The organism is Pseudomonas sp. BN515 (genome assembly GCF_029873155.1).
In the GTDB taxonomy this organism is placed as follows: Bacteria; Pseudomonadota; Gammaproteobacteria; order Pseudomonadales; family Pseudomonadaceae; genus Metapseudomonas.
Genome location: NZ_SSOH01000062.1, coordinates 1 through 56,701 on the forward strand (window position 1 = coordinate 1; position 56,701 = coordinate 56,701).

Consider the following 56,701-nt stretch of genomic DNA (forward strand, 5'->3'; position numbering starts at 1 on the left):
CACGGTGAAATCGGCGCTGGTCAGGCCGGTGACCGCTTCGCTGAAGGTGATGGTGACCGTGCTGCTCTCACCCGCCGCCAGCGCGCTGTCTGCGACCGTAATGGTGGCGGTCGGGCGCGCGGTGTCGATGGCGTAGGCATTGGAGACGGTGGTGTTCGCCCCGGTATTGCCCGCCGCGTCCTGCACACCGGTGTTGTCCAGCGTGATCAGGTTGCCGGTGCTGGTAGTCCCCGCCGTCGGCGTCAGGGTGGCCGTCCAGGTGATACCGCCGTCGCTGGAGCTAAGGCCGCTCAGCACACCGTTGGCCACGGTGAAGTCGGCGGTGGTCAGGCCAGTGACTGCCTCGCTGAAGGTGATGGTGACCGTGCTGGTCTCACCCGCCGCCAGCGCGCTGTCCGCAACGGTGATGGTCGCTGTCGGGCGCTGGGTGTCGATGGCGTAGGCGTTGGATGTGGTGGTGTTCGCCCCGGTGTTGCCCGCCGCGTCGGTGTAGCCGGAGGCGTCCAGGGTGATCTGGTTGCCGGTGCTGGTATTACCCGATGTCGGCGTCAGGGTGGCGGTCCAGGTGATGCCGCCGTCACTGCTGCTGAGGTTGCTCAGCACACCATTGGCCACGGTGAAATCAGCGGTGGTCAGGCCGGTGACCGCCTCGCTGAAGGTGATGGTGACGGTGCTGGTCTCGCCCACCGCCAAGGCATTGTCCGCGACCACTATGGTGGCGGTCGGCCGCGCGGTGTCGATGGCGTAGGCATTGGAGGCGGTGGTGTTCAGCCCGGTGTTACCCGCCGCGTCCTGCACGCCGGTGTTGTCCAGCGTAATCAGGTTGCCGGTGCTGGTAGTACCCGATGTCGGCGTCAAGGTGGCCGTCCAGGTGATGCCGCCGTCGCTGCTGCTGAGGTTGCTCAGCACGCCATTGGCCACCGTGAAATCAGCGGTGGTCAGGCCGGTGACTGCCTCGCTGAAGGTGATGGTGACGGTGGTGGTCTCACCCGCCGCCAATGCAGTATCCGCAAGCGTGATAGTGGCGGTCGGACGCTGGGTGTCGATGGCGTAAGCGCTGGAGGTCGCGTTGTTCGCCCCGGTGTTGCCCGCCACGTCGGTGTAGCCGGTGGCGTCCAGGGTGATCAGGTTGCCCGCGCTCACGCTGTTGGCCGTTGGGGTCAGGGTCGCGGTCCAGGTGATGCCGCCGTCGCTGGAGCTGAGGTTGCTCAGCACACCATTGGCCACCGTGAAATCGGCGACGTCCAGGCCGCTTACCGCCTCGTCGAAGGTAATGGTCACCGTCGCTGTCTCGCCCGCCTTCAGGTTGCTGTCGCTGAGCGAGATGCTGGCGGACGGCCGCACGCCGTCGACCACCAGAGCCTTGTTGGCACCCAGCGAACCGGCAGAGCCGGGGGCAGCCAGGGTGAGGATGGCATCCTGGCTGGCAGCGCCCTTGATAGTGCCGCCGTTGAGGGTCAGCGCCGCGGTGCTGGCATAGTCGAGATCGGCCGCAACGTCACCCGCCTGAACGGTGTAGCTGAAGGTCAGGGTATTGCTGCCCGAACCGGAAACGTAGTCGAGGGTCCGGTCAGTGGCACCGGTCTCCAACAGCAGCTGGGGGGTGCCGGTCACGTTGACATTGGCGTCGAAGGTCACCGTGATGGTGATGACATCGCCGATACCGTACTGGCCATTGCCGTTGCTGGACGTCACACCGGTCACCCTCGGGAAGATCGGGGTGGTCAGGGTAATGTCGTTGCCAGTGCCGCCGATGTAGCTGGCAGTCAGCACGGTGCCGTTGCCAGCGGATGCCTGGATGCCGCCCTCGGGGAGACCGCTGAAGTTGCCGGTCACGCCATCAGCGAGATCGTTGTCGATGATGGTGTAGGTATCGCCCTCCCCCGCCGCGTAGCCGTGGGTGACGGCCAGGGTGGCACCGCTCACGTCCACGGCTCCGTTCACCACGATCTGGTCATGGCCCGCGCCCGCGATCAGGCCATTGATCTGCAGTGCCAGGGTGCTGCCGGCGGCCATGCTGAGGGGGCCATTGATGGTGAGGATGCCCGCTGCGTTGCCGCCCGGGGCAAGCGTACCGCCGCTCTGCACCGTCACAGCACCGCCCAGCGTTCCGATACCGGCCAGGGTGGCACCGCTGCCCACGGTAGTAGCGCCGGCCGTGCTGCCGTTGACCACCAGGGTACCGGCGGAAACATTGGTGGTGCCGCTGTGGGTCTCGGTGCCGGTCAGCGTCAGGGTCTCGCTGCCGCTCTTGGTCAGCGTGGCGCCGCCGGAAATCACGCCGGACAGGGTGGTCGCCGCATCTGTCCGGATGGTCGCCCCACCCGACACGCTCACGTTGTTGTCGATGGTGGTAGCGCCGCCGATGGCCAGCGTGCCGCCGGCAAGCACCAGGTCGCCGCCGCCGAGGTTGGCGTCGGACGTCACCTTCAGGGTGCCGCCGAGCAGCGTGGTCGTGCCGGTGTAGGTGTTGTTGCCGGACAGGACCACGTCGGTGTGGTTGCCGGCGACCGAGTAGCCGTTCACGGTCAGGTTGCGCGCGCCGCCGCTTTCGCTGATGACGCCGCTGAAGGTGATGTTGTCGGCGCCCGTGGCCGGGGAGCCAGTGCGCAGCGTGGCATCACCGAGCAGCACGATGTCGTTGCTGAAGGTACGGCTGCTGCCGGCCACGCCGAGCGTGGAGCCTGCGGTCAGGTTGATCGTGCCACTGCCCAGGGTGCCGGTGCCGATCGCGGCCACCAGGCCAGTGCTGCCGGTCGAGGACAGGGTCAGCGGGCCGGTCAGGTTGCTGGCGTTGCTCAGGTAGATCTGGCTGTCGCCGGCATTGAGGCTGAACGCGCCGCTGCCGCTCATCGCGCCGCCGAGGCTGATCACCACGCCGGTGCCGCTGCCGGTGGCGTCGAGCGCGACCGTGCTGATCACCTGGGTCGTGCGGTTGAGCGTGAAGGTGCTGTTGGCATTGATCGCCAGCGTGCCGCCGGCGAGCTTGAGGATGCCGCCGCCGATCTGGTTGGCCGAGGTAACCACCGTCTTGCCGTTGACCTGGCCGAAGGTCCAGTTGCTGGCGCTGTTGCCGGTGTTGGTCAGGTTGAGCGTGCCGCTGCCGCTCTTGAAGAAGTCGCCGCTGCCGGTGATCAGGCCCGACAGCGTGGCCTCGATGCCGAAGCCCAATTCGATGGCGCCGGAGCGGCTGGTGATGTCGAACGCGTTGTCGATGGTCTGGCCGTTGGTGGTGACCGAGAAGGTGCCGCCGTAGACGCTCACCAGGCCGCTGCCGAGGTTGCTGTCGCTGCCGACCGCCAGGATGCCCTCGCCCAGCGTGGTGGTGCCGGTGTGCGCGCTGGTGCCGCTCAGCGTCAGGGTGCCCAAAAGGCCGGTCTTGCTCAGTGTGCCACCGCCGGAGAACACGCCCGAGGCGGTCCAGTCGAAGTTGGCATTGAGCGTGCCGCCACCAGTGCCGAAGGCCATGGCGTTGTCGACCGTGACGCCGCCGGAGGTGATGTCGAAGGTGCCGCCGTCGAACTGCAGCGCGCCGCTGCCAAGGGCGTCGTCGTTGCCGATTGCCAAGGTGCCGCCGTTGAGCGCGATGGCGCCCGAGTAACCGGCCTCGTTGCCGGTGCTGGTCAGCGTCAGCGTGCCAGCGCCGGTCTTGGTCAGCGTGCCGCTGCCGGCCAGCGTGCTGGCGATGGTGGCGGTGTCGGTCAGGCCGTTGTTGAGGGTGAAGGCGCCGCCCAGCGTGATCGTGCTACCGGTGATGACGAGGCCGTTGGCGCCGTCGAGGTCGAGGGTATCGCCCGCGCCGCCGGTGACGCCGCTGCCGAGGGTGATGGTGCTGTTATCGGCCAGTACCACGCGAATCGTGTCGGCACCGCCCTGGGCCGCGCCGCGTGCCAGCGCTTCGCGCAGGCTGAAACCGTCCGCCGCGTCGCCGCCGGCGTCGTCGTTGCTCTGGTCGACGTAGATGGTGTCGCAGGTCAGCGTGACGTCGCTGTTGACCGTGCCGCCCAGGCTGTCGGTGAGCGCGAAACGGATGTTCGCGTCGCCGTATGGCGTGGCGTTGTTGTAGCTGATGTTGCGTACCACGTCCTGCACCAACCCGGTGGACGCCGGGAGGCTGCTGCCGGTGAAGGTGATGGTCAACACGCCGCCGGCGTAGTTGTAGGTCGCGAAGGTGAGACCGGCGAACTGCAGGTCGCCGCTGGAGGCATTGCCATTGACGCTGAAGTTGGCGTTGCTGAGGTCGAAACCGAACAGGTCGTTGGCGCTCGGGTCAGCGCTACCGCTGGTATAACGCTGCACCACCAGGCTGCCGCCGTTCCAGTTCGCCAGGTCGTCTTCGGCGTCGCTGACCACAGCGTTGCCGCCGGCGTCGAGCACCACCGTGGTGCCGGGGGTATAGGGCGTACTGTCGCCGTCGAGACCAGTCACCACTGGAGTGCTGTTGGTTGGCGCCGTCAGGGTGAAGTCGTTGCCGGTGCCGCCGGTGTAGCTGGCAGTCAGCACGGTACCGTTGCCGCTGGCGGTCAGGGTGCCGCCTTCGGCGAGGCCACTGAAGTTGCCGGTAACGCTGTCGCTGAGATTGTTGTCGATCAGGGTATAGACGTCGCCGAAGCCGGGCGCGTAGCCATGGGTGACGGCCAGGGTGGCGCCGGAAACGTTCACCGTGCCATTGACCACTACCTGGTCGTACTGGGTGCCAGCCGTGGTGCCGTTGATCTCGACCGCCAGGATGCTGCCCGCGTTCATCTGCAGGTTGCCGTTCACCGTCAGGGTGCCGGCGCTGTTGCCCGGCGACAGGGTGCCGCCGCTCTGGACCGTCACATTGCCACCCAGGATGCCGCTACCGGCCAGCGTGGCGCCGCTGACCACAGTGGTCGCACTGGTGGTGCTGCCATTCACCGCCAAGGTACCGGCGGAAACGGTGGTGGTACCCGAGTAGTTGTTGCCGCCCGACAGGGTCAGCGTGCCGCTACCGGTCTTGGTCAGGGCGCCGGTGCCGCCGATCGCGCCGCTCAGGCTGACGGCCAGGCCGGAGCCCACCGAGACGCTGCCGGCGCTCGCGCCCAGCGTGATCGCATTGTCGACGGTCCCGGCGCTGGTGACCGACAGCGTGCCGTCGTTCAGTTGCAAGGTTCCGCTGCCCAGGTTGGCGTCACCGGCGATCGCAACCGTGCCGCCGCTCAACACCTGCATCCCCCAGCTCTGCCCGCTGTTGGTGCCGGACAGCGTGAAGGTGCCGCCGCCATCCAGCGTCAGGGTGCCGGAGCCGGTGATGGCGCCGGAGAAGGTGCTGCTGGTGCCGTTGATGCCGACCGTCAGCGCGGAGCTACCGAGGGCCACGGTACCGGCGCCGGACAAGACGTCGATGGTCTCGTCGGCCGCGACGGTCAGGGTCGCGCCGGACGCCACCGTAACCGACGTGTTGTCATCCAGCGCGCCGCCGACGCGGTTGAGCACCAGTCCGCCCGCCGACACGTTGGTGGCACCGGTGTAGCTGTTGTTGCCGGTCAGCGTCAGCGTGCCGCTGCCCTGCTTGGTGATGCCGAACCCCGAGCCCGAGATCACACCGGCATAGCTGGTGCTGGTGTTGTCGCCGCCGGCGGTCAGCGCGGCGTTGAGTACCACGCTGCCGGTGCCTGCGAGGGAGCCGATGGTCTCGGCAGTGGCGATGGTCAGTACGGTGCTGCCCGACTGCGTCACCGCACTGCTGTTGCCAAGCGCCGAGCCGCCGCTCAGTGTCAGGCCGCCGCCCGTGAGGTTGACGGCACCGCTGTGGGTGTTGCTGCCGGACAGGGTCAGCGTGCTGGCGCCGGTCTTGGTCAGAGTGCCGCTGCCGCTGAGAACGCCGCTGACGGTGGCATTGGCGCTGGTGGAAATGGCCGCAGCGGAAGCCAGCGCAATGGCGTTATCGATCGTGGTGGCGCCGGTGATGGCCAGGGTGCCGCCGTTCAGCGTGACCTGACCGGAACCCAAGTGGTCGTCGTTGGCGATCGACAGCGTACCGGCGGTGATGGAGGTACCGCCGGTATGGCTCGCCTCGTTGCCGTTGTTGGACAGCGTCAGCATGCCGCTGTCGGTCTTGTTCAGGCTGAACGGTCCGCTCAGGGCGCCAGTGAGGGTCAGGGTGCTGATGGAGGCGGCGCTGATGTCGGCATCGCCCACCAGGGTAACGTTGCCACTGATGGTCGAAGAGCCGGAGACCAGGTGAATGGCACCGTAATTGGCGGAGGACACCGACGTGCCGCTACCGCTCACCACGAAGCTTTCGGCGACGGTCAAGCCGCTGGCGATACGCACCGTAGCGCCATTGCTGACGGTAGTCCCGCCGGCCGTCGTACCAAGAGCGTTAGCGTGGCTGACAAGCAGGGTGCCGCCCGTGACGTTGGTGGCACCGGTGTAGGTGTTGTTGCCGCTGAGCTGAAGGATCGACGGACTCGTTTTGGTCAGGCTGCCGCTGCCGGAAATCACGCCAGAGAAATTGGCAATGTTGGCACCGCTGCCACCGGCGACGCTGATGGTGCCGCCGCCCGCGCCCAGGGTGATGGCGTTGGTGAAGGTGGTGGACGTTCCCGCCGCGCCCGTCACAGTCATGGCCAGGGTGCCGCCATCCAGTGTCAGGTTCCCGGTCGACAGACGCGACCCAGTGTCGGCGGTGATCGTTCCGCCCGTGACCGACACGGCCCCGGACCAACCGGTGTTATTGCTAGTGGACCCGAGCGTCAGGGTGCCAGCGCCGGATTTGGCCAGTGCGCCAGTCCCTGCGAAGGTGCTGTTGACGGTCGCGGTGTCGCCGCTCCCATTTACGAAGCTCAGCGTGGTACCACCACCCAGGGTGATGATGCTGCCGGTGATGTTCAGGCCCGAAGCCGAATCGGCGTTGAGGGTCAGACTTTCGTTGATGGCCAGGTCACCGGCCAACGATACGGTGCTGTTGAAATTGCTGCTGAAGATCAGCGTCTGGCTGCCTGTGGCGTCTTGAGCGGCAATCGCCACCGCCTCGCTGATGCTCACGCCGTTAGCCGCGTTGATCGTGGCGGTGTCAGTGGTGTTGGTGATGTAGATGGTGTCGCTGGTGACCGTGGTATCGGCCGTGGCGCTGGAGGCGCCGTCGCTCAGGGTGAAACGCACCGTCGCATCGCCGGCCGGGGTGTCGCTGCGGTAGGTGATATGTCGCGCCACGTCGTTGACCAGCGCGGTGGTGGCTATTGCGCTGCTACTGGTGAAGGTGATGTTCAGCACACCGCCAGTATTGGTGAAGGTGGCGAAGGTGTTGTTATTGAACTGCAGGTTATTTCCGCTGACGGTGAACAGCGCGCCCGAGGTATTGAAGCCGAAGATATCGCTGGAAACCGCACCGCTGGGACGTTGCAGGGTCAGGCTGGCGCCGGCCCAGTTACCGGCGCCGCCGTTGAGGGCGCTCAATTCCGTATCAGCCACTGTGGCGTTGCCGCCAACGTCCAGCGTCACGGTGCTGCCGACGCCAGCCCAGGCCACGCTGTCGCCATTGACGTCGCCGAGGGTCGGCGCGGCATTGGCGGGAGAAGTCGTGAAATTGAGGAAGTCTATGTCGGCAGGCCAGCCCTCATCTGGATCAGCTCCCGGAATGACGTCCAGGAACTTCACGGTGAAAGAGGTGATGTTCTGCAAGTTGGTGGTGATGACAATGACCTCACCGGGCTGACTCGTTATCAGGTCGCTGGTGACCTTGGCGGCCTCGTTACCGGTCGGGTATATCTCAAACTGGTAATCGCCGAAGTTGCCGGCAAGTGGCCGCACCGAGATGCTGTCGAGATTGAACGCGGTGCCAGAGATACTGGAGATGGTGAACGCGACGGGTGGCGAATTGAACGCGTTTGTATCGACGTTCAGATATATGGAGTCAGCCGTGCCCAGCAAGTCACCGGGGTCCTGGCTGTCCGAATAGCTCCAATCGTCAGTACCGTTGTTTAACCAGCCCTGGTTCAGCGTAACGGTGGCCAGCAGGCCGTCATAGCCGGGCGCCGCATCCTGCCAGAGCGAAGCGGTCTCCAGGCTTCCCACCTGCGCCTCGAGCGACCAGTCCCCACCCTTGGCAAGCCCCCCAGTGGCATCACTGGAAGCCGCCACATCGGCTGACGAGAGGCTGGCGATCTGCTGGATCAGGGTCTGGCCGGAACCCTTGGCCACGTCGCAGCCATAGATCAGGATATCGCCGTCCGACTTCAGCGAATCGCCGATGGCGGCCAGGTCGTCCGCACGCTGCTGGACGCTGCCCATGTCCAGCACCGAAGTGCCGAGCAGCACCTGCCCTTCCGAGCCGTGGCTGATGATATGGATAGCATCGATGCCGCTGCGGCCGTCCAGGTAGTCGGCGATCTGCTGCAGGCCATCCTTGCTGCTGTCGAGTACCACCACCTCGGTGCCCGGCTTGATGGCCGCAACCAGTTGCTGGTAGTCCTTGACGCCGTTATCGACGAACACCACTTCCTGGCGCTGGTCGCCGGTGCCTCCAGTGGGAGTGGCGGCCAGGCCGTCATGGGACGAGTTCTCGGCCGCAGCGGTGTCCTGCGCGTCAGGGGTGTCGGTGGGCTGGCTTGCCGCGGTATCGGCAACGGTGGCGGCGACAGCGCCGTCGAACATCATGCGAGGTTCGAGGGGCAGAGCCAGGGGAGAACGGACGTCGGCCTGGGACGGGCGGCCGGATACTTTATTCTTGTTCGACCAGAACATGCTGTGCGCTCCCTGTCGGTGACTCTGCACTGCCTGATTAGTCCTACGATGTTATTTGCTTTTTCCTACTCTGGAAATGGCTTTCAGCCATCAGCCTGCCATCAATGACCAAGAAGTCTTAAAGCGCCCTGTTTTACTTCGTTTGAGTCACAGAATCGACGTTTCCCTGTGCTAAAGAACATGAGGCGAAAGGAAATTTCGTCTATCGTTCACCGCGCGCAGGGAAGTGCCATTCTATTGCCAGTACTTCCTTGCCTATTCCAATAAAGCCTCACACACGCAAGGAAGGAATCAGTCTCATGAGTGACCAGTCCTATCTCGGCTCGATCAGCGGTTGGGCCCCCAATTTCGCTCCCCGTGGCTGGGCGTTCTGCCAGGGGCAGACAATCTCCATCGCTCAATACAGCGCCCTGTTCTCGCTCCTCGGCACCGCCTACGGCGGTAACGGCCAGACCACCTTCTGCCTGCCGAACCTGCAAGGTCGCGTGCCCGTCGGCGCGGGCCAGTCCCCCGGCACCTCCCTGTACACCCTGGGCGAGATGGCCGGTACCGAGTCGGTCACCCTGACCACCGCGCAGATGCCCGCCCACACCCACGTCGCTACCGCGACCGCCACCGCCTCCCTGCCCGCCAGCACTGCGGCGGCAACTTCGGCTACGCCGGCCGCGGACAGCGTACTGGCCGCCGCCAATGGCGCCTCGGGCCGCACGCCCGTGGATGTGAAGATCTACGCCCCGGCCCCTGGCTCGGTGAACCTTCCCCTGTCCAGCGCAGCCACCGTCAACGTCCAGGCTGCCGGCAGTAGCCAGCCTTTCTCCATCCTGCAGCCGTTCACCGTGATCAACTACATCATCTGCATGGAAGGGGTCTTCCCCTCCCGCAACTGACGGCGCGAGGACTCACGAATGGATATCGAAAGTTACCTCGGTGTGATCGCGCCCTTCGCCGGCAACTTCGCACCACGGAACTGGATGACCTGCAGCGGCCAGTTGTTGTCGATCCAGCAGAACCAGGCGCTGTTCGCCCTGCTGGGCGTCACCTATGGCGGCAACGGCGTCCAGAACTTCGGCCTGCCCAACCTCAACGGACGGGCAGCGGTCGGGCAAAGCGCCCAGCAGCCCCTCGGCCAGATGGCCGGTTCGGAAAACGTCACGCTGACCACGCTCAACCTGCCCACCCATACCCACGGCGCCACCGCCGAGGCGACTGTGGTGCTGCAGTCGTCCACCACGGCGGCCGCCTCCGAGCAGCCTGCGGCGGACGCCACCCTGGCCCAGGCGCAGGGCGCCTCGGGCCGTACCGGTGTGACCGTGCAGATCTACGCTCCGGCTCCGGGAAGCGTCGAACTGCCCGTGCAGGCGGGCCTTCAGGTAACGCTGGAGCTCAGCGGCCAGAACCTGCCCACCGGCGTGGTGCAGCCGTTCCTGGCATTGACCCAGTGCATCTGCACCCAGGGCGTGTTCCCAAGTCGCAACTGACCCGGGCTGCCCGCTGCCAGGCCTAGTTGAACTGGGCCTGGTAGTGGCGCTGACCGTCGAGGGGAGAAACGATCGGGCTGAGGTGCAGCAAATACTCCTTGCCGCTGGCGCTCTTCAGGCGGTATTGCGCTTCCAGCAGGAGCACGCTCATCGGCGTGGTGAAGATCAGCGAGAATGGCGTGCGGAATCCCGGGTTGGGAGCACTGCCTTCCACCAGCCGCAGCAAGGTCAGCTGCACAGGCTCGGGCACCGTCTCGGCGGTGAACACCTGGCCAACCTCGGAGGCGAACATCTTTGCGGTAAGGCCCTGGGTTTCGATGAACATCTGGTCACTCCCTGATCGTTAGGAATTCAGGCACGGGCCTGGGCGGTAGAGGAAATTACAGCAGCGCATGATCGAGATAAAGACGGCTGACATGCTGACCAAGCGGGCCGCCACTGCGGCCGACGAGCCCTGGATGCGCCAGCTCTTCGCCCAGTTGCGCGGGCTGGACCCGGCCATGATCGCCGCCTGCCCCGCCCTCCTCGAACAGCAGTGGCAGCTCCAGCAACGCGTCTTCGCCAGCCACTATCCCGAGGCCCACACGGAACTGGTGCTGCTGGACGATGCGCCCATCGGGCTCATTACCCTTCATGAAGGCGCCAGCACCATTCGCGTGCTGGAAATCGGCCTGGAGGCCCGTTACCGGGGGCGCGGCTACGGTCAATGGCTGCTGGGGAATCTCACCCGCCGCGCAGACCGGCAAGGCAAAGCGCTCGAGCTGGCGGTCATGGCGCACAACCCCGCTATCCACCTTTACCAGCGCCTGGGATTCCGCACCCTGCCCGCAAGCGCGGACGAGGTGCAGTTGCAGATGCGCCGCGCCCCCGTTCAGCGCGACTGATCCAGGCGCAGCGACTCCAGTGCCTGGTAAGGCCCTTCCGCCCAGCGAGACACTGCATCGCGCAAGGCGGCCGGGGCCGAATCGCGTTTCTGCTGCGTGTCCGCCGCGAAGGTCTCACCCGGCCGCTTGGCATTCTGCCGGCTGGCAGCCATGACCACCTCCAGCTGATCCGGAGCCAGCCGCAACCGCTCGCGCAGCCGGCCCACCGCAGCGTGGGGCAGCTCGCTGTAATTGAGCGCCAGCCCGTCGTATTCCCGGCACATCACGGCCGCCTGCTCCAGCAGGCGGCCCAGCCGTCGGACGATGTAGTCCTCCCGTGGCACCGTGGCTTCCCCCGCCTCGTTCAGCGGTGAAACCCCGAGCTGTCCGGGAATCATGTGCATGCCGGGCATCCGCAGGTGCGACGCGGCGATCTCCAGGGGATCGCGATAGAGGAACACCCAGGGCGTCTCCGGGAAGCAGCGCCGCAGGATGGGTAATTCGAACAGGTTCCAGGCATCCAGTTTGACCACCAGGTGCCGCGCCGAAGGCGTGGGGGCCTGACCCAAAGCCGACAGCATCGCGACCACGCCGGCCTCCTGGGCACAGCCGACGAGACCGTCCTGATAATGGCCGCGCAGCAGGCTGTCCAGAGGCGGAGGCTCGGACAGGACCACATGGCTGTCCAGGCAGGCCAGCATCTGCGCGATCAGGGTAGAGCCGCAGCGGGAGGCGTGAAAAACGAACGCATCTGGCGCCAGGCCTGGGCTTTCGGCCTGCCAGTCCAGCAGCGTCTGGAGGCTGGTCTCGCGCCGAAACGCCTGGTTGAAGGGCAGGCGCAGAGCCTGGTCCACGTCGTCGCGAAAGAAGGGCCGGGTCAACCGCTGCTCGCCAAACCAGCACCAGTCCACCCGCCACTCGCCCGCCTGCTGCCAGGTTCGGATGGGCAGCCAGCCGCTGAAATCTTCCGGGTTCATGCTCGCCATTGATCGTTCCATGCCCGCTTGCCCTGACGCATCGCGGTCAGGACTTCCGCTTCAGAAAAATACAGGTCGTGCTCGGCGCCCAGGGCGACTGCCGCACGCTGAAACTCACCCACGTCGGTCAGTGCGCGCAGGCGCCGGGCCAGCTGCGCATCCCGCTCCACCAGCTCGCGGAACCGCGCGAAGGCCTGCTCCGCCCTCCCCGGCCGCAGCGCGGGTGTGTCGGGCAGTCCCTGTTCGATGAGCCCAAGCAGCCAATCGTTGGGCTGGCAATCCAGCACCAGGTGAATGCGCTCGCCCGGCCCGGGGTTATCCACACGATGCGGGCGGGACAGATCGAGGAACCAGCATTGCCCCGGTTGCATGGGCGCTTGCAGGCCATCGACGAGGAACTCCACGCCTTCCGGACTCAGCAGCGGCACATGCAGGCGCAGGTCGCTGCCGGGCATGCCGAGGTCAGGGTCGCAGTGCTCGTGGATGCGCGAGCCCGGCCCCAGGCGCAGCAAGCGCGCACTGCGTACGGTGGTGTGGAAGGCATCCAGCAACTCGTTCCAGGCAGCCTCTCGCTGCCACCAGCCACTGCGAACCGGCGCGCCCTGTCCGGGAGCCAGAGGCAGCGGCGCATCGTCTGGGGCGATCAGGGCGACACCGCTCCAGTCACCCTCGTAGTAGCTGGTGTTGAAATGGCCCTGCCACGCGGCTTCGTCGATTCGCCCCAGGGCTTCCAGCAGGGGCGCCAACGCGAATGACAGAGGCAGGCGCGAACAGATGGGCAGTGTCGGCATCGGCATTGAATCGTCCTTGTTCCCGGCTGTTGTTCAGAAACCGCTTTCCCTCACCCCCAGCGCCGCCAGCCGGCGCCAGGCGAAACCGAGGACCGACTGCCCTTCTCCATCCAGCACCACCACGCCGCGTAGCGGCTGGGCCGGGTGGATGGCGTCGTCCAGCAGGCTCAGGCGCACGCCGTACTGGGCCTGCACCGGCTCGGCGCGGTGCTGGGCATCGCGGCGCACGGCGATGGGGCCGTGATGATCGGAACTGAGGGCTTCCAGCTCCAGATAGGCGACGCCGGTGGCATCCACCTCCTCCAACCGCACCGGAATAGCGGGGCGCGCCGGGTCGTCGGCGATGAAGCGACCTTCCGCCCCCGGCTGCACGCGCCAGAGATATTCCTCGGCCAGGTAGCCGCGCAGTCGCTGGCCAGGTTCCACCACTCGCGCCAGGGCCTCCTGCGGGCTTAGCCAACGCCCAACCGTGAGATCGGGCAGCAGGTCGCGCACGACGCCGCCCTGGGGTGCACGCAGTTGCAAGCGTTCGCGCTGGGCAGCCAGGCCGCGGTACTCGGCTACGGCCTCGGCCAGTCGCTGTTCAAGGATGCCGGCGTCGGCGGCGGTTTCACTTCGCCCGGCCTGGCGGCGCAGTTGCAGTTGGAGGATTTCGATCTCGCGGCGAACGATGGACTGGCGCGAATCCAGGTCAGGGGATTCCAGTTCCAGCAGCAGAGTGCCCTGCTCCACCGTCTGACCATCCTTCACCTGTAACGCCTTCAGCCGTGCGGCCACAGGCGCATGCAGGGCCGTGGCACGGGAGGCTTCGAGTAACGCAGGGACCTCGACCGAACTGCGCCACGGCAGCACCAGCAGGGCCAGCAGCACCAGCAGTCCACTGCCGGTCAGCAGTACCTTGCGCGGGTTCGCCTGATCGCGGCGCTGCCACCACTCCAGCAGCTCCTTCCAAATCGGCAGGCCGATGAACCAGACCAGCTCCACCAGCATCAGGAAGATGCCCAGCACCTTGAAGAACAGGTGATACACCGCCAGCGCGATACCGAAGAACAGCACGGCGCGCCACAGCCAGGAACCGTAGCCCCAGATCAGCAGGCGCCGGGCCATGGCCGGCGACCAGGGCTCCGGCACCGGCTCGCCGTAGCCGAACAGCATTTCGCGCAGACGCCAGCGGCACAGGGCGAAGGCTCGCGTCTGCAGGTTATCCACACCCCAGAGATCGGTGAGCAGGAAGTAGCCATCGAAACGCATGAAGGGGTTGAGGTTGATCAGCAGCGTGGTGATCCAGGTGGCGCTGGCCAGCATGAAGGCCGAGGTACGCAGCGGGCCGTCCGGCAGCAGCGACCAGGCCAGCAGCGCCAACACCGCCAGTACCAGTTCGGCGAGCACACCACCGGCGCCGATCAACAACCGCGAGCGCCTGTCATTGACCCGCCAGGCGTCGCTGACGTCGGTGTAGAACATCGGCAGCAGCACCATGAAGGCCAGGCCCATGCTCTGCACCCGGCAGCCAGCGCGCTTGGCCATGAAGGCATGGCCGAATTCGTGGCAGAGCTTGGCGAAGGTCAGGGCCACGCCAAAGGCCACCGCCCCACCGAGGCTGAACAAGTGCGGGAAGGTGGCGATGAAGCGCTGCCAGTCGCGCGCCACCAGGAACAGCCCGAGGGCGAACACCAGCGGCAGGCCCCAGCGCAGCATCCACGGGCCGTTGCGCTCCAGCACGGGCCAGGCGCGATTGAGGAAGGCGTCCGGGCGCCACAGCGGAATGCGGAAGAACAGGTATTGATGCAGCACGCGCTTGCCCAGGCTCTGGTGCTGGGCGCCCGCCTTTATCGCGTAGCTGGCGCGCTGATCCTCGTCCGACGCGGCGATCAGGTCATGCCCGCGAAGAAAGCGCAGCATTTCGTCCAGTTCAGCACCGCCCAGGGGCAGGCCCGGCTCGGCGTTGGCGGCCTCCAGTACCCGCTGCGGATCGCTCAGCGCCCAGTGGCGCAGCAAGCGCACGGCGGCAGCGCCCAGCTTGAAGTAGCGACCGCGCAAGGGGTCGGCCAGGGTCCACTGGGGAGCGCCGTCCAGGCCGGGCGCGGCCGGTGACAGCTGCAGGTCAGGACGCAGTGCCGGCAGCATCAGAAGCCCAGGCTCTGGCGTGCGGCGGCCAGAGGCCGGCGCAGCAGGTAATAGGCCAGCGGCGCGCGCTCACCGAACAGCTTGGCGGTGCCACGCAGGCCGATGCGCGGCGGCGCGTCGAGGAAGGCCGCATCGAGGCGGTAGGCCAATTGCCCAGCGGCGGTGCCCTGGGCTTCGTAGGCCGCACGTTCGAGGCGCGCGGCATGGCGGTTGAGCGGGTCGCTGTCGAGGAACAGCGCCACCTCGGCACCGGGTTGCAGGGCGATGGCGTCCCCCACCGGCAGCTCGATGCGCAATTCGGCCTGGGCGGGGTCGGCGATCTGCATCAGTCGCTCACCGGTCTGTACCGGCTTGCCTGTGAGGCGCTCGGCATCGGCGAACACTGCAATGCCGGCACGCTCGGCGCGCACTTCGCTGCGGGCCAGGAGTTCTCGGGCGTAGTCGCGCTCGGCGCGTTTCTGCTCCACCCGTGCCGCCAGCAGGTCGATGCGCGAACTGGATTCAACATCGGCGAAGGCGCGCTGGGTGTTGGCCTTGAGCTCGGCCTCGGCTACGCCCAGGGTACGCTCGGCAACGTCCGCCTGGGCCTTCAGGCTGGTGGCGTCGAAGCGCACCAGCAGGTCACCGGCAGCCACATTCTGGTTGGGTTTGACCAGGAACTCGGCAATCACCCCATCCAGCGGCGCAGCCACCACCCGGCCGCCCTGTGGCACCACTTCGGCCGGTGCCAGCACCGATTGGCGTACCGGAATCAGGAGCAACAGACACAGGCCACCGGCGATGGCCAGCAGCTTCTTCTTCGGCCAGCGCAGGCGCCAGGGCTTGCGAGGCTGCAAGGCCAGCCAGGCGTGGGCATAGGTATCGCCGAGCTGGGTCAGCAGGGTCAGCTCGGCCTCGTTGAAGGGGTGTTCACGCGCCAGCCAGAGCCCGCCGAAGATTTCGCCGTGGCGGTCCTTCAAGGGCACCCAGCAGGCCTGCGGGGCGGACAGCGCCTGCCAGTCGGCGCGGGACTGCTCGTCGAGCAGCGCGGCATCGACGCTGCAGGTCTGGTCCAGCACCGCCTGGTCCAGCAGTCGCCCGGCGGCTCGCTCGACGAAGGCCACGAAGGGGGCGTTGGGTTCCACCACGCTGATTCCGGTCAGTGCCTGCACCTTGCCGGCGATCAGCAGCGCCGCGTGGCGGAAGCCGAACAGCGCCTGGCCGTCATTGACCATGGCGAAGGCCAGTTGCTCGGTACTGGCCGCCTGGCGCGCCTGCTTCTCCAGCCCGAGGAAGAGCGCGAAAACCCGCTCGGCTGCACCGGGCGTGGCTGCGTTCATGGCCTCTCCGGGAAGCGCGCTGTGCCGCTCATGCCAGCCAGCAGGCCGTCGGCATCGGCCGGCAGACCGCCAATCAGCAGCAGGGTCTGGCTGCCCTCGTCGATCCGCGCGCCCAGGCGCTTGATCACCGCATGCAGCGGTTTACCGGTTTCATCGGGAACGAATTCGAACGCCTGCTCGGGCTTGAGCTTGCTCAACCAGCGCGAGGGCACCAGCAGGTGGATCTCCAGGGTGCGGTTGTCCACCACATCCAGCAGCGGCGCGCCACTGGCGACGCTCTCATGGGGTTGCACCTTGCGCGCCACCACCTGCCCGTCGAAGGGGGCCTTCACCTGGCAGCGCTGTACCTGCACCTGGTAGACCTGCGCTTCGGCCTGGGACTGCGCCTGGCGTGCCTCGGCCAGGGCCACTTCGAAGCGGCCCACCGAGTTCAGGGCGGCCAGTTGCTGCTTGTTCTTCAGTTCTTCGCGGGCGGCACGCACGGCGGAATTGGCGGCGTTGAGCTGGGCCTGGTAGGCGCTGCAGTCGAAGCGCACCAGCACCTCGCCCTTCTTGAACGCCTGGCCTTCGGCATAGGGCATTTCGACGATGCGCCCGGCCAACTCGCTGGCCAGCACCGCCTGGTTGCGCGCACGCAGCACGCCTCGGGCTTCGCTGCCGGAAGCGGTCGCCGCAGCGGGGACGTCGAGCAAGGGATCCTGCGCGGGCGGCTCCTCCGCCCACGCGGTAGCGACCAGCCCAACCAAGCCCAACAACGTCCACAGCGTGCGTTTCATCAAGGCCATTCCCTGGAAAGAAGTGGGCAAGAGTCTATGAGAGCTGTCGGACAATAGGAATCTGGTCCGAGGAATTATCTTGCCATCAGAGAGGTCTTTGCCGCCGAGTGGCGGGTGGATATGCGCGGGCCAGCAGGATGAAGCCGATCCGGTAGGGTGCGCCGTGCGCACCGGCGGTTTGACGTGCTGCCAAAACCGATCCCGGAATCGGTGCGCACGGCGCACCCCAAGATCCAGACCGAGCTAAAGACGTCCGCTTTGTGCACGGGGAAGGAATCGTCCCTTCGAGGGGCTATGGCAAGTCCACGTTCTACGAACGTGGATGTTTACTCGCGAATGAATTCGCTCCCACAGGATTTGGCCCCTGGCCTCAGACCATTTCCAGCGGACGCTTGCGGCGCGGCGGCGGGAAGCTGTGGTCGATCAGGGCGAGGTCATCGGCGCTGAGCTGGAGCTTATGGGCCTCGGCGTTCTGCTTCAGGTGCAGCGGGTCGACCGCCTTGGGAATGACGATCACCCCCTGCTGGCGCAAGGCCCAAGCCAGGGCCACCTGGGCCGAGCTCGCCTGGTGACGGCGGGCGACTTCCCGGATTGCTTCGTTGCGCAGCAGGCTACCGCCCTGCCCCACCGGGCAGTAGGCCATGAGCGGAATGCCCTGCTGCTGCTGGAAGGGCAGCAGGTCGAACTCGATGCCTCGCGCCTCGGGGTTGTAGAGCACCTGGTTGGCGGCGCAACCGGCGGGCAGTTCGTGCAGGTCGTCGAGGTCCAGATTGGACACGCCCCAGCGGGCGATCTTGCCCTGTTCGCGCAGGCGCTCGAAGGCTTCCACCGTTTCTTCCAGCGGATGCTCACCGCGCCAGTGCAGCAGGTAGAGATCGAGATGGTCGGTACCCAGGCGCTTGAGACTGCGTTCGCAGGCCAGGGCGGTGCCCTTGCGGCTGGCGTTCCAGGGATAGACCTTGCTGACCAGGAAGACCTGCTCGCGCAAGCCGGCGATGGCGTCCCCCACCACTTCCTCAGCGCCGCCTTCGGCGTACATCTCGGCGGTATCGATCAGGGTCAGGCCCAGTTCCAACCCCTGGCGCAGCGCCGCGACTTCGCGCTTGCGCTCACTGGGCTGCTCGCCCATGTGCCAGGTGCCCTGGCCGATGGCGGGCACGCGGGTGCCGTCGGGGAAGGTGATGCTTTGCATGGCGTATTCCTCGGAAAGTCCGTTAAGTCGGGATTGCCGGCAGCTGGGGCGCGATATTCCGGCAATGGGCCGAACGGCTCAAGCCCAGGGGTCGTAGGAGCCGATGCTCCACAGGTGACCTTCCGGGTCGCGGCAGGTGAATCCGCGCCCGCCATACTCCTCGTCCTTCAGCGGCAGGACGACGGTGGCGCCAGCGGCCAGGGCGCGGGCGTGCACGGCGTCGACATCGGCCACCACCAGGTAGATGCCCTGGGTGCCGAGCCCGCCGTTCTCGTCGGGCTGGCGCAGCAGTTGGCCATAGTCGTTATTCCGCACCGAGCCGAGCATGATCATGCCGGTGCCAAGGCTGAGCTGGGCGTGAGCGATGCTGCCGTCCTTCTCGGCCACCACCAGGTGCTCGACGAAGCCGAAGGTGTTGCACAGCCAGGTAATGGCCGCGGGCGCATCGCGGTAACGAAGACAGGGAATGGCAGCGGAACCGGCCATGGCGGTGACCTCCCTTTTTTGAAGAACGATGGTTTCAGCCTAGCCCGACCCGCGCCAGGCGGGGCCAGGATTCCTTGCTGCAATAGACCACCGCGAATTGGCGGAAGTGTCAGGTATAGCCCTGTTTCCAGGGGCGGGAGCGGAAGCGAATCGGCGGCAAGGGCGGCTTGCCGGGGCGTTCCAGGGCGCGGGAAAGGTCCAGCTGGATATCACTGGACGGCTGGGGAACCGGCGCCGCGAACTTGAGAATGAACTGCCAGCTCCGCTGCGGCACCGTCATGCGGTAGTCCAGCCCCGCGGGCGTCTGGTCGATTGCCTGCAAGCCGTCCAGCGGAAACTGGTTGGGGTCGCGGACCATGATCAGCGACACCTTCGCGAGCGGAAGCGGACGGCCATCCACCGTCAGCACGACGCGTTCCGGGCGGAAGCGATAATCGGCAGTGGCCGGCTGGATTTCCAGCAGCAAGCGGGTGTCGTCCTTTTCGTTGTAGCGCGGCTTGTCGATCGGGTCGTACATCACCGGCACCACGAACAGGATCACCTGAAAGTCGTTCTGCTGGATCTGGTTGTGCAGGTCCAGGGTGAGCGCGACATCCGCCAATTGGACACGACCGCGTTCGTCCGCTTCCTGCCCATCGACGACGGCCCCGCTTTCCACTCCCGAGCGAAAGCCCGCGCAGCCGGCCAGGAGCAGGCAACTGACGAGAACACCAACCAGCAAAGGATGCCGCGCGAAAGATGGGCGGGTAGGAATGCCGAACATGACCACCTCCTGATGCACTGGCGCATTGCCAGCTGGCGATGGATATTCCGCCAACCTACCCGCCGCTTCAAGCGCCCGAAAAGCATCGGGCCCGCACGTGGCGGGCCCGATGTTCATCGTGAAGGCAGGACTCAGGCGGCGTCGCCGACCGGTTCCATCGCCTTGGCCGGAGCCAGGTTGAAGACCTTGTACAGCACCACCAGCAGCGCCAGGAAGGCCGGGCCCACGTAAAGCGCGACGCGGGTGTCGGGGAAGTAGGCCATCAGGCCGACCACCAGCACCAGGAAGGCCATGGCCAGGTAGGAGCTCAGCGGGAACAGCCACATGCGGTATTGCAGCTTGCCCTGCTCGGCCGGGGTGAGACTGCGGCGGAATTTCAGTTGCGCCAGCAGGATCATCGCCCAGGTCCAGATGGCGCCGAAGGTGGCGATGGAGGTTACCCAGACGAACACTTTCTCCGGCACCAGGTAGTTGGCCAGCACGCCCAGCAACAGGGCGACGCCGGACACCAGCAGCGCACGGCGCGGCACGCCGTTGGAGGTGACGGCAAAGGCGCGCGGCGCCTGGCCTTGCTGGGCCAGGCTGTAGAGCATGCGGCCGGTGCTGAAGATGCCGCCGTTGCAGGACGACAGCGCAGCGGTAATCACCACGAAGTTGATGATGCCGGCCGCAGTCTTGATGCCGAGGCTTTCGAAGGTCATCACGAAGGGGCTGCCCTGGGAGCCGATCTCGTTCCACGGATAAATGGAGAGGATCACGAACAGCGCGCCGACATAGAACAGCAGGATGCGCCAGAACACCGAGCCGATGGCCTGGGGAATGGTCTTCTGCGGGTTCTTCGCTTCGCCGGCGGTCAGGCCGATCATCTCAACGCCGAGGTAGGCGAACATCACCATCTGCAGCGACATCAGCACGCCCTGCACGCCATTGGGCATGAAGCCGCCGTGTTCCCAGAGGTTGGAGATGCCGGTGGCGATTCCGTCATTGCCGAAGCCGAAGACGATCATGCCGGTACCAGCCACCACCATCGCGACGATGGTGACGATCTTGATCAGGGCGAACCAGAACTCGAATTCACCGAAGGCACGCACGGCGATGAGGTTGACGCCGCCCATGCTGATCAGCGCCGCCAGGGCCCAGATCCAGCGCGGTACTTCGGGGAACCAGACGCCCATATAGATAGCGACGGCGGTGATTTCCGCCACGCAGGTCACCAGCCAGAGGAACCAGTAGTTCCAGCCGGTGAGGAAGCCCGCCAGCGGGCCGAGGTAATCCTGGGCGTAGCGGCTGAAGAAGCCGGCCACCGGGTTATGCACAGCCATCTCACCGAGGGCGCGCATGATCACCAGGATGGCGAGTCCGCCGATGATGTAGGAGAGCATGATGGCCGGGCCAGCCATCTGGATGGCCTTGGCCGAACCGAGGAACAGGCCGACGCCAATGCAGGCGCCCAGGGCCATCAGGCGGATGTGACGCTCACCGAGGTCTCGGTGCAGCGATTCATGTTGTGGCTGATGATCAGCAACCGACATGGGGGGTACCTCATCTTGTAGTTGTCGAGGAGTCAGCCGCGTAGCCGAAAAGCCGGGTCGTGGTAACGACCCTTGGCCGCCTGAAAGGCCCGTCCTTGTGGGGCGGAACAGTCCGGCGGGCGCACACGCGTCCGAGATCGGCGGCGAGTCTTGCACAAAGATGAAGCGACGTCATGCCTACTTTTGGTGCACATCCGTACCAGAGGAAGCGGAAAAAGCGGCGATGCATGCCATCGCCCCAAAAGACCGGAAAGGATCGACAGGATGTCCCGCGTGAGGGTCGGAAAACCCCAGAATCGCCCATGGGCTTTCGGCCGAACGGTCGCTGCCGCAGTTTGAGGATTTCTCCTCAGGGGCTTGCCTCGACCAGCAACGACAGCGGTTCGCCGGTATCCGGATGGGCCGGTTCGCGCAGGGCGTCGATGTAATAGCCGCTGTCACGCAGCAACTCGCACCAGGATTCCAGCGTGCGGAAGTACCAGGGCATGGGCTCGGGGAATTCGCCCTCGAAGGCGTCGAAGGTTTCGCGGCGCCAACCATTGCGATAGCCCTCCTCGCCGCGGGCCTGCCAGGGATGGACGGTCTGGATCAGCAATGCGCCCTCCTCCATCAGCAGCTCATGCAGGGCAATGAGCAATGGCTCCAACTGCTCCTCGAACAGCGAGAAGTTGCACACCACCACGTCGAAACTGCCCAACTGGCGGGGATCGTCCTGCAATTGCGCGTAATCCAGGCAACGGAATTCACCGCCGGCGGCCTGCGCCGCTTCCACCAGGGGCGCCGATGCATCGATGCCCAGCACCGAAAATCCGTGCCCGGTAAGCGCCCTGCTCAGCCAGCCTTCACCGCATCCGAGGTCCAGCACCCGCGCCGGCCGACGAGCCAACACGGCCTCGACGACGGCCCGGTCAGTGGCCAATTGCCTGCTTCTGATACGACTTTCCCTCACCGCACGGGTCCAAGCTAGAGCGTTGGCGCGCCAGCTGTGGTCGAGTTGCATCCGATTGTCGCCTGTCATTGCTTCACTCCTGTTTTGCCGCCACTCCGCCATGCAGCCAGCCGGCGACCTACTAAGATTGCAAGCAAGAGCGGCAACAGGCCAGGCCGGTGGACTATGGGCGCAATATGGCAATCCGACGCAGCAAGAAAAGAGGTACCCCAAGGCCCTCTCCATGGCTCGGGCGTCCCGCCGGAAAAGCCGCCGCGCCGCAAGCACCGCTTGCTGTTCTGGAGCATCTTCCTGGTGACCGCCGGCATCGTCGGCGTTGCCGCTACACACGAAATGCAGACCTCGCGCTTCCAGGCCCGAGAAATCAGCCGTTACGCCGCAACGCTCAGCTACAAGCTCGAGGATGGCCCCAGCAAGTCCATCCGTTACCCTGGTGACGGCCCGTTCGACCGCCGCCTTGGCTACGCCTCGCTGCCGCAGATGCTCGATCGCCTGGAAAAACGTGGCTATCAGGTCCAGCAACAGACGCGCTTCTCCCCGGCGCTGATCAGCTATGTCGAACACGGCTTGTTCCCGCCGTACCGCGAGAAGATCCAGGCCGGCATCAATATCTGTGATTGCCGCGGTCTGCCCTTCTATCAGTTCAGTTATCCACAGCAGCGTTACCCGGACTTCACCAGCATTCCGCCGCTGCTGGTCAGCAGTCTGCTGTTCATCGAGAACCGCAAGTTGCTGGACCGCGAAACGCCCCTGGCCAACCCGGCCGTGGACTGGCCGCGCTTTTCCAAGGCCGCGCTGACCCAGGTGGGCAAGGCCATCGACTACGAAGGCCAGTCAGCCGGCGGCAGCACCCTGGCCACCCAGCTGGAGAAATACCGCCACTCGCCCTTCGGCCGCACCGTTTCCGCTTCCGAGAAGATTCGCCAGATGGTCTCCGCCAGCGTGCGTGCCTACCAGCAAGGCCCGCAAACCCTGGCGGCGCGTGAACGCATCGTCACGGACTACCTGAACAGCGTGCCGCTCTCGGCTGCGCCGGGGCACGGCGAGGTGCACGGCATCGCCGACGGCCTGCGGGTTTGGTACGGAGCGGACTTCAACCGGGTCAACAAGACCCTGGCGGACGACAGCAGCGACCTGGCCGCACGCGGCCTGGCCATGCGCCAGGTGCTCTCGCTGTTCATCGCCCAACGTCGCCCTTCCTATTACCTGTCCAGCGCCCATGAAGAGCTGAACGCCCTCACCGACAGCCATATCCGCGTGTTGGCCAGCGCCGGTGTCATCAATACGCCGCTACGCGATGCTGCCCTCAGCGCCAAGCTGCGTTTCCGCAACTGGGTGGAAGAACCGGCCATCCAGGCGGTGGAAGCGAACAAGGGCATCAGCGTCGCCCGCAGTCGTCTCTCGGGCATGTTGAATATGCCGCTCTACGACCTCGACCGCCTCGACCTGACCGCCAGCAGTACCCTGCAGAGCGAGTTGCAGAACGCCGTCACCGAGTACCTGCGGCAGCTGGCCGATCCGGCCTTCGCCGAACAGGTGGGTCTGTATGGCGAACGCCTGCTGTCACCGGAAAAGACCCGCGAAGTGCGCTACAGCTTCACCCTCTTCGAACGCACGCCATCGGGTAACCGCGTGCGGGTGCAGACCGACAACACCGACCAGCCCTTCGACATCAACGAGGGCAGCAAGCTGGAACTGGGCTCCACTGCCAAGCTACGGGTGCTGGCCACCTACCTGGAGAACGTCGCCACCCTGCACCAGCGCTACGCCGGGCTACCCGTGGACGAGCTGCGCAAGGTACCGGTCGACCCGCTCGACTTCATCAGCCGCTGGGCCATCGACTACCTGATCCAGACCAAGGACCGCGACCTCAGCGCCATGCTCCAGGCGGCCCTGGATCGCACCTATTCCGCCAGCCCCTACGAAGCCTTTTTCACCGGCGGCGGGCTGCACGCCTTCAACAACTTCCGCAAAGAGGACAACGGCCGCCGGCCCTCCCTGCGCGATGCCCTGCGTGAATCCATCAACCTGCCGTTCGTGCGCCTGTTGCGCGATGTGGTGCGGCACGACATGTACCGCCCCGACGGCGGCAAGATGCAGCTCCTGACCGACGACAAGGACCCACGCCGCCAGGGCTATCTGGACCTGTTCGTCTCCCGCGAGAGCCAGACCTACCTGCGCCGCTTCTGGAACAAGTACCAGGGCAAGGATGCGGACCAGCGCCTGGCCACCTTCCTCGACGGCCTCAACCCCTGGGGCGCGCGGATGGCCGCCATCCACCGCTACCTGCAGCCGCAGGCCGACATGGCCACCTTCGCCACCTTCATGCGCGAGCGGGTGCCCAAGGCCAACCCGCCGCTGACCGACAAGCGCATCGAGGATCTCTACACGCGCTACGGACCGGGCGCCTTCAACCTCAACGACCAGGGCTACGTGGCCCGCGTCCACCCGCTGGAGCTCTGGTTGCTCGGGTATCTGCAGGCGCACCCGACGGCAACCTACCGCGACGCCGTGGAAGCCAGTGGCGGCGAGCGCCGCGAAGTCTATGGCTGGCTGTTCAAGTCCAAGCGCAAATACGCCCGCGACAAGCGCATCCGCATCATGCTGGAGGTGGAAGCCTTCCTCGACATCCACGAGCACTGGAAGTCCCTGGGTTACCCCTTCGACCACCTGGTGCCGTCGCTGGCCACTGCCCTGGGCAGCTCCGGCGACCGTCCGGCGGCGCTGGCGGAACTCATGGGCATCATCCTCAACGATGGTGTGCGCCAGTCCACCCTGCGCATCGACCAGCTCCACTTCGCCGCCGACACCCCGTACGAAACCCTGGTGGGGCACCAGACCAGCGAAGGCAAGCGAGTGATGACCTCGGAGGTGGCCGCCACCCTGCGCGACGCCCTTTCCAAGGTGGTCGAAGGCGGCACCGCGCGGCGACTGCAGGGCAGCTTCACCCTGCCCGACGGCCAGCCGCTGGTCATGGGCGGCAAGACCGGCACCGGCGACAACCGCATCCAGACGGTGACCCGCTGGGGTACGGTGAAGAGCTCCAAGGCGATGAACCGCACCGCCACCTTCGTCTTCTACCTGGGCCCGCGCCACTTCGGCACCCTCACTGCCTTCGTCGAAGGCAGCCAGGCCGACAAGTTCAGCTTCACCTCCGCCCTGCCCGTGCAGGTGCTCAAAGGCATGGCGCCGATCCTCCAGCCCTACCTCATCCCGGGCCAGAACACCCAGTGCCAGGACCTGGCGCCGGCGGTGCAGGTGAGCAGGCGGTAACGAGCATTGGTGCTCGCTCGGTAGGGTGCACCATGCGCACCGGCTCTCGTCCTGAAACCTGGAAACGTGCTGGTGCGCGCGGCGCACTCTACCTCAATCCCGACACCCCGATGACGATCAGGACCACCGACACCAGCTTGGTCGGCGTCAGCGCCTCGCCCAGCAGGAGGAAGCCCAGCAGCACCGTGCCCAGCGTGCCGATGGCGGTCCAGATGGGATAGGCGATGCTCACCGGCAGCACCCGCATGGACAGGGTCAGGAACCAGATCCCGGCCACCGCGGCCACCACCACCAGCAGGCTTGGCCAGGGCCGGGTAAAGCCTTCGGCGTACTTCATGCCCATGGCGAACAACACCTCGAAGAATGCCGCTACCAGCAGAAATATCCAGGCCATGGCCGCGTCCTCAGAAGGTCTCCGCGAGGTCCGCCAGGGTCCGCTCGGCACGCTGGTAGGACTGCGCAAAGGCGTCACCGCCGAACTCGTCGTTTTCCACCGCCACCACCGTCACGTCGGTGATGCCGATGTACCCCAGCACGGTGCGCAGGTAGACGTCGGCGTGGTTCATGTGGGCGTTGGCGCCGCCGGGGCCGTAGCCATGGTCGCCGCGGGTGGTGATGATCAGCGCCTTGCGCCCCAGCACCAGCGGGGTATAGGGATTGCCCTGCTTGTTCGGGTCGAAATCGAAAGTGCGGCGAATACGCACGATCTGGTCGACCCAGGCCTTGATCCCGCTGGGTACGCCGAAGTTGTACATGGGCGCGGAAATCACCAGGCGGTCGGCGGCGAACAGCTCATCCACCAGCAGGTCGCTCACGGCAAGGTCGGCCTTCATCACTTCGGTGCGCGCCTCGGGCTCCGGATGGAAAGCTGCAGCGATCCAGCCTTCGGTGACCGCCGGAATCGCCACCCGCCCCACTTCGCGACGCAGGACCTCGCGGTCCGCCTCGCGCGCCTGCCAGGCCTTGAGGAACGACTCCTGCAGGCGACGGGAATGGGAGCGCTCACCACGGGGGCTGCCTTGCACGGAAAGAATGGTGCTCATCTCAATCTCCTTGACGGTTGTGCTTCCAGAAGCACATGAATTGGCTGAAACTCAGGCGCTAAGCTAGTTACGCCAGCCATCCCGGACAAATGAACATTTGTTCACCTGGATGAATCTATTTCACCCGTGGAGCTTTCCATGTTTTCCAGCCTGCCCCTCACCGCCCTGCGTACCTTCGAGTCCGCCGCGCGCCTGTCCAGCTTCAAGGCCGCAGCCGAGGAACTGGCCGTGACGCCCACGGCGGTGTCCCACCAGATTCGTGGCCTGGAAAGCTGGCTGGGGGTGCCGCTGTTCCAGCGCCTGCCACGCAGCGTGCGCCTCACCGATTGCGGTCAGCGCCTGTTCGGCAGCCTCCACGGCGCCTTGCTGGAAGTCACCCAGACCCTCGACCAGCTGCGCCCGCAACGCAGCAGCGGCAATCTCACGCTTTCCACCACCCCAGCCTTCGCCGCCCTCTGGCTGATCCCCCGGCTTGGCCGCTTCTACGCCGAGCATCCGGAAATCAGCGTGCGCCTGGACACCAGCAATACCCTGATCGACCTGCACCAGGACGCCAGCGTCGACTTCGTCATCCGTTACGGCATGGGCAAATACCCCAATCTGCACAGCCTGTGCCTGCTGGACGAATGCTTCGGTGTCTATGGCTCACCTGCGCTGGTGGCCAGTCTGGGCGACCGCCTGCCGACCCTGATCACCATCCGCTGGCGCAACGCCCTCCTCTACGAACTGGGGTGGAAGGCCTGGTGCCAGGCGGCGGGCGAAGAACGCCTGCTGGAAATCGCGCCGCAGCGGGAGTACGACGAAGAACACTACGCCCTGCAAGCCGCCATCGCTGGTCAGGGACTGGTACTGGCCAGCTCCGTCCTGGTGTCGGAAAGCCTCGCCAGCGGCCTGCTGGTGCCCTACCGGCCGGAGGTCAGCGTGGCCGGCGCGGGCTACTCCACCCTCTGCGTGCCCGGCCGGGAACGCCACCCGCCGGTGAAGGCCTTCTTCGACTGGCTGAGTCGGGAGGTGGGGTGAGCTTGGCGAGTGACCTTGTAGGGGCGAATTCATTCGCCAAGCAGGCCGAAGGTCTGCCCTCCCCGTTAGGGACTGCTACGCAGTCCTTTGGCGAATGAATTCGCCCCTACAGAGAGAGCGCCATCACAACCGAACAAAATAACGAACATACACAAAGCACTGAAATGCCCGCGACACGCCGCAACATCCTGAAATTTGCCTTTCCCAGATCAGACCAGATAACATTGTGTTCATTATGTTGAACACATCGCTTCACCCCTTCCACTTCTCCCGTCTCGCTTCCCGCAAGCGCCACTGGACTGGCGACCTGTAGCCCCTCCCCTCTCCTCATGCCGTGGAAGCGCCGGGCACTGCCCCGTCACCCCATGGCCAGGACTTCCTGCAATCACGTCATTCGCCTCCGGGCGGAGGGCTCTGCATGCCCAAGGGAGGGCACCATGCGTTCCTGGTTCTATCTGTTAGCCGCGATCCTTTTCGAAGTCGTCGGCACCACCTCGATGAAATTCGCCGCCGAACACGCCCCCGTGCTCGGCCACCTGTTGATGTACGGTCTGATCGGCCTGTCGTATTTCTTCCTCTCGCTGGCGATCAAGCGTGTGCCGGTGGGTGTTGCCTACGCCCTCTGGGAAGGCATCGGCATCGTGCTGATCACCGGCATCAGCGTCACCTGGCTGGGTGAAAGCATCAGCCCCTACAAGATGCTGGGCCTGGCGGTGATGATCGCCGGCATCCTGCTGATCAAGTCCGGCACCCGCGCCGCACCCGAGGCCCGTGGCCAGGAGGTGCTGGCATGAACGGCGTGACCTGGATCCACTTCGCCTGGCTGGGCGCAGCCATCGCCCTGGAGGTGTTGGCCAACGTCCTGCTCAAGTATTCCGACGGCTTCCGCCGTCGGTTGCTGGGGGGCACTTCGCTGCTCTGCATCCTGACGGCGTTCACCGCCCTGGCGCAGGCGGTACGCGGCATCGACCTGTCGCTGGCCTACGCCATCTGGGGCGGCTTCGGCATCCTCGCCACCGTTGCCATCGGCTGGACACTGTTCGGCCAGCGACTGGCGGGACGTGGGTGGCTGGGGCTGGGATTGCTGCTGGTGGGGATGGGGTTGTTGAAGCTGGCGTGAAGCTCGGAAACGTTCGGATACAAGGGGGGACCTCTAGGCGATACGTGGCCCCGCTCGTTGGGTTTCGTTCCTCTACCCAACCTACGTTTTCCCCAGGCCGCCGCGACCGCAGGATGGTGCGGGCGGCGTTCAGCTAGAGCGAAGCGAAACCCATCGACCTCCCCCAAAAATCGCAGACAAAAAAATGGGCGACCAGTTGGCCGCCCGCCCAATCATTCCGGGAGAGGAATGTCAGAAACGCTTGTGTCCGCATCACGCAAGATTCAGACAGGACTCTTTTTACGCGCCCGACCTCCCCCGAACCATTCAACGATGGTCTAACTCTCCTCCTTCCCCAATCCGTGCAACTTCAGCTTGTTGGCGATGGTGGTATGGGAAACCCCGAGACGCTTGCCCAGCAGGCGGCTGCTCGGATGCTCGGCATAGAGCCGTTCCAGCACCGCCTTCTCGAAACGGCCGACGATGGCGTCCAACCCCCCATCCAGGGAGAAATCCCCCAGAGGCTGCGGTGCGCCGTAGTCGGGCAGACGGATATGTTCAGGACGAACGGTGCCGCCGTCGCACAAGGAAACCGCCTGGAACAACACGTTCTCCAGCTGTCGCACATTGCCCGGCCAGTGGTAGTGACCGAGCTTGTCCAGCACCTGCGGCGCCAGCTTCGGCAGGCTGCAGCCAATCTGCCGGCTGGCCGAATCGAGGAAGTGCTCCACCAGCGGTGGAAGTCCGTCGAGGCATTCGCGCAGCGGCGGGATATGCAGCGACAGCACGTTCAGGCGGTGATAGAGGTCCTGACGGAATTCGCCTCGGGCGCAGAGCTCGGAAAGGTCCACCTGGGTAGCGCAGATCACCCGCACGTCCAGGTACACCTCCTCGTCACTGCCCACGCGGCGGAAGCAACCGTCCTGCAGGAAGCGCAACAGCTTGGCTTGCAGACGCGGGCTCATTTCGCCAACGCCATCGAGGAACAACGTGCCGCCGGCGGTGAGTTCCAGCAGCCCCAGCTTGCCCTCCGGCCGGGCGCCTTCAAACGCACCCGGGCCGTAGCCGAACAGCTCGGTTTCGGCCATGGATTCCGGCAGGCCGGCGCAGTTCAGTGCCATGAACGGCGACTGCCCACGCGGGCTCGCCAGGTGGCAGGCGCGGGCCAGCAGTTCCTTGCCGGTGCCGGTCTCACCTTCGATCAGCAGCGGTGCATCCAGGGGCGCCATGCGGCGGGCCTCCCGCACCACGGCCGCCATCACCCTGGAGCTCTGGAAGATGCTGTCGAAGCCGCGCAGCTCGTGCTTTCGCACGTTGTAAATGCGCTCGCCCACGCGGTCGGCGCGGTGCAGCGTAAGCACGGCGCCGGCCAGGGCTTCGCTTTCGTCGTGTTCGGATTGCAGCGGCGCGATGTCGGCGAGGAAGGTGTCGTTCTTGATCTTGATCCGCAGGCCATTGATGCGCGCCTTGTTGGCGCGCACCAGTTCCGGCAGGTCGAAGTCCTCGACATAGCGCGCCAGGGGGATGCCCGGCACTTCATCCACCCGCACGCCAAGCAACTGGGCGGCGGCACGGTTGGCGGCGACGATGGAACCGCCCATGTCGATGGACAGCACCGGGAAATCCAGCGCACCGAGCAGCGCATTCAGCTCCAGGTGGCGACGCTCGCTGGGCATCAGGCCCACGCGCTTGACGCCAAACACACCCGGAATGGCTTCCAGCTTCGGCCGCAGGGACTGCAATTGCAGGTTGATCATGTTCGGGCAAAGCAGATAAATCGCGTTGCCCTGGTCTCCCCCCACTTCACCGCGATTGACGTTGATGCCGTAATCGACGAGCAGGTTGAGGATGTCGCGCAGGATTCCCACGCGGTTCTGGCAATGGACTTTGATACGCATCAGGCACCCCTGGGTCGGGTTTTTCCTTGGGTAGTCAGGGAAAAATTCCGTTCTCGACCCTATTTTTCCGTCAAGAATATGTGACATTTCAGCGCAGCGACAAGGCGATGTATGGCCGCCTCGCCGTTATCGTAAAGTTTTCCTTACGCTTTCAATGGCCTGTGAATGCCCGTGCAGCCCGCGCCCCTGCTGCGCTGCGGACCGGTCTGCGCTATCGATAGGGCAACACAACAACGAAGCCCCATTCCCAGGAGGCCGAATGAAAGCGACGCAGTACGTGGCCCGTGAACCCGACGCTAACGGTTTCATCCACTACCCCGAAACCGAGCATCAGGTGTGGAACACCCTGATCACCCGTCAGTTGAAGGTGATCGAAGGCCGCGCGTGCCAGGAATACTTCGACGGTATCGAGCAGCTCGGCCTGCCCCATGACCGCATTCCGCAACTGGGCGAAATCAACAAGGTGCTCCAGTCCACCACCGGCTGGAGTGTTGCCCGCGTCCCGGCACTGATCCCCTTCCAGACCTTCTTCGAACTGCTGGCCAGCCAGCAATTCCCGGTAGCCACCTTCATCCGCACCCCGGAGGAGCTGGACTATCTGCAGGAACCGGACATCTTCCACGAGATCTTTGGCCACTGCCCGCTGCTGACGAACCCCTGGTTCGCCGAGTTCACCCACACCTACGGCAAGCTCGGACTCAAGGCCACCAAGGAGGAGCGCGTCTACCTCGCCCGCCTGTACTGGATGACCATCGAATTCGGCTTGATGGAAACCTCGCAGGGTCGTCGCATCTACGGCGGCGGCATCCTCTCCTCGCCGAAGGAGACCGTCTACGCTCTGTCGGGCGAGCCCGAGCACCAGGCCTTCGACCCGCTGGAGTGCATGCGCACCCCGTATCGAATCGACATCCTGCAGCCGCTGTACTTCGTACTGCCGGACCTCAAGCGCCTGTTCGACCTGGCCCACGAAGACATCATGGCGCTGGTGCACAAAGCCATGGGCATGGGCCTGCACGCGCCGAAATTCCCGCCGAAGCCGAAGGCCGCCTGATTATTTTCGTAGGTTGGGCTGAGCTCGGCGAAGCCCAACAATCCGCGCGTTGGGCTTCGCTCCGCTCGCGGAACGCCGCCCGACCCAACCGACAAGAACAATGGAGAATCCTATGACCGCCCTGTCCCAAGCCCATTGCGAAGCCTGCCGCGCCGACGCCCCGCTGGTATCCGACGAAGAACTGGCCGTGCTGATCAAGCAGATCCCCGACTGGAACATCGAAGTGCGTGACGGCGTCATGCAGCTGGAGAAGGAGTTCCGCTTCAAGAACTTCCGCTACGCCCTGGCCTTCACCAACGCCGTGGGCGCGATCGCCGAGGAAGAAGGCCACCACCCGGGCCTGCTCACCGAGTGGGGCAAGGTCACCGTGACCTGGTGGAGCCACGAAGCCAAGGGCCTGCACCGCAACGACTTCATCATGTCCGCCCGCACCGACCAGGTAGCGGCGACCGCCGAGGGCCGTAAATGAGTCACTTCGCCAAGGTGGGTCGGGTGCCCGGCGATCCCATCCTCGGTTTGATGGACGCCTACCGCCTGGACCCCAACCCAGCCAAGCTCGACCTCGGCGTGGGCGTCTACAAGGACGCCCGCGGCCTGACGCCCATTCCCCATGCGGTGAAGCTGGCCGAGCAGCGCCTGGTGGACACCGAAACCACCAAGACCTACGTCGGCGGCCACGGTGACGCGGCCTTCGGCCGCCTGCTGCTGGACCTGGTACTGGGCACTGGCAACCGGCTGGAAGCCACCGGCCGCGCCGGCGCCACCCAGACTCCGGGTGGCACTGGCGCACTGCGCCTGGCGGCGGAATTCATCGCTCACAACCTGCCCGGTCGCGGCGTGTGGCTGAGCGACCCGACCTGGCCGATCCACGAAACCATCTTCGCCGGCGCCGGCATCAAGGTTTCTCACTATCCCTACGTGGATGCGACCAATCGCCTCGACGTCGACGCCATGCTCAAAGCCCTGGAACAGGTGCCCAAAGGCGACGTGGTATTGCTCCATGCCTGCTGCCACAACCCCACCGGCTTCGACCTGTCCCAGGACGACTGGCGCAAGGTGCTGGAAGTGGTCAAGGCACGCGAACTGCTGCCGCTGATCGACTTCGCCTACCAGGGTTTCGGCGATGGTCTGGAGCAGGACGCCTGGGCCGTACGCCTGTTCGCCGAAGCGCTGCCGGAACTGCTGGTCACCAGCTCCTGCTCGAAGAACTTCGGTCTCTACCGCGAACGCACCGGCGCCCTGATCGTCTGCGCCGCTGACGCGGAAAAACTGACCGACGTGCGCAGCCAACTGGCCTTCCTCGCCCGCAACCTGTGGTCCACCCCGCCGGCCCACGGCGCAGCAGTGGTCGCTACCATTCTCGGGGATGCCTCCCTCAAGGCCCAATGGGTCGAGGAACTGGAAGGCATGCGCAAGCGCGTCGCCGACCTGCGTCGTGGCCTGGTGGAAGCCCTGCACCCCTTCGGGCTTGCAGAACGCTTCGCCCACATCGGCGAGCAACGCGGCATGTTCTCCTACACCGGCCTCTCGCCGGAGCAGGTAGCCAGGCTGCGCGCCGAGTTCAGCGTGTACATGGTAAGCACCGGCCGCGCCAACGTGGCCGGTCTGGACTTCAGCCGGATCGACGATCTGGCCAAGGCAATCGCCAAGGTGTGCTGAGGGCCCCCGCTACCCTCTCCCTGAAGGGAGAGGGCAAGCCCTCGTTCAATAATCCACCTTCCCCCTGCCCGCCTTTATCTCTCCCCGCTTGGCCTTTCCTTCCAGCCGCCGTTTCTTCGACCCCAGCGTGGGCTTGGTCGGCCGTCGCGCCTTCTGCACCTTCGCCACGCTGCGGATGAGTTCGGCCAGGCGTTCCAGGGCGTCGGCCCGGTTCTGTTCCTGGGTGCGGTATTGCTGGGCCTTGATGATGATCACGCCGTCGCCGGTAATGCGGCTGTCGCGCAATTGCAGCAGGCGTTCCTTGTAGAAGTCCGGCAGGGATGAGGCGTGGATGTCGAAGCGCAGGTGCATTGCGCTGGAGACCTTGTTGACGTTCTGTCCGCCGGCGCCTTGGGCGCGGATGGCGGTCAGTTCGATTTCGTCGTCAGGCAGGTGGACGCTGTTAGAGATCAGCAGCATGGGCATGCAAACCGGGAGGCAAGGATGCAAAGCATACGTAGGCTGCGTTGCGGCTGCCATAAACGCTTATCTGCCTAGCTTTCACCGCCCCAATAAAAAAGCCCCGCCAGATGGCGGGGCTCAAATAAAGGAGCGGAAACCCGTGCTGTCTTAGAACACGTACTGAGCGCGAACAACCACGCCGTCGCCATCGTCGTCGCCGACGGCGTTGGTGGCGTTGTCCACCTTGGCTTTGACGTAGTAGCCGCTGATCTTGACGGCTTCGTTGGCGTACCAGTTCAGACCGAGGTTGTGCACCTTGGCTTCGACGTCATCGACATTGGCGAAGGCGCCGTTGTCGTCTTCAGCTTTGATGTTGTCGAAGCGGTAGAACACTTCCCAGGCGCCGATGCGGTTGTTCGACGGCTTGATCTTGTCGAACTTGCCCAGTTTGTAGTCACGGGCTTCACCGGTCAGGGTGTAGGCCAGCTGGACGTAATAGCCGTCGGCATCGATGTCTTCGCGGTTGGCAGCCTTGGCTTCGACTTCACGCTTCAGGTATTCGCTCTGGATGGAGAACGGACCGGTAGCGAAGGCGGCTTCCAGGCCCCAGGTGCTGTCGTTGTCGAACGCGCCAGCCGGGGTGTTGTTGGCACCGGCCAGAACCAGGCGGTTGCCGTTGGCGCCAGCGTCCTGACCACCGTCGGTGCTCACGCCGCGCATGCCCAGGCGGCTGCGGATACGGCCGTCAAAAGCGGTGTCGGACAGGTCGCGCTGGGCGTAGTTCACGCCGAAGTGCAGGACGTTGCCGGCTTCGTGCATCGGGGCGAATACGCCGCGAGCGTTGAACTGCTTGACGCTGTCGCCGTCCTTGTCCTGGTTGGTGGCGTCGTTGGCCATGATGCCAGCGGAGCCGTACAGGGAAGCGCCGTAGGTGCCGGCAACCTGAACGCCCATGCCGCCGTTGTGGGCGTTGACGTAGTCAGCCAGGTCGTAGGCAGCGGTACGCTCCTGGGCGGTTACCCACTTGGAGCTGGTGGCTTTTTCCAGACCGAAGTCGGGGTCGAAGCGGCCCATCTTGATGGCGATGGGGGCGAAGCCCAGGTAGGAAATGGAAGCTTCGTCGAAGTAGCCGTCGCCGTTGGCGTCGCTGCCGCTACCGCCACGGTTGTCACCGCCGGCGTTGTGGGAGAAGTCGTAGTTGACCTGATAGGCCCAGTCGGTGAAGGCGATACCACCGATTTCCAGGAAGGCGCGACGGAAGTAACCGGCGTCGGCGGTGTTGCCGTTTACGGTGTAGAAACCGTCGAAGCGGCTGTAGTCAGCCTGCAGGCGACCGCCGAGCTTGAAGCTGAAAGCCTTGTCGGTGGTGCCGACTTCCAGGCCGCCTTTGGTCTTGATGACGATATCGGCGCCGTCGGTGGTAACGGTACCGGCGAAAGCCTGGGCGGAAATGGCCAGAGCCATGGCGCTGGCGGCAAAACCGGCGAAGTGCTTACGGATCATCGAAGGGTTCCCCTATTGGTCTTTAGCGTTAGAAAACACTCGAGCGCTGGGCTCGTTGGTGCTGGTGGGGAATCTTGGCGGCGGGTTATTTCAGCTCAGTTGCTTCTATATAAATATTTTGTGACAACGGAACTTTTTTACTCCGATTTTTCATAAGCAATGAACCACTCTGGAACGCGGCTTTCAGCCAATTTCCAGGGCTTTTTCGAGCAAAAATGAAATGAAGGCTTCGACTTGCGAATTTGACGATTCGCGTCTACCGATAGGTCGGAGGATCGTTGCGCTAGAGGGATTCGCGGCGCTTCTGCGCCAGGCGCGCGGCCAGGTCGTCAACTTCGGCGCCCTGGCTATCCGGCATGATACGGACGACGGCCTGGGTCAGCTTCATCTGCTTGATGAAACGCCTGCAGTTGCGGCAGAGCATGAGGTGGCGGCGCATGGCCATGCGCTCGCGAAAGCTCAGTTCGCCGTCGAGGAGATCGCTGGAGCGGGCAACCAGTTCCTTGCACGTCAGCATTGGCCTGTCTCCTCGAAATGTTCCAGCGTGGCGAACAGCTTCAGGCGGCCGCGATGCAGCAGTACCCGGACATTGGAGAGCGAGATCTCCAACAAATTACAGATTTCCTCCAACTCCAGCCCCTGGCGCTCCCGCAGCAGCAACACACCGCGCTGCATCTCCGAAAGACTCAGCAGGGTCTTTTCCAGGCATTCGCGCAGTTCATCTTCGGTGAGCAGGGCTTCCGGCGAGTCCTCGTGCCAGGCCGGCACTCTCGCGGCCCAGTGGCCGTCTTCGGCGAAGCGGGCGTCATCCACCGAGCCGTGGGGAGCGGGAAGATCGTCCAGCAGCACCTCGCGACGGTTCTGCTTGAGTCGGCTTCGGGCGGCATTGGCGACGATGGTGAGGAGCCAGGTCTTGAGGCTGGAACGCTGCTGGAAGCCGTCCAGGTTGCGCACCACGGCCAGCCAGGCGTCCTGCACCACTTCATCTGCGTAACGCTGGCCGACGATGGCGTAGGCGACCGCGCGCATGGCGCTCTGGTAGGCACCGATGAGCTCGCGGAAAGCCCCCTGTTCCCCGGCCAGCAGCCGGGGTAGCAGGTCAGCGTCGGCCGGGTGGCTCATCAGCGCTTGCGCAGAATCACGCTGCCGATGGAGTAGCCGGCACCGAAGGAGCTGAGCACGCCCAGCGAGCCGCTGGGCAGGTCGTCCTGGTGTTTGTGGAAGGCGATCACGGAACCGGCGGAGCTGGTGTTGGCGTAGGTGTCGAGGATCACCGGCGCCTCGTCGGCTTCGGCGTCACGACCCAGCAGTTTGCGGGCGATCAGCAGGTTCATGTTGAGGTTCGCCTGGTGCAGCCAGAAGCGCTTCACGTCGGCGACGTTGAGTTTGTTCTCTTCCAGGTGGGTGGCGATCAGCTCGGCGACCATCGGGCAGACGTCCTTGAACACCTTGCGGCCTTCCTGGACGAACAGCTTGTCGCGAGCGCCCACGCCCTCTTCCGCCGCGCGGTTGAGGAAGCCGAAGTTGTTGCGGATGTTGTTGGAGAACTGGGTCAGCAGCTTGGTGCCGACCACGTCGAACTGGTGCTTGGAGGTCGCCTGGTCGGCGCGCTCGATGACCACGGCGGTGGCGGCGTCGCCGAAGATGAAGTGGCTGTCGCGATCGCGGAAGTTCAGGTGGCCGGTGCAGATTTCCGGGTTGACCATCAGGACGGCGCGGGCCTGGCCGGTCTGCACTGCGTTGGTGGCGGCCTGGATGCCGAAGGTGGCCGAGGAGCAGGCGACGTTCATGTCGTAGCCGAAGCCGTTGATCCCCAGGGCCGCCTGGACTTCGATGGCCACCGCCGGATAGGCGCGTTGCAGGTTGGAGCAGGCGACGATCACGCCGTCGATGTCGGCCGGGGTCTTGCCGGCGCGTTCCAGGGCCTGCTTGGCCGCGCCCACGGCCATCTCGCAGAGGATGCCCCACTCGTCGTTGGAGCGCTCGGGGATGCGCGGGGTCATGCGTTTGGGATCGAGGATGCCATCCTTGTCCACCACGAAGCGGCTCTTGATGCCGGATGCCTTCTCGATGAAGGCCACGCTGGATTCGGCCAGCGCTTCGATTTCGCCACGCTCGATGGCGCCGGCATTTTCCGCGTTGAAGGCCTGTACATAGGCATTGAAGGACGCCACCAGCTCCTCGTTGGAGATGCTGTTGGTCGGGGTATACAGGCCGGTGCCACTGATCACGACGTTGTGCACGGTCGATCCTCTCGATTCTGGGCCGCTCGCACGAACGGCCGATTCAGGCAGTCAGCCGCCAGCCGAAGGGGCCAGCAGCGGAAAATGGTCATCCCGCCAGGCGGGATGGAACTGCAAACAGGGGTGGAGGCCATTGCGCGAACATCCTTCGTCGCGCCCCGCTGACGCCTTTCGCGCCGTCGGCGAAATCGCCGGAATCCTCTTCGCGGATGCTCCACTTTCTATACAGATGCGAAGGGTAACGCCAGAAACGACGGCTGGCGACGGGGACTTTCGCCAAAATATGGGGGAAGTGACGCGAACGGATAGTCAGTTTGCGACCTTCAGGTGACAAAGCGTAGTAAGCCTTCTCGAAGACGGGACAAGCGGTAATCGGGAGGCCGTGGCCAGGAGAGGGACGACCTGCGAGGTGTGAAACGCGGGTCTGGGGTTTTCCGGTGCGGCGCCGGGCGTTAAGGTGCACGGCCCCACTTCGGCAAATGGAGAGCCTTCGATGAGCCTGCATGGCACCTATGATCCGCAGAACGTCTTCGCCCAGATCATTCGCGGCGAGGCCCCCTGCTACAAACTCTACGAAGACGATGACGTACTCGCCTTCCTCGACATCTTCCCGCAGTCCTTCGGCCACACCCTGGTCATCCCCAAACGCTCCGCCGCGCGCAACATCCTGGACATCGAGGCCGACGCCCTGGCCAAGGTGATGGCCGTGGTGCAGCGCCTGACTCACGTGCTGGTGAAAGAGCTGGAGCCGGCCGGCGTCCAGGTGGCGCAATTCAACGGCGCCCCTGCGGGCCAGACCGTCTTCCACATCCATATGCACATCGTGCCGCGCTTCGAGGGAGAGTCGCTGGGCATCCATGCCAGCAAGAAGGCAGACCCGAACGAGCTGCAAGCCCTGCAAGCCCGCCTGTTGAAGCATCTCTGAAGCACCTTGGTGGAAATCCCATGGGGGACTTCCACCCTGCCCGGGCGCCAGCCGGACCGTCTTCCAGCGCTGTCGCCCTACTCCCCTGCCTTGTCCAGCACCCGCCGGCTGCGCTCGAACCACGCCAGCAGGTAGTCCGCCAGCACCTGGGTGCGCCGGGGCAAGCCGCCCTGCCAGGGGTGGACGAGGAACACCGGCGTCTGTCGGGTCTGGTAGTCGCGCAGTAGCCACACCAGACGGCCATCGGCCAATTCGTCGTAGATCATGTAGGACGGCAGCCGCGCGATGCCGGCGCCAGACATGGCTGCCTTTTTCAGCAGGCTGTAGTGATTGCTCGCCAGCGCGCCCGCCACCTTGACCCGTTCCAACTGGTGCTGGCGGTGGTAGAGCCATTCTTCGAAACCGCTGTAGTGAGTGTTCAGCAGGCACTGGTGCCGGGCGAGGTCCGCCGGCTGCAGCGGTTCGCCATGGTCGGTGAGGTAGGCCGGCGTGGCGCAGGTGATTTCCTGTAGCGAGAAGAGCGGCCGGGCCACCAGGCGATCGTCAATGTCCATGCCAGAGCGGATGGCCAGGTCGAAGCCCTCGGCTACCAGGTCGCGGTAGCCATTGTGCAGGTCCAACTCGATGCGGATCTGCTGGTACTGCCGGGTGAAGTCCAGCAGCAGCGCATCGAAAAAGGTTTCGCCCAGCGACACGGGGACCGTCAGGCGCACGCAGCCCGCCAGATCTTCCTGCAGCCGCCGAACCGACTGCCTGGCCCGCTCGGCCTGGGCGGCCAGTGCCTGGGCCTCCGGCAGTAGCGCGGCGCCGGCGGCGGTCAGGTCCAGGCGGCGGGTGGTGCGGTGCAGCAGCGCGGCTCCCAGGCCCTGTTCCAGCAGGCGGATGCGCTTGGACAATTGCCCCTTGCTGCATCCCAGACGCTCGGCCGCGGAGGTAAAGCTGCCGGCTTCCATCAGCACCGCGAAGGCTGCCAGATCGTCCATTTCGCTCATGGGAACCACCGCCCTATTGTTTCCATATGAAAACCAAAGTTTTCCAATTAGCCGGATTATCGACCACAGAGCGCACTCTACACTGAACCCGTCTTCCCTTCCCCACACAGGAGCCGGTCCCATGAAAATCATCCTCGTCGGTGCCAGCGGCACCATCGGCAAAGCCATCGAACAGGAACTCAAGGAGCGTCACGAGATCATTCGCGTCGGCTTCAGCAGCGGCGACGTGCAGGCGGACATCACCGACCCGGCGTCGATCCGCGCGCTGTTCGAAAAGGCCGGCCCCTTCGATGCGCTGATCAGCGCGGCCGGCAAGGTGCACTTCGGTGCCCTGGCGGAAATGGGTGAAGCGGAATTCGCCGTCGGCCTGAAAGACAAGCTGATGGGCCAGGTAAACCTGGTGCTGATCGGCCGCGAATTCGCCAACGACGGCGCCTCCTTCACCCTCACTTCCGGGGTGCTGAGCCACGACCCGATCCGCTTCGGCGCCTCCGCCAGCATGGTCAACGGCGCCATCGACTCCTTCGTGCGCAGCGCAGCGCTCGAACTGCCGCGCGGCATGCGCATCAACAGCGTCAGCCCGACGGTGGTCGAGGAAGCACTGCCGGCCTACGGCCCCTACTTCCGCGGCTACAAGGCGGTGCCAGCGGCCGAGGCGGCGCTGGCCTATGCAAAGAGTGCCGAAGGTGCGCAGACCGGGCAGGTCTACCGGGTCTGGTAAGGCGCGCTACAGCTCGCCGGCGTAACACACCGGCGAGCTGGGAGGGCCGCAGCGTTCCAGTTCTTCTTCGAGGAACTCAGCCAGGACCACCGCGTTGTTGTGCACTTCGTCCTTCGCGGCGTAGAGCAGCGTCAGGTTGCCCTTGCGGGCCATCTCCAGCAGCCCCTGCCAATGCTCGGGATGCGCCGTCAGTTCGGCGCGGTAGAGCAGGCGGAATTCATCGAACAGCGCCGGATCGTGGCAGAACTGCTTGCGCAGGGTGTCCGACGGCGCCACTACCTTCAGCCAGTCCGCCAGGCCCAGTGACTCCTTGCTACAACCACGCGGCCACAAGCGATCCACCAGCACCCGCTGGCCATCGGTGGACTGCGCCGCTTCATACACTCGCTTGTACTGGATCATCTGCCCTCTCCACCCTTGAGCCTGGCGCCTCGCACCGGTAACGTGGCCGCTCCCTGAAGGAGACCCATGATGCGCTTCGCCCGCCCCCTGCTGTTCAGCCTCTTGCCGCTCTTCGGCGCCTGCCAGATGTTCGCCGAAAAGGCCCCTGCGCCCGCCACCAACCTGGTGCGCCTGCAAGGTGAGCTGAGCGTAGACGCAGGCCAGGTGATGTTCAGCCCCTGTGGCGAGAAACGCCGTTTCACCCTGGCGGACACCGGCGCCACCGGCCTGTTGCCGGAGGCGGCCAACCTCTCGGCAGATGGTCCCGGCACGCTGTTCGCCGACATCCGCGCCAGCATGGGACCGACCAGCGTCAAAGGCGCCGATGGCCAGCTGGACCTGCAGACCCTCTATCGCCTGCAACGCGAAGGCCACGGCTGCCAGGACATCAACTTCAAGCGCCTGCTGCTGCGCGCCAGCGGCAATGAGCCGGACTGGAACGTCAGCGTCAGCGAAAAGGGCCTGAAACTCGACCGTCCCGGCCAGCCCTCCCTTGCCCTGCCTTATATGGAAGAGCAACTGCCGGACGGGCGCTTCAACCTGTCCAGCGAAGCCAACGGCCAGCGCCTGGAACTGTGGGTAGCTCCGCAGCGCTGCGTGGACGGCATGAGCGGCACCGTCCAGCACCTTACCGCCGAGCTGCGCATGGACGGCAAGGTGCAGCGTGGCTGCGCTTCATTCGGCGGCGCCCGCAACGACTGATACGAACACGCATCCCGGGGCTCCCTTTCCGTCCTTCGCCACTAAGCTGAGTGAAGGACCAACGGAAGGAGAACACCATGCTGCGTATCGCCCTGAACGGATACGGGCGCATCGGTCGCGCCCTGGTACGTGCGTTGTTCGAGCGGGGACTCGATCAGCGCCTGCGCATCGAAGCCATCAATGACCTCGGCGACTTCGAATCCCTGGCGCACCTGACCCGCTTCGACTCCACCTTCGGCCGCTTTCCCGGCCACGTCGCATTGCATGACGACCACTTGCAGGTAAACAAACAGACCATCCGCCTGCTGCGCGAGCGCGATCCGGTGAACCTGCCCTGGGCCCAACTGGGCGTGGACCTGGTGCTGGAGTGCTCGGGCAAGATGAAGAAGCGCGCCCAGGTGGAACAGCACCTGACTGCGGGTGCGCCCCGGGTACTGCTGTCGCACCCGCTGGACTCCGCCGACCTGACGGTGGTGTACGGGGTCAATCATGAGCAGCTGGGCAACCAGCAGATCGTGTCCAACGCATCCTGCACCACCAACTGCCTGGCGCCTCTGGCCATGCTGCTGCATCGCTCGGTCGGCATCCGCAGCGGCCTGGTGACCACGGTGCACGCCTACACCAACGACCAGAACCTGCTCGACAAGAGCCACAGCGACCTCTATCGCGCACGCGCCGCAGCCGTCTCGATGATTCCCACCAGCACGGGCGCGGCCAAGGCCATCGGCCTGGTGCTACCGGAACTGGCCGGCCGCCTGGATGGCCTTGCGGTGCGGGTGCCGACGCCGAACGTGTCGCTGCTGGACCTATCCTTCATCGCCGAGCGGCCGGCCAGCCGTGATGCGCTCAACGCCGCCCTCGAAGCCGGCGCCCGCGACCTGCCGCCAGGGGTGATGGAGTGCAATGCATTGCCGCTGGTATCCAGCGACTTCAACGGCCACCCGGTCTCCTGCGTCGTCGACCTCAACCACACCCGCGTGCAGGGCGAACTGGTGAAGGTGCTGGCCTGGTACGACAACGAATGGGCGTTTGCCAACCGGATGCTGGATGTGGTAGTGGCCTGGACGGCGCCTTAGTCAGCCAGTCAGTGAGAGAGGGTGGTCCGACGCGAACCATTCGGCCGGCGGGCCGGAATGTCTTCGGACGTGGCACAGCAAATGGCAGCGGGGCCGGTCATGGCGATCAATCCAGTACGCCGGCCGGCACCGGGGCGGGGCTTTTCCATTGGCTCAGCGCCACCCCGACGAAAACCAGGCCGGCGGCGAGCAATTGCACGCCGGTCAGACGCTCGCCGAGCAATCCCCAGGCGAAGATCAGGGTGAACACCGGTATCAGATTGATGAAACCGGTTGCCTGGCTCGCCGGGAGCCGCGACACGCCGAAGTTGTAGAGACCGTAAGCCCCTACCGTGACGACGGTGCCAAGGTAGATCATCGCGCCTATGCCCAGCGCACTGACCGACTCCGGCAAAGGCGATGTGATCGCGGCGAGTGGCAGGAAGAAGACGCTACCGATGAAGGCCTGCATGGCGGTCAGGAAGAAGGCCGAGTAGCGCGACGACAGATGCTTGAGCAGCAGCGTGTAGCCGGTGGCGCAGAGCATGGCGAGGAACTCGTAGGAGTTACCCAGCAGCGGCTGCGGTGCGTGGCCATCGGACTCGCTGGCCAGGCTCAGCCACACCGCTCCGACCACCGCGAGGAGGAAGCCGGCCATCGTGCCGCGGGTGATCCTTTCGTGCAGCAACGCATAGGCGCCCACCGCCACCAGCAGCGGCAGCAGCGCGGTGATCATTCCGGCCTGGGAGGCGCTGGTGTGTTGCAGCGCCAGGGCTTCGAAGATGAAGTAGAGGCAGGGCTCGCAGGCAGCGAGGCCGAGCAGGTATTTCCAGTCGCCGGGGCGGTAATCGAGTGTGCCGCGCCAGCGCCAGGCGGCCAGGAAGATCAGGCTGCCCAGGGCCATACGAGCAAAGATCACCCAGTGCGGGGCGACCTCCTGAAAGGCCAGTTTGAGGGCGATGAAGGAGCTGCCCCACAGCGCCATCGCCAGCACCAGGCAGGCAACCGCCACCAGTCGTCCTTGCTGCGCCATGGGTCACCTCCGGGGGAAATCGCCAGTCTAGGCGGCCATCCACGGGGCCAGACAGGCACAGCAAGGGGGAAAAACTGTAGCGTTCACTGGTTCCAGGGTTTGCCGCGGGTTCTCTGGTCCAGGGGCAATTGCTGCAGCACCGCGGCCTTGGCCAGCATGTAGGCACTGACCGGGGCGCTGATGAACAGGAACAGGCTGATCAGCAGTTCGTGCAGGCTGAGGCCGTCGGCATCGGCGGAAAAGAACACCAGCGAGGCGATCACCACGCCGCCCACGCCAAGGGTGGTGGCCTTGGTTGGGCCGTGCAGGCGCATGAAGAAATCCGGCAAGCGGTACAGGCCGATGGCGCCGATCAGCACGAAGGCGCTGCCAAGGATCAGCAGCGCCGAAACGAGGACTTCCGCCCAAGGGGTCAGGGAAACGCCGGTCATTCGATGATGTCTCCACGCAGCATGTACTTGGCCACCGCCACGGTGCTGACGAAGCCCAGCACGGCGATCAGCAGCGCCACTTCGAAGAACAGGTCGCTGCCCTTCCAGATGCCGTAGAGCATCAGCATGGCGATGGCGTTGATATAGAGGGTGTCCAGCGCCAGCACGCGGTCCGGCAGGCAAGGCCCCTTGACCAGGCGGGCCAGGGCCAGCAACAGCGCCAGGCCGAGCATGGCCAGGCAGAGGGGAATCACGTAGGCGAGCACGGGAATATCTCCTTGAGCGGCGCCTCGTAGCGCGACTTGATCTCGGCCACCATGGCGGCCTTGTCCGGCACGTCCAGGCCATGCACCAGCAGGGTCCGGCGGTCGGCACTGAGGTCGGCGGCCAGGGACCCGGGCGTCAGGGACACAACGCTGACCAACACGCTGATGGCCAGTTCGTTATCCAGGTCGATGGGCACCTCGACGAAGGCCGGACGCAGTGCCTCGACGCGTCCCAAGGTCAACCGCGCCACCTGGAAGTTGGCCACCAGCACATCCCACACGACCATCAGCAGGAAACGCATCAGCTTGAGCGGATGCCAGCGCTTGGGCCGCTCGATCAGCAGGGGCTTGAAGCAGAACGGAATCACCCAGCCGAGGAAGGCACCCAGCAGCCATTGGCCGAAGGCGAAGGAGTCCACCAGCAGCAGCCACACGAACAGCAGCAGCAGGCTTTCGGCGGGATGGGGGAAGAGCTTTCGCATCATGCGCCGGCCCCCTCGACAATCGCGCGATACAGGTTCTGGTCATGCAATTGCGCGGCGCTGGCCTGGGCGTAGTCCAGCAGCGGCTGGGCGAAAACCACGAGCACCAGGCTGCCGGCCAACAGCATCAAGGTGGCGAACAGGCGGCCACCATCCAGTTCGGCGCTGCCGAGCACCTGGTGGCCGGTGCGCCAGAACAGGGTGCTGCCGGCACGGCTCAGGGCCACCAGGCTGACGAAACCGCCGATCAGCAACACGCTCCACAGCGGGAACGCCCCGGCACCGGGCGGAACCGCCTGGAGCAGCAACAGCTTGGCGAAAAAGCCCGACAGCGGTGGCAGGCCGGCAACGGCAATGGCACCGAAGAAGAAGGCCGCGCCGAGGACACCCGGATTCTGCAAAGCCGGTCCCTGCACCAGATGGCCGCCCTTGTCGCCACGCTGCCGGCTGACCAGATCGGCGAGCAGGAACAGCGCGCCGGCTACCCAGGTGCTGTGCAGCAGGTAGAAGAGTGCCGCGCCCTGCGCCTCGGGAGTCCCCAGGGCGATGGCCGCCAGCAGGGTGCCGGCGGAAACCACCACCAGATAAGCCAGCAATCCCTGCAGGGTGCTGGCCGCCAGGGCGCCCAGCGCGCCGAGGATCACGGTGGCCAGGGCCAGCGGCCAGAGCCAGGGCTGTGCCAGGTTGGCCAGCTCCCCGGCCTCCGGACCGAAGACCAGGCTGTAGACCCGCAGGATGGAGTAGATGCCCACCTTGGTCATGATCGCGAACAGCGCGGCAACCGGCGCACTGGCGGCGGCATAGGCGCGCGGCAGCCAGAAGTACAACGGCAGCAGCGCCGCCTTGAGGGCGAATACCAGCAGCAGCACCAGCCCAGCGGCAGCCAGCACCGGAGCATTCTCCGGCCCGGCGGCGGCTACCTGACGTGCCATGTCCGCCATGTTCAGGGTGCCGGTGATTCCGTAGAGCGTACCCACCCCAATCAGGAACAGCGCCGACCCCGCGAGGTTGAGAATCACGTAGTGCATGCCCGCCTTCACCCGCTCGCCGCCACCACCGTGCATCAGCAGGGAATAGGAGGCGATCAGCAGGATCTCGAAAAACACGAAGAGGTTGAACAGGTCCCCGGTCAGGAAGGCGCCGTTGATACCCAACAACTGGAACTGGAACAGCGCGTGGAAGCGCAGGCCGATGCGGTCGTCGCCGCGAATCGAGTAGAGCACCGCGGCGCAGGCCAGTACGGCGGTCGCCAACAGCATCAGCCCGGCCAGGCGATCCAGCATCAGCACGATGCCGAATGGCGGTTGCCAGCCGCCCAGGGCATAGACGCGCAGCTGGCCATCGCCGGCCTGCTGCATCAACAGCAGCGCCACGGGCACCAGCGCCAGGGTGGCGAGAACCGAGAGGCTGCGCTTCAGCCGCTCGTTGGATGGCAGCACCAGCAGTAGCGCGCCGGTGAACAGGGGAATCAGGATCGGCAGGATCATCAGGTGGATCATGGCGCCGACTCCTCGTCGGTATGGCCGTCGACATGATCGCTGTTCAGGTCGCCGACACCGCGCAGGGCCAGCACCACCACGAAGGCGGTCATGGCAAAGCCGATGACGATGGCGGTCAGCACCAGGGCCTGGGGCACCGGGTCGGCATATTGCACATCACGCCCGAGCACGGCGGCTTCGCCGGTCAGGCGACCCATGGCGAAAAGGAACAGGTTCACGGCGTAGGACAGCAGGGTCAGGCCCAGCACCACAGGGAAGGTCCGCCCACGCAGCAGCAGGTAGACACCGCTGGCGGTGAGCAGGCCGAGGGTCACGGCGAACAGCGCCTCCATCAGTGAATCTCCTTGCTCGCGGCCGGGGCCAGGCTCAGTCGTCCCAGGTTGACCAGGATCAGCAGCGTCGAGCCGACCACGGTCAGGTAGACGCCGAGGTCGAACAGCATGGCGGTGGCCAGTTCGAATTCGCCCACCAGCGGCCACTCCACATGGCCGAAGGCAGAGGTGAGGAAATTGTGGCCGAAGGCCAGGCTGCCAAGGCCGGTAAGGCCCGCGATGACCACCCCGGCACCGGCGAGGCGCTGGTAGTTCAGCGCCAGGCGCTGCTCCACCCAAGCGATGCCGCTGGCGATGTACTGCAGCACCAGTGCCACGGAGGTGATGAGGCCGGCGATGAACCCACCACCGGGCAGGTTGTGCCCGCGCAAGAAGATGAACACCGAGATCAGCAGCGCCAGCGGCAGCATCAGGCGCGACAGGGTTTCAAGAATCAGCGGGTGCTTGGCATGAGCCCAGTTGTGGCCCTGGGGATCGCAGGTAGGATTGGCCAGGCGCAGGCCGGAAAGCATGGCGTAGATGCCTACGGCGGCGATGGCCAGGACGGTGATCTCGCCCAGGGTATCGAAGCCACGGAAGTCCACCAGGATCACGTTGACCACGTTGGTGCCACCTCCACCGGAAATGGCGTTTGCGAGGAAGAAATCGGTAATGCCTTCGTAGGGACGGGTCAGCACGGCGTAGGCCAGCAGTGCCACCATCACACCCACGGCGCTGGCCAGGATGAAGTCGCGAAGGCCGCGCAGGCTGGAGCTCTCGCTCGGCGTGCGGTAAGGCAGGTAGTAGAGCGCCAGCATCAGCAGCACCAGGGTCACCACCTCCACCACCAACTGGGTCAGGGCCAGGTCCGGCGCGGAGAAGCGCGCGAAGGCCAGGGCCACCAGCAGGCCGCCGACACCGAGGATCATCAGGGAAATCAGCCGCTGGCGATGGAAGATCGCCGTCAGCACGCCGGAAAGCGCCAGCACCAGCATGCCCAGGGTGGTGATGCCGTCCAGCGGAGTCAGCGGACGCGAGCCGGCGATCTGCGGCAGCGGCGCCAGGGACAGCGCCACGAACAGCATGGCGCTGCCCAGCAGCAGGGCCAGATAGCGTTGCAGGGAGCCATTCTCCAGACGCCCGGTGATCCAGCGGGCAGCCATCACGGCACGCTGTACTTGCTGCTCGAACACCTCCTTGGCATCGGTGTCGGGCAGGCCGGCGTACCAACTGAACAACGGCTTGCGCAACACATAGAGCAGCAGCCCCCCGACCAGGGCCACCAGGCTCATGGCCAGCGGCGTGTTGAAACCGTGCCAGATAGCCAGGCTGTATTCCGGCAACACGCCACCCAGGCTGGCAGCGGCAGCAGTCGCGAGCAGAGGCGCCACGGTGAAGGCGGGGAACATGCCCACCAGCAGACAGAGGAACACCAGGATTTCCACCGGCACCTTCATGTAGCGCGGCGGCTCGTGGGGCGGGAACTTGGGCAGGACGGCCGGTTCGCCATTGAAGAACACGTCATGGACGAAGCGCAGGGAATAGGCCACCGAGAACATCCCGGCCAGTGTCGCCGCCGCCGGCACCACCCAGCTGAAGCTGCCGAGGAGGTCCTGCTGCAGGGTCTCGCCGAAGAACATTTCCTTGCTCAGGAACCCGTTCAGCAATGGCACCCCGGCCATGGCCAGGGACGCCACCATGGCCAGCACCGCCGTATGCGGCATGTACTTCCACATCCCGTTGATCAGGCGCATGTCGCGGCTGCCGGTCTCGTGGTCGATGATCCCGGCGGCCATGAAGAGCGAGGCCTTGAAGGTGGCGTGGTTAATGATGTGGAACACCGCAGCCACGTTGGACAACTGCGAATCCAGTCCGAACAGCAGGGTGATCAGGCCCAGGTGGCTGATGGTCGAGTAGGCCAACAGGCCCTTGAGGTCGTGCTGGAACAGCGCCATGCCGGCGCCGATCAGCAGGGTCGCCAGACCGCTCAGGCTGACCAGGTAGAACCACAGGTCAGAGCCGGACAGGGCCGGATAAAGACGTGCCAGCAGAAACACACCGGCCTTCACCATGGTGGCCGAGTGCAAGTAGGCAGACACCGGGGTCGGCGCCGCCATGGCATGGGGCAGCCAGAAGTGGAAAGGGAATTGCGCGGACTTGGTGAACACGCCCAGCAGCACCAGCACCAGTGCTACCGGATAGAGACTATGCGCGCGGATCTGTTCACCCGCGGCGAGTACCTGGGTCAGCTCGAAGCTGCCGGTGATGTGCCCGACCAGCAGCACGCCGGCGAACAGGGCAAGACCGCCGCCGCCGGTGACCGTGAGGGCCATGCGCGCACCCTTGCGTGCGTCGGAGCGATAGCCCCAGAAGCCGATCAACAGGAACGAAGACAGACTGGTCAGTTCCCAGAACACCAGCATCAGCAGCAGGTTCTCCGACAGCACAACGCCGAGCATCGCCCCCATGAACAGCAACAGGAACGCGAAGAAGCGCCCCATGGGCTCTTCGTCCGACAGGTAATAGCGGGCGTAGAGAATGACCAGCAGGCCGATGCCGAGAATCAGCAGCGCGAACAGGTAGCCCAGGCCATCGAGGCGCAGGCTGAAACTCAGGCCGAAGCCCGGCAACCAGGGCTGGATGTATGTCAGGGTATGACCGGCGAAGACGCTATCGGTCTGGGCCAGCAGGAGGATGAGGCCAGTGAGTGGCACCAGCGCGGCGGCACCCGCGCAAACGGAACGGCCATGGCGCTCGGCCAGCGGCGGAAGAAGCGCCCCGAGAAAGGGCAGCGCAACAATGAGCGCCAGGATCATCCATATCTCCCCTAGGTCAGCGCCATTTCCTTCCCAGTGTCGGAAACGGCAAGCGAAAAACCCGACGATTATCCATTACTATCGATTCACATCGATAGATTGAATTATTTCAAAACACGAGTAAGGCCGGAGAACGCCCAGCCCAGAAGGCGACAGGCCATTGGCTCTGTCGCCTTCTTCTGCAGGACTGGAACGGGCAGGAAAAAGCTGTCCCGATCGGGACAGCTTAGCTTCAGTGAGCGACGCGGCTGGTGCCGTTGACCGTCATGATGCGCACACGCTCGCCAACGCGGAAGACTTCGTTGGGTTGGACTTCCTGGACATAGGCGCGCATCGAGCCATCGTCCTCGCGTACGGTGATTTCCACACCCTGGGTGCGGGTCATGCCTTCCTCGGCTGCTGCGCCCAGCAGACCGCCAGCGACCGCGCCGATAACGGCGGCAACCGCACTTCCGCGGCCATGGCCGATGGTGCTGCCACCGATGCCACCGACCACAGCGCCAGCACCGGCGCCAACTGGTGTCTTGGTGCCTTCGATCTTCACCGGACGCAGAGATTCGATGGTGCCCATGCGCACGGTCTGCACTTGCCGAGCCTCGTCACGGGAATAGGTGTCACCGGTCAGGCTCGACTGACAGCCACCCAATGCCAGTGCCACTGCCGTGAAAGAGGCCACCAGCAGGACGGGTTTACGCATAGCATTTCCTCCAGAATTGAGTACCTGTCCATTAGACTCCGCGCCGAGAAAGCTGTCACCTGAAGGGGCGCACTACTCAGGCTTCGTTCAGCCTGAATTCAGCTTTCCTACAGCCGCCCGAGATATATCCCACGCTCTCTCGTAACCCAAGGTTAGCTTATGGACTACTTCATCATCGTGATCACCACCGCAGCCGGCCTGTATTTCCACTGGTGGCTGTACGTTCGCATCAAGCGCTGGATGGATCGTGACCTCGCGCTGTCCCTCGCCGAGGGCGACAAGGCCAAGCAGGCCTTCATGCTGGAACAGCTGGAGCAGGCGCGGAAGGAGGGCATCAAGCGCAAGCAACTTCCCGACCGGCTGCGCCAGGCAGCCGACGGCTACCGGGCGCAGGGCTGAATTACCTCAGGGCGCGAGGCGCTCGCGGACCCAGGCACCGTCCACCAGACGGAAATTGAGGCGGTCGTGCAGGCGGCTCGGCCGGCCTTGCCAGAACTCGATGCGCTCCGGCAGCAGACGATAGCCGCCCCAATGCGGCGGACAGTTGGGCGCCGTGTCGAGGAAGCGCTTCTCGGTGTCGGCAAGCAGGGATTCAAGCTCCCCGCGATCACGGATCACCCGGCTCTGGGGAGAGGCCCAGGCCCCCAGGCGGCTGCCCAGCGGACGCACCTGGTAGTAGGCATCGGACTCGGCCGGGGTCACCCGCTCTACCCTGCCCTCAATGCGCACCTGGCGCTCCAGGGCCGGCCAGAAGAAGGTCATGGCGGCGAAGGGATTGGCCAGGAGCTGCTCGCCCTTGGCGCTGTCGTAGTTGCTGAAGAAGGTGAAGCCACGTTCATCCAACCCCTTGAGCAGCAACACCCGGCAATGGGGACGCCCTTCGGCATCTACTGTGGCAAGGGTCATGGCATTGGGTTCGACCGGTAGCTGCTCGGTCTTCACGGCATCGCCGAACCAGTGCTGGAACAGACTGAAAGGCTCAGCGGGAGCCTGGTCCTCGCTGAGCCCATCACGGGTGTAGTCGCGGCGCATATCGGCCAGGGTCTGGGTCATCTCGGCATTTCCTTGTCTGCTGGGTCCTTCAGCTTACCCAGAACCGAATCAGCGGGCTTGATCTGTAGCAGCGACCTTACCCTGCTGCCCGGGCTTGGCCGGCTGGCTGTACTTGGCGATCAGCGCCGTCAGCGTCTCCTGCGGAGTCAGCAGGATTTCCACACGGCGGTTCAGCGCCCGCCCCTGCTGGCTGTCATTCGCCGCGCGCGGAACATCCGACCCCACGCCCTTGAGGGACAGGCGATCACGTTCCAGGCCGCTCAAGCGGAAAATGGCCGCCACTGCCTGGGCACGTTCCTGGCTGAGCTTGCGATTGGCGTCTTCCTTGCCGGAGCTGTCGGCATGTCCCAATACCAGCACGCCTGTCCTGGGGTCGCCTTCGACCAGCTTGGCTACACGGGTAATGGGGCCGAGGGTGCTAGGCAGCAGCATGCTCGGACGATCCGGGTTGAAAGAGGGGTCCACCGGCAGGCTGACCACCAGCACGTTCTCGCGGCGCTCCACCTCCAGCTTGCTGCCCTTCGCCGCCTCACGCACGCGCGGCTCGTACTCGTCCAACCAGGCCTGGGTTCGCTTCTCGTCGATCTTGGTCGCGGACTTGGCTGCGGCCTTGTCCTTGCCTCCTGAAAAAGGCCACCAGCTGGAACTGCTGGTGGCTTTTTCCGGTTTGGCGCCCACGCCCTCCTTGTCATGGCCGTACATGGTGCAGCCGGACGCTGCAAGGCAGAGAAGCAAGGTGGACGTCTTAAGGAATTTCATGTTCGCGTACCCTGTGAACCGATTGAGCCATGCCGCCTGGAAGTGGTGGCACATTAATTTCCTGGCAAGGCTTAAATTTTCTACCTAAGTCTTTATTGCGCCTAGAAAAAATGTGTCGACCTGACCAGTGGCTCAGCCCAGGCAGTCCTTGACCACACGCGCCAGTTTCTGTGCGCGCGGGTCCATCAGGACGTAGGGACCGAGGGTGTTGGTGACGAAGCCGAACGCCAACTCGCGCTCGGGGTCGGCGAAGCCGGTGGAGCCACCGGCACCGGGATGGCCGAAGGCGTAGCGCCCCATGCCATAGGTGGCGTTGGCCACGTCCGGCTCGTCGAGCATGCAGCCGAGGCCGAAGCGGGTAGCGGTCAGCAATGTGAGGTCATCGCCACGGGCATGCTCGCGGGTCAGCTCGGCGAGCAGTTCCCCATCCAGCAACTGTCCGTCCAGCAGGCCGGCGTAGAAGCCCGCCAGACTGCGCGCATTGCCGTGGCCATTGGCCGCCGGCTGCTGCATGCGCCGCCATTCCGGCTTGTTGGTGCTGGTCATGATCGACGGCGGGTTGGTGAAGGAACGGGTACTGAGCGAGTTCGGCTCAGTCATCATGCATTTGAGCAGGCGCTGCGCCGCGGCATCGCCCATGTTGCCCTTGGCGCGGGCGATATGGGCGACGCGGTGGAACTCTTCATCGGCCAGGCCGACATGGAAATCCAGCCCCAGCGGCCTGGCGATGCGAGCCACGATGGACTCGCCCGGACCACGACCTTCGACCCGGCGGATCAGCTCACCCACCAGCCAGCCGTAAGTAATCGGGGCATAACCGTGCGCCTCGCCAGGCGTCCACCAGGGTTGCTCGGCCGCCAGTGCGGTGGTCATCGCTTCCCAGTCGTAGAGGGCTTCCGCTGGCAATGCGGCACGGATTGCCGGCAGGCCGGCGCGGTGACACAGAAGCTGGCGAACGCTGATGCGTTCCTTGCCGGCGGCGGCGAACTCGGGCCAGTAACGCGCCACCGGCGCGTCCAGCTCCAGCTTGCCCTCCCCTACCAGTTGCAGCAGGGTGACCGACGTGAATGTCTTGGTGCAGGAAAACAGGTTGAGGATGGTGTCGCTGTGCCAGGCTTCTTGGCCATCCTTGTCCGCTACGCCGGCCCAGAGGTCGAGCACTGTCTCCCCGCCCACCTGCACACAGAGGGCGGCACCGCGCTCCTGCGGGTCCGCGAAGAGTTCGGCGAAGGCGTCTCTCGCCGCCTCGAAGCGCAAGTCGAAATAGCCCTGGGTCTGCACCGGCATGCTCCTGTAGGAAATGGAGGCGGCATTGTTCCAGCCTTGCCGCTCCTTGTGAACCGTGCCGAAGACGGGTCGCCCGTCAGGGCTTCCCGGCTTCCTCCGCAGGAGCAGCAGGCTCGGCAGGCGCCTCGGCCTCAGGCACTTCCGCTGGGGCCTCCGCCTCATCCTTGGGCTGTTCGGCGTCTTTCGCAGGCTCCGCCGGTTTCTCTTCGGTTGCCGGTTTGGCCGCTTCCTTCGGCTGCTCCTTGGCCGGCGCCTCGGGCGGTTCCTTGGCCGGTGCCTTGGACTCCTGAGGCTTGTTGATGTCCGCCGCCAGACCCAGGTTGGCCTTGCGCACCGCCTCGACGAAGCCCTGCCACGGACGGTCGGTGATGCCCACCAGGCCCAAGTGGCCGTTCTCGCCGTCGAGCAGACGGCCAGTAGCCGGCTGGTCCAGATACTGGAACCAGTGAGCGCCGACGATCAGCGGCTCTTCAGCAGCCTTCTTCAGGTAGTTGGCGTATGCCGGGCCGCGCTCCTCTTCCTTGTACACCTCGGACACGCCGCCCCAGAACGGGCCGCGGTCGCGGGAGCCGAAGTGGAATTCGGTGAGCATCAGTGGCTTGTCCAGGCGACGCAGCAGGTCCATGTCCAGCCCATGCTGCGGCTCGCGGGTGTAGCGATTGAAGCTGATCACGTCACAGTACTGCGCGCAGGCCTCGACGGCCTCGGGCACGGTGGCGGCGAATCGGCCGCCCAGCAGCATGTGGTTGGGCGCGTGCCACTTCATGGAATCGGCGATGGTCTTGAAGTAGGTGTCCGCATAAAAACGCTGGAAGCGTTTGAAGTCTTCCTCGATGGCCGGGTGCTCGGGGTTCGGCAACGGCGGCTCGAAGCCCGGGTCCTCCATCAGCTCCCAGGCCTGCAGCTCGATGCCCCAGGCCTTGGAGAGTCCCTCCTGGTTGCGGTACTTGTCGCGCAGTTGCTTGAGGAAGGCGCGTTTGGCCGCCACGTCGGTGGTCAGGCGCAAGGTGCCGTAGGCCAGCGCATAGCGGGCTTTCGGGTCCTCGCCATGACCGCCCCAGGCCAGTTCGTTGTCGGCGAAGTAGCCGAGCAACCAGGGATCGTCGCGATGGTCACGGGCGGCGATGGCGATGGCCCGTTCCGCCGCCATGGCGAAGCGCGGGTCGAAGGGGTCGGGCATACCACCCCACCAGTCGAAGCCGGTCTTGATGGTGGAGAAATCACCGTGGATGGACAGCGGCAAGGTGTAGGGCATGCGCTGGCTGGTGTTAAAGGCCGGATCGCTCCAGTTGCCGACGGTGTTGAAGCCCCAGGCTTTCAGGCGATCCAGGCTTTGGTTCTTCCAGCGCTCCGGGTCGTTGCCGCCGTAGGTGCGCTCGATGTTCGCGCCATAGAAGTCGTACCAGCGGCCCTGGTTGAACGCACGGCCCTTGTTGGCGTCGGTCTCGGCACGGTCGTCACCTTTGCCGAAGTGCGTGGCCAGGGGCTCGTTCTCCTTCGGCAGCGACTTGAACATCGCTTCGCGGCCTTCGACGTAGGTCTGGCTGAGGCCAGGAGTTACCGCATTGACGCCCAGGGAGAAGAACGGGTGGCCTTCCGGAGTGACCAGGAACCAGCGGCCATTGCGTTTCTCGGTACGGAAGAATCCGCTGGCCTCGAAGGTTTCGCCGCCCAGCCAGCCGCCGTAGGCGTCCTGCGCAGGCAATTTGGCGATCCAGCCGGCGAGTTGCTTCGCCTCTTCCTCGGCGCTTTTCTTCAGTTGCTCGTCGCTCTTCACCTTGCCCGGCCAGTCGACGCGGGTGTACTGGCCATAAGCGTCCATCAGGCCGTCGTAGAGTGCCTCCTGCTGGTCTACCTCTTCGGTACCGAAACGGCCGAGCAACACGTTCTGGGCTGCGTTCGGCTGGTTCAGGGACAGCGTTACGGAAGCGACCTTGCTGCGATCGAGCTCGCCGTTGACCAGGGTGGCCGGCAGCCAGCGCTTGCCATCGCGGGTCCAGGGCACCGGCGGAGCCGCACGCATGCCGTGGGCATTGGGCGAAGTGGAGGCCAGGGGAATCAGTAGCGTCTGGGCTGGACCTGCCGGCAGCGCGACCTGGGTGGTCAGGACCTTGCCGTCGGTGCTCTCGATGGCGACGTCCAGGGTGATGGCCCAGTCCTGCGCGCTCTGGATGCGCAGGCTCATGGCCTCGGCCTTGGACCAGTCCCAGCTGCCGCTCTGCGGGGTGAGGCGCAGGCTCGGCTTCTCGGCGGCATTGAAGGTGAGCCGTCGAAGAATCTCACCGTTGGCGGTGGTTTCGGCAGTCACGCTCGGCAAGTTGGCGTCCTGGGTGGTCACCTGCACGGAGTCCAGCGGACGCACGAAATTGAACAGGGTCTCTGCCTGGGCAGCCAGGGGGATTCCCGACATCCCGAGAAGGATGGCCAGGACGAGGGGGCGTTTGGGTGTCGAAAGCATCGGACCGGAGTTCCCAAGAGAATGCAGTGCATAGACCGCAACAAGTTCGTCTCTCGCCGTGGGTGCGACAAAACGAAGCGGGCCAGACAGGTGCCACGAAGCACCCGCAAAAACCCCGGCATCATCGCAGATCGGGGGAGCACAGCGTCAAGGGTGGGCTATCTGGCGCATTGCCAGTCGTCGCCCCGGCCATCCGAAAACGGGCCGGGGCAGCGGTCAGGCAATCTCGCGGCGGAACGGCGGCAAGGCATCAAGGATGGCGCGGCCGTAGCGCTGGGTGACCACACGTCGGTCCAGCAGCGTGATGGTGCCGCGGTCCTCCTCGGTGCGCAGCAGGCGACCGCAGGCCTGGACCAGACGCAGGGAGGCGTCGGGCACGGCGATCTCCATGAAGGGGTTGCCGCCACGGGCTTCGATCCAGTCGGACAGCGCCGCCTCCACCGGGTCATCCGGCACGGCGAAGGGAATCTTGGCGATCACCACGTGCTCGCAGTAGGCACCCGGCAGATCGACACCCTCGGCAAAACTGGCCAGGCCGAAGAGCACGCTGGACTCGCCATCGTCCACCCGCGCCTTGTGCTTGTTCAGGGTTTCCTGCTTGGACAGGTTGCCCTGGATCAGCACCCGCTTGCGCCAGTCGCGGTCCAGCCCGTCGAACACGTCCTGCATCTGCCGGCGTGAGGCGAACAGCACCAGCGTACCACGCGCGCCTTCCACCAGATCGGGCAGGTCACGGACGATGGCGGCGGTGTGGGCGGCAGCGTCGCGGGGGTCGGCCTTCAGGTCCGGCACCCGCAACAGCCCCGCATCGGCGTGCTGGAACGGACTCGGCACAACGGCGGTGACAGCGGCCTTGGGCAGGCCGGCGCGCATACGGAAACGGTCGAACTTGCCCAGCGCGGTGAGGGTGGCGGAAGTCACCAGGGCGCCGTAGGCCACATTCCACAGGTTACGGCGCAGCGTCTCGGCAGCGAGGATGGGGCTGGCATTGACTTCGATGTCATGCAGCGCACCGCTTTCCGCCAGGGTCAGCCAGCGCGCCATGGGCGGGCTGTCTTCCGGGTCTTCGGTGGTGAAGGCAGTCCACAGTTCCCAGTTGCCCTGGGCGCGGACCAGCAGGCTGCCGAACAGCGGATACCACTCCTCCGCCTGGTGGCTGGCAAGGCCGATGCTGGCCTCACCATCCATGGCTTCCTTGAGGAGTTCGGTCAGGCGAGTGAAGACATCGTGCAGTCGGGAGAAACCCTTCTTCAGTTCGATGCCCAGCTCGCGAAGATGCTCGGGCACCACGCCGGCCTCGAAGCGGTGGCGCGGGCGGTCGCGGCCTTCCATATCTTCGCCGGCGCGGAAGTCGGCGATCTCTTCGCAGGCATTGAACATGAATTGCTGGTGGGCACGGATCTCCCGCGCCAGTTCAGGCACGCCTTCGATCAGGCGGCCGAAGTCGCCCGGCAGGGGGTTCTGCGCCAGCAGCTTGGTGAGGTTCTTCGCCACCTGCTCCAGCCAGTCGGCGGTGGAGCGCAGGCGGGTGTAATGGGCGAAGTGGCCGATGGCCTTGTCCGGCAGGTGATGGCCTTCGTC

At 65.2% G+C, this 56,701-nt stretch carries 49 protein-coding genes and 1 pseudogene (1 of these 50 cut by a window edge); 15 read left to right on the forward strand and 35 right to left on the reverse strand.

From position 1 onward, the window contains the following. On the reverse strand, positions 1-8,709 hold an 8,709-nt coding region (locus E8E91_RS15445; protein ID WP_280376587.1), incomplete at its 3' end, for an Ig-like domain-containing protein. Positions 8,710-9,008: 299 nt separating this feature from the next. On the opposite strand from E8E91_RS15445, the gene E8E91_RS15450 reads away from it, so the two are divergent. Both E8E91_RS15450 and E8E91_RS15455 read left to right on the forward strand, forming a co-directional pair. Next, positions 9,009-9,596 (forward strand): tail fiber protein, encoded by a 588-nt coding sequence (locus tag E8E91_RS15450; protein ID WP_280376590.1) that lies wholly within the window; start codon positions 9,009-9,011, stop codon positions 9,594-9,596. 18 nt (positions 9,597-9,614) lie between these two features. Beyond that, positions 9,615-10,187: a tail fiber protein gene (locus tag E8E91_RS15455; RefSeq protein WP_280376593.1), complete on the forward strand. Its 573-nt coding sequence runs from the start codon at positions 9,615-9,617 to the stop codon at positions 10,185-10,187. Positions 10,188-10,209: 22 nt separating this feature from the next. Here the strand turns inward: E8E91_RS15455 and E8E91_RS15460 are convergent, their stop codons facing one another. Next, the gene (locus E8E91_RS15460) at positions 10,210-10,512 is read right to left on the reverse strand and encodes a hypothetical protein (RefSeq protein WP_151132449.1); all 303 of its coding nucleotides are present in this window, start codon (positions 10,510-10,512) and stop codon (positions 10,210-10,212) included. A gap of 91 nt (positions 10,513-10,603) precedes the next feature. On the opposite strand from E8E91_RS15460, the gene E8E91_RS15465 reads away from it, so the two are divergent. After that, positions 10,604-11,071: a GNAT family N-acetyltransferase gene (locus E8E91_RS15465; RefSeq protein ID WP_280376596.1), complete on the forward strand. Its 468-nt coding sequence runs from the start codon at positions 10,604-10,606 to the stop codon at positions 11,069-11,071. On the opposite strand, the gene E8E91_RS15470 is transcribed toward E8E91_RS15465, so the two are convergent. The 10 genes from E8E91_RS15470 to E8E91_RS15515 all read right to left on the reverse strand — a co-directional run bounded on the left by E8E91_RS15470 (position 11,059) and on the right by E8E91_RS15515 (position 22,031). Then, positions 11,059-12,036 (reverse strand): sulfotransferase family protein, encoded by a 978-nt coding sequence (locus E8E91_RS15470; protein ID WP_280376597.1) that lies wholly within the window; start codon positions 12,034-12,036, stop codon positions 11,059-11,061. The genes E8E91_RS15465 and E8E91_RS15470 overlap by 13 nt on opposite strands. Then, positions 12,024-12,824, reverse strand: a complete 801-nt coding sequence (locus E8E91_RS15475) for an aspartyl/asparaginyl beta-hydroxylase domain-containing protein (RefSeq protein ID WP_280376600.1) — start codon at positions 12,822-12,824, stop codon at positions 12,024-12,026. The genes E8E91_RS15470 and E8E91_RS15475 overlap by 13 nt, the downstream gene beginning before the upstream one ends. A 27-nt stretch (positions 12,825-12,851) precedes the next feature. Further along, positions 12,852-14,948, reverse strand: coding sequence for an HlyD family efflux transporter periplasmic adaptor subunit (locus E8E91_RS15480; RefSeq protein ID WP_280376721.1), 2,097 nt, complete (start codon positions 14,946-14,948; stop codon positions 12,852-12,854). Beyond that, positions 14,945-16,264 (reverse strand): HlyD family efflux transporter periplasmic adaptor subunit, encoded by a 1,320-nt coding sequence (locus E8E91_RS15485; protein ID WP_280376603.1) that lies wholly within the window; start codon positions 16,262-16,264, stop codon positions 14,945-14,947. The genes E8E91_RS15480 and E8E91_RS15485 overlap by 4 nt, the downstream gene beginning before the upstream one ends. Further along, positions 16,261-17,040 carry an efflux RND transporter periplasmic adaptor subunit gene (locus E8E91_RS15490; protein WP_280376606.1) on the reverse strand — a complete coding sequence of 260 codons (780 nt, stop codon included), beginning with the start codon at positions 17,038-17,040 and terminating at the stop codon, positions 16,261-16,263. The genes E8E91_RS15485 and E8E91_RS15490 overlap by 4 nt, the downstream gene beginning before the upstream one ends. 370 nt (positions 17,041-17,410) lie before the next feature. Further along, complete coding sequence (locus E8E91_RS15495; protein WP_280376608.1) at positions 17,411-18,232, reverse strand: aldo/keto reductase; 822 nt, start codon at positions 18,230-18,232, stop codon at positions 17,411-17,413. Between the two features lie 78 nt (positions 18,233-18,310). After that, complete coding sequence (locus E8E91_RS15500) at positions 18,311-18,718, reverse strand: VOC family protein (protein ID WP_280376609.1); 408 nt, start codon at positions 18,716-18,718, stop codon at positions 18,311-18,313. 109 nt (positions 18,719-18,827) lie between these two features. Continuing rightward, positions 18,828-19,481 carry a hypothetical protein gene (locus E8E91_RS15505; RefSeq protein WP_280376612.1) on the reverse strand — a complete coding sequence of 218 codons (654 nt, stop codon included), beginning with the start codon at positions 19,479-19,481 and terminating at the stop codon, positions 18,828-18,830. A 131-nt stretch (positions 19,482-19,612) separates the two neighbouring features. Then, on the reverse strand, positions 19,613-21,013 hold the full coding sequence (locus E8E91_RS15510; RefSeq protein WP_280376614.1) for an amino acid permease: 1,401 nt from the start codon (positions 21,011-21,013) through the stop codon (positions 19,613-19,615). A 349-nt stretch (positions 21,014-21,362) separates the two neighbouring features. Next, on the reverse strand, positions 21,363-22,031 hold the full coding sequence (locus E8E91_RS15515) for a class I SAM-dependent methyltransferase (RefSeq protein WP_280376616.1): 669 nt from the start codon (positions 22,029-22,031) through the stop codon (positions 21,363-21,365). Between the two features lie 96 nt (positions 22,032-22,127). Between E8E91_RS15515 and E8E91_RS15520 the strand changes: the two genes are divergently transcribed. Further along, positions 22,128-25,235, forward strand: coding sequence for a transglycosylase domain-containing protein (locus tag E8E91_RS15520; RefSeq protein WP_280376619.1), 3,108 nt, complete (start codon positions 22,128-22,130; stop codon positions 25,233-25,235). 88 nt (positions 25,236-25,323) lie between these two features. Here the strand turns inward: E8E91_RS15520 and E8E91_RS15525 are convergent, their stop codons facing one another. Together E8E91_RS15525 and E8E91_RS15530 are read right to left on the reverse strand one after the other, a co-directional pair. After that, positions 25,324-25,629 carry a multidrug efflux SMR transporter gene (locus tag E8E91_RS15525; RefSeq protein ID WP_226283772.1) on the reverse strand — a complete coding sequence of 102 codons (306 nt, stop codon included), beginning with the start codon at positions 25,627-25,629 and terminating at the stop codon, positions 25,324-25,326. A 10-nt stretch (positions 25,630-25,639) separates the two neighbouring features. Continuing rightward, a complete protein-coding gene (locus E8E91_RS15530) occupies positions 25,640-26,278 on the reverse strand; it encodes an NAD(P)H-dependent oxidoreductase (protein WP_280376623.1) in 639 nt (212 codons plus the stop codon). A gap of 138 nt (positions 26,279-26,416) precedes the next feature. Between E8E91_RS15530 and E8E91_RS15535 the strand changes: the two genes are divergently transcribed. The 3 genes from E8E91_RS15535 to mdtI all read left to right on the forward strand — a co-directional run bounded on the left by E8E91_RS15535 (position 26,417) and on the right by mdtI (position 28,418). Then, the gene (locus tag E8E91_RS15535; protein WP_280376626.1) at positions 26,417-27,298 is read left to right on the forward strand and encodes a LysR substrate-binding domain-containing protein; all 882 of its coding nucleotides are present in this window, start codon (positions 26,417-26,419) and stop codon (positions 27,296-27,298) included. Positions 27,299-27,735: 437 nt separating this feature from the next. Continuing rightward, a complete protein-coding gene (locus E8E91_RS15540; RefSeq protein WP_280376628.1) occupies positions 27,736-28,092 on the forward strand; it encodes a multidrug efflux SMR transporter in 357 nt (118 codons plus the stop codon). After that, positions 28,089-28,418 (forward strand): multidrug/spermidine efflux SMR transporter subunit MdtI, encoded by a 330-nt coding sequence (gene mdtI, locus E8E91_RS15545; protein WP_280376630.1) that lies wholly within the window; start codon positions 28,089-28,091, stop codon positions 28,416-28,418. Before E8E91_RS15540 ends, mdtI begins: the two co-directional genes overlap by 4 nt. A 317-nt stretch (positions 28,419-28,735) precedes the next feature. On the opposite strand, the gene E8E91_RS15550 is transcribed toward mdtI, so the two are convergent. Continuing rightward, complete coding sequence (locus E8E91_RS15550) at positions 28,736-30,295, reverse strand: sigma-54-dependent transcriptional regulator (protein ID WP_280376631.1); 1,560 nt, start codon at positions 30,293-30,295, stop codon at positions 28,736-28,738. A 259-nt stretch (positions 30,296-30,554) separates the two neighbouring features. Between E8E91_RS15550 and phhA the strand changes: the two genes are divergently transcribed. From phhA to E8E91_RS15565, 3 genes are all read left to right on the forward strand, one after another. After that, complete coding sequence (gene phhA, locus E8E91_RS15555) at positions 30,555-31,346, forward strand: phenylalanine 4-monooxygenase (protein ID WP_190834408.1); 792 nt, start codon at positions 30,555-30,557, stop codon at positions 31,344-31,346. A 112-nt stretch (positions 31,347-31,458) separates the two neighbouring features. Continuing rightward, positions 31,459-31,815: a 4a-hydroxytetrahydrobiopterin dehydratase gene (locus E8E91_RS15560; protein WP_151132398.1), complete on the forward strand. Its 357-nt coding sequence runs from the start codon at positions 31,459-31,461 to the stop codon at positions 31,813-31,815. Further along, positions 31,812-33,005: an amino acid aminotransferase gene (locus tag E8E91_RS15565; RefSeq protein ID WP_280376634.1), complete on the forward strand. Its 1,194-nt coding sequence runs from the start codon at positions 31,812-31,814 to the stop codon at positions 33,003-33,005. Before E8E91_RS15560 ends, E8E91_RS15565 begins: the two co-directional genes overlap by 4 nt. Before the next feature lie 45 nt (positions 33,006-33,050). Here the strand turns inward: E8E91_RS15565 and arfB are convergent, their stop codons facing one another. From arfB to E8E91_RS15590, 5 genes are all read right to left on the reverse strand, one after another. Next, positions 33,051-33,464 carry an alternative ribosome rescue aminoacyl-tRNA hydrolase ArfB gene (arfB, locus tag E8E91_RS15570; RefSeq protein WP_280376636.1) on the reverse strand — a complete coding sequence of 138 codons (414 nt, stop codon included), beginning with the start codon at positions 33,462-33,464 and terminating at the stop codon, positions 33,051-33,053. 150 nt (positions 33,465-33,614) lie between these two features. Beyond that, entirely contained in the window at positions 33,615-34,949 is a 1,335-nt protein-coding gene (locus E8E91_RS15575) for a porin (protein ID WP_280365585.1), read from the reverse strand. Positions 34,950-35,232: 283 nt separating this feature from the next. After that, positions 35,233-35,466 carry a zf-HC2 domain-containing protein gene (locus E8E91_RS15580; protein WP_280376639.1) on the reverse strand — a complete coding sequence of 78 codons (234 nt, stop codon included), beginning with the start codon at positions 35,464-35,466 and terminating at the stop codon, positions 35,233-35,235. Continuing rightward, complete coding sequence (locus E8E91_RS15585; RefSeq protein WP_280376642.1) at positions 35,460-36,071, reverse strand: RNA polymerase sigma factor; 612 nt, start codon at positions 36,069-36,071, stop codon at positions 35,460-35,462. Before E8E91_RS15585 ends, E8E91_RS15580 begins: the two co-directional genes overlap by 7 nt. Beyond that, the gene (locus E8E91_RS15590) at positions 36,071-37,192 is read right to left on the reverse strand and encodes a beta-ketoacyl-ACP synthase III (protein WP_280376644.1); all 1,122 of its coding nucleotides are present in this window, start codon (positions 37,190-37,192) and stop codon (positions 36,071-36,073) included. Before E8E91_RS15590 ends, E8E91_RS15585 begins: the two co-directional genes overlap by 1 nt. 493 nt (positions 37,193-37,685) lie before the next feature. Here E8E91_RS15590 and E8E91_RS15595 point away from each other — a divergent pair, with 493 nt between their 5' ends. Continuing rightward, the gene (locus E8E91_RS15595; RefSeq protein WP_280365575.1) at positions 37,686-38,117 is read left to right on the forward strand and encodes an HIT family protein; all 432 of its coding nucleotides are present in this window, start codon (positions 37,686-37,688) and stop codon (positions 38,115-38,117) included. 77 nt (positions 38,118-38,194) lie between these two features. On the opposite strand, the gene E8E91_RS15600 is transcribed toward E8E91_RS15595, so the two are convergent. Further along, positions 38,195-39,109: a LysR family transcriptional regulator gene (locus E8E91_RS15600; RefSeq protein WP_280376646.1), complete on the reverse strand. Its 915-nt coding sequence runs from the start codon at positions 39,107-39,109 to the stop codon at positions 38,195-38,197. A 121-nt stretch (positions 39,110-39,230) separates the two neighbouring features. Between E8E91_RS15600 and E8E91_RS15605 the strand changes: the two genes are divergently transcribed. Beyond that, positions 39,231-39,830, forward strand: coding sequence for a short chain dehydrogenase (locus E8E91_RS15605; RefSeq protein WP_280376648.1), 600 nt, complete (start codon positions 39,231-39,233; stop codon positions 39,828-39,830). A 6-nt stretch (positions 39,831-39,836) separates the two neighbouring features. On the opposite strand, the gene E8E91_RS15610 is transcribed toward E8E91_RS15605, so the two are convergent. Continuing rightward, positions 39,837-40,232: a DUF488 domain-containing protein gene (locus tag E8E91_RS15610; protein WP_280376649.1), complete on the reverse strand. Its 396-nt coding sequence runs from the start codon at positions 40,230-40,232 to the stop codon at positions 39,837-39,839. 69 nt (positions 40,233-40,301) lie between these two features. Between E8E91_RS15610 and E8E91_RS15615 the strand changes: the two genes are divergently transcribed. Both E8E91_RS15615 and gap read left to right on the forward strand, forming a co-directional pair. Further along, entirely contained in the window at positions 40,302-40,973 is a 672-nt protein-coding gene (locus tag E8E91_RS15615) for a hypothetical protein (protein ID WP_280376652.1), read from the forward strand. A 77-nt stretch (positions 40,974-41,050) separates the two neighbouring features. Next, positions 41,051-42,049: a type I glyceraldehyde-3-phosphate dehydrogenase gene (gap, locus tag E8E91_RS15620; protein ID WP_280376654.1), complete on the forward strand. Its 999-nt coding sequence runs from the start codon at positions 41,051-41,053 to the stop codon at positions 42,047-42,049. Between the two features lie 106 nt (positions 42,050-42,155). Here gap and E8E91_RS15625 read toward each other — a convergent pair whose 3' ends face one another. The 8 genes from E8E91_RS15625 to E8E91_RS15660 form a co-directional block, all read right to left on the reverse strand. After that, positions 42,156-43,061, reverse strand: coding sequence for a DMT family transporter (locus E8E91_RS15625; RefSeq protein WP_280376657.1), 906 nt, complete (start codon positions 43,059-43,061; stop codon positions 42,156-42,158). A gap of 83 nt (positions 43,062-43,144) precedes the next feature. Next, entirely contained in the window at positions 43,145-43,492 is a 348-nt protein-coding gene (locus E8E91_RS15630) for a Na+/H+ antiporter subunit G (RefSeq protein WP_280376659.1), read from the reverse strand. Beyond that, on the reverse strand, positions 43,489-43,758 hold the full coding sequence (locus E8E91_RS15635; protein ID WP_190832985.1) for a K+/H+ antiporter subunit F: 270 nt from the start codon (positions 43,756-43,758) through the stop codon (positions 43,489-43,491). Before E8E91_RS15635 ends, E8E91_RS15630 begins: the two co-directional genes overlap by 4 nt. Next, a complete protein-coding gene (locus E8E91_RS15640) occupies positions 43,743-44,243 on the reverse strand; it encodes a Na+/H+ antiporter subunit E (RefSeq protein ID WP_280376663.1) in 501 nt (166 codons plus the stop codon). The genes E8E91_RS15635 and E8E91_RS15640 overlap by 16 nt, the downstream gene beginning before the upstream one ends. Beyond that, positions 44,240-45,739 carry a monovalent cation/H+ antiporter subunit D gene (locus tag E8E91_RS15645; protein ID WP_280376665.1) on the reverse strand — a complete coding sequence of 500 codons (1,500 nt, stop codon included), beginning with the start codon at positions 45,737-45,739 and terminating at the stop codon, positions 44,240-44,242. Before E8E91_RS15645 ends, E8E91_RS15640 begins: the two co-directional genes overlap by 4 nt. Continuing rightward, the gene (locus E8E91_RS15650; protein ID WP_280365549.1) at positions 45,736-46,071 is read right to left on the reverse strand and encodes a Na+/H+ antiporter subunit C; all 336 of its coding nucleotides are present in this window, start codon (positions 46,069-46,071) and stop codon (positions 45,736-45,738) included. Before E8E91_RS15650 ends, E8E91_RS15645 begins: the two co-directional genes overlap by 4 nt. Then, complete coding sequence (locus E8E91_RS15655; RefSeq protein ID WP_280376667.1) at positions 46,071-48,866, reverse strand: monovalent cation/H+ antiporter subunit A; 2,796 nt, start codon at positions 48,864-48,866, stop codon at positions 46,071-46,073. The genes E8E91_RS15650 and E8E91_RS15655 overlap by 1 nt, the downstream gene beginning before the upstream one ends. A gap of 232 nt (positions 48,867-49,098) precedes the next feature. Beyond that, positions 49,099-49,563 (reverse strand): glycine zipper 2TM domain-containing protein, encoded by a 465-nt coding sequence (locus E8E91_RS15660; RefSeq protein WP_151132378.1) that lies wholly within the window; start codon positions 49,561-49,563, stop codon positions 49,099-49,101. A 159-nt stretch (positions 49,564-49,722) separates the two neighbouring features. Here E8E91_RS15660 and E8E91_RS15665 point away from each other — a divergent pair, with 159 nt between their 5' ends. Continuing rightward, positions 49,723-49,962, forward strand: coding sequence for a hypothetical protein (locus E8E91_RS15665; RefSeq protein WP_190832994.1), 240 nt, complete (start codon positions 49,723-49,725; stop codon positions 49,960-49,962). Between the two features lie 6 nt (positions 49,963-49,968). Here E8E91_RS15665 and pdxH read toward each other — a convergent pair whose 3' ends face one another. From pdxH to dinG, 5 genes and pseudogenes are all read right to left on the reverse strand, one after another. After that, entirely contained in the window at positions 49,969-50,616 is a 648-nt protein-coding gene (gene pdxH / locus E8E91_RS15670) for a pyridoxamine 5'-phosphate oxidase (RefSeq protein ID WP_280376669.1), read from the reverse strand. 108 nt (positions 50,617-50,724) lie between these two features. Then, a pseudogene (locus E8E91_RS15675) lies at positions 50,725-51,375 on the reverse strand (OmpA family protein); the annotation flags it as partial. A gap of 132 nt (positions 51,376-51,507) precedes the next feature. Then, positions 51,508-52,656 carry a serine hydrolase domain-containing protein gene (locus E8E91_RS15680; protein WP_280376722.1) on the reverse strand — a complete coding sequence of 383 codons (1,149 nt, stop codon included), beginning with the start codon at positions 52,654-52,656 and terminating at the stop codon, positions 51,508-51,510. Between the two features lie 82 nt (positions 52,657-52,738). Beyond that, positions 52,739-55,120: a beta-galactosidase gene (locus E8E91_RS15685; protein ID WP_280376678.1), complete on the reverse strand. Its 2,382-nt coding sequence runs from the start codon at positions 55,118-55,120 to the stop codon at positions 52,739-52,741. Between the two features lie 216 nt (positions 55,121-55,336). Next, positions 55,337-56,701: the 3' portion of an ATP-dependent DNA helicase DinG gene (dinG, locus tag E8E91_RS15690; RefSeq protein ID WP_280365539.1), read on the reverse strand. Its footprint extends 780 nt past the window's final position; 1,365 of the gene's 2,145 nt are visible here — the last part of the coding sequence; its start codon lies off the right edge, out of view; the stop codon is at positions 55,337-55,339.

Bases quoted from the DNA above. Each gene is read 5' to 3' on its own strand.
- E8E91_RS15450 (WP_280376590.1), top strand. From the start codon at position 9,009: ATGAGTGACCAGTCCTATCTCGGCTCGATCAGCGGTTGGGCCCCCAAT.
- E8E91_RS15455 (WP_280376593.1), top strand. From the start codon at position 9,615: ATGGATATCGAAAGTTACCTCGGTGTGATCGCGCCCTTCGCCGGCAAC.
- E8E91_RS15460 (WP_151132449.1), bottom strand. From the start codon at position 10,512: ATGTTCATCGAAACCCAGGGCCTTACCGCAAAGATGTTCGCCTCCGAG.
- E8E91_RS15465 (WP_280376596.1), top strand. From the start codon at position 10,604: ATGCTGACCAAGCGGGCCGCCACTGCGGCCGACGAGCCCTGGATGCGC.
- E8E91_RS15470 (WP_280376597.1), bottom strand. From the start codon at position 12,036: ATGGCGAGCATGAACCCGGAAGATTTCAGCGGCTGGCTGCCCATCCGA.
- E8E91_RS15475 (WP_280376600.1), bottom strand. From the start codon at position 12,824: ATGCCGATGCCGACACTGCCCATCTGTTCGCGCCTGCCTCTGTCATTC.
- E8E91_RS15485 (WP_280376603.1), bottom strand. From the start codon at position 16,264: ATGAACGCAGCCACGCCCGGTGCAGCCGAGCGGGTTTTCGCGCTCTTC.
- E8E91_RS15490 (WP_280376606.1), bottom strand. From the start codon at position 17,040: ATGAAACGCACGCTGTGGACGTTGTTGGGCTTGGTTGGGCTGGTCGCT.
- E8E91_RS15495 (WP_280376608.1), bottom strand. From the start codon at position 18,232: ATGCAAAGCATCACCTTCCCCGACGGCACCCGCGTGCCCGCCATCGGC.
- E8E91_RS15500 (WP_280376609.1), bottom strand. From the start codon at position 18,718: ATGGCCGGTTCCGCTGCCATTCCCTGTCTTCGTTACCGCGATGCGCCC.
- E8E91_RS15505 (WP_280376612.1), bottom strand. From the start codon at position 19,481: ATGTTCGGCATTCCTACCCGCCCATCTTTCGCGCGGCATCCTTTGCTG.
- E8E91_RS15510 (WP_280376614.1), bottom strand. From the start codon at position 21,013: ATGTCGGTTGCTGATCATCAGCCACAACATGAATCGCTGCACCGAGAC.
- E8E91_RS15515 (WP_280376616.1), bottom strand. From the start codon at position 22,031: ATGACAGGCGACAATCGGATGCAACTCGACCACAGCTGGCGCGCCAAC.
- E8E91_RS15520 (WP_280376619.1), top strand. From the start codon at position 22,128: ATGGGCGCAATATGGCAATCCGACGCAGCAAGAAAAGAGGTACCCCAA.
- E8E91_RS15525 (WP_226283772.1), bottom strand. From the start codon at position 25,629: ATGGCCTGGATATTTCTGCTGGTAGCGGCATTCTTCGAGGTGTTGTTC.
- E8E91_RS15530 (WP_280376623.1), bottom strand. From the start codon at position 26,278: ATGAGCACCATTCTTTCCGTGCAAGGCAGCCCCCGTGGTGAGCGCTCC.
- E8E91_RS15535 (WP_280376626.1), top strand. From the start codon at position 26,417: ATGTTTTCCAGCCTGCCCCTCACCGCCCTGCGTACCTTCGAGTCCGCC.
- E8E91_RS15540 (WP_280376628.1), top strand. From the start codon at position 27,736: ATGCGTTCCTGGTTCTATCTGTTAGCCGCGATCCTTTTCGAAGTCGTC.
- mdtI (WP_280376630.1), top strand. From the start codon at position 28,089: ATGAACGGCGTGACCTGGATCCACTTCGCCTGGCTGGGCGCAGCCATC.
- E8E91_RS15550 (WP_280376631.1), bottom strand. From the start codon at position 30,295: ATGCGTATCAAAGTCCATTGCCAGAACCGCGTGGGAATCCTGCGCGAC.
- phhA (WP_190834408.1), top strand. From the start codon at position 30,555: ATGAAAGCGACGCAGTACGTGGCCCGTGAACCCGACGCTAACGGTTTC.
- E8E91_RS15560 (WP_151132398.1), top strand. From the start codon at position 31,459: ATGACCGCCCTGTCCCAAGCCCATTGCGAAGCCTGCCGCGCCGACGCC.
- E8E91_RS15565 (WP_280376634.1), top strand. From the start codon at position 31,812: ATGAGTCACTTCGCCAAGGTGGGTCGGGTGCCCGGCGATCCCATCCTC.
- arfB (WP_280376636.1), bottom strand. From the start codon at position 33,464: ATGCTGCTGATCTCTAACAGCGTCCACCTGCCTGACGACGAAATCGAA.
- E8E91_RS15575 (WP_280365585.1), bottom strand. From the start codon at position 34,949: ATGATCCGTAAGCACTTCGCCGGTTTTGCCGCCAGCGCCATGGCTCTG.
- E8E91_RS15580 (WP_280376639.1), bottom strand. From the start codon at position 35,466: ATGCTGACGTGCAAGGAACTGGTTGCCCGCTCCAGCGATCTCCTCGAC.
- E8E91_RS15585 (WP_280376642.1), bottom strand. From the start codon at position 36,071: ATGAGCCACCCGGCCGACGCTGACCTGCTACCCCGGCTGCTGGCCGGG.
- E8E91_RS15595 (WP_280365575.1), top strand. From the start codon at position 37,686: ATGAGCCTGCATGGCACCTATGATCCGCAGAACGTCTTCGCCCAGATC.
- E8E91_RS15600 (WP_280376646.1), bottom strand. From the start codon at position 39,109: ATGAGCGAAATGGACGATCTGGCAGCCTTCGCGGTGCTGATGGAAGCC.
- E8E91_RS15605 (WP_280376648.1), top strand. From the start codon at position 39,231: ATGAAAATCATCCTCGTCGGTGCCAGCGGCACCATCGGCAAAGCCATC.
- E8E91_RS15610 (WP_280376649.1), bottom strand. From the start codon at position 40,232: ATGATCCAGTACAAGCGAGTGTATGAAGCGGCGCAGTCCACCGATGGC.
- E8E91_RS15615 (WP_280376652.1), top strand. From the start codon at position 40,302: ATGCGCTTCGCCCGCCCCCTGCTGTTCAGCCTCTTGCCGCTCTTCGGC.
- gap (WP_280376654.1), top strand. From the start codon at position 41,051: ATGCTGCGTATCGCCCTGAACGGATACGGGCGCATCGGTCGCGCCCTG.
- E8E91_RS15625 (WP_280376657.1), bottom strand. From the start codon at position 43,061: ATGGCGCAGCAAGGACGACTGGTGGCGGTTGCCTGCCTGGTGCTGGCG.
- E8E91_RS15630 (WP_280376659.1), bottom strand. From the start codon at position 43,492: ATGACCGGCGTTTCCCTGACCCCTTGGGCGGAAGTCCTCGTTTCGGCG.
- E8E91_RS15640 (WP_280376663.1), bottom strand. From the start codon at position 44,243: ATGATGCGAAAGCTCTTCCCCCATCCCGCCGAAAGCCTGCTGCTGCTG.
- E8E91_RS15645 (WP_280376665.1), bottom strand. From the start codon at position 45,739: ATGATCCACCTGATGATCCTGCCGATCCTGATTCCCCTGTTCACCGGC.
- E8E91_RS15650 (WP_280365549.1), bottom strand. From the start codon at position 46,071: ATGGAGGCGCTGTTCGCCGTGACCCTCGGCCTGCTCACCGCCAGCGGT.
- E8E91_RS15655 (WP_280376667.1), bottom strand. From the start codon at position 48,866: ATGATCCTGGCGCTCATTGTTGCGCTGCCCTTTCTCGGGGCGCTTCTT.
- E8E91_RS15660 (WP_151132378.1), bottom strand. From the start codon at position 49,563: ATGCGTAAACCCGTCCTGCTGGTGGCCTCTTTCACGGCAGTGGCACTG.
- E8E91_RS15665 (WP_190832994.1), top strand. From the start codon at position 49,723: ATGGACTACTTCATCATCGTGATCACCACCGCAGCCGGCCTGTATTTC.
- pdxH (WP_280376669.1), bottom strand. From the start codon at position 50,616: ATGACCCAGACCCTGGCCGATATGCGCCGCGACTACACCCGTGATGGG.
- E8E91_RS15685 (WP_280376678.1), bottom strand. From the start codon at position 55,120: ATGCTTTCGACACCCAAACGCCCCCTCGTCCTGGCCATCCTTCTCGGG.